General features: G+C 70.2%; 49 protein-coding genes and 3 tRNA genes (1 of these 52 cut by a window edge). 30 read left to right on the plus strand and 22 right to left on the minus strand.

Annotated features, from left to right (window positions below; genetic code table 11):
• The first annotated feature begins 4 nt into the window (after positions 1-4).
• The 6 genes from DEJ30_RS12495 to DEJ30_RS12520 all read left to right on the plus strand — a co-directional run bounded on the left by DEJ30_RS12495 (position 5) and on the right by DEJ30_RS12520 (position 6,143).
• A complete protein-coding gene (locus DEJ30_RS12495) occupies positions 5-553 on the plus strand; it encodes a DUF721 domain-containing protein (RefSeq protein WP_258369933.1) in 549 nt (182 codons plus the stop codon).
• Between the two features lie 133 nt (positions 554-686).
• The gene (gene gyrB / locus DEJ30_RS12500) at positions 687-2,690 is read left to right on the plus strand and encodes a DNA topoisomerase (ATP-hydrolyzing) subunit B (protein ID WP_110861890.1); all 2,004 of its coding nucleotides are present in this window, start codon (positions 687-689) and stop codon (positions 2,688-2,690) included.
• A gap of 114 nt (positions 2,691-2,804) precedes the next feature.
• Positions 2,805-5,462 carry a DNA gyrase subunit A gene (gyrA, locus tag DEJ30_RS12505; RefSeq protein ID WP_110861892.1) on the plus strand — a complete coding sequence of 886 codons (2,658 nt, stop codon included), beginning with the start codon at positions 2,805-2,807 and terminating at the stop codon, positions 5,460-5,462.
• The gene (locus DEJ30_RS12510; protein ID WP_027466922.1) at positions 5,455-5,862 is read left to right on the plus strand and encodes a DUF3566 domain-containing protein; all 408 of its coding nucleotides are present in this window, start codon (positions 5,455-5,457) and stop codon (positions 5,860-5,862) included. Before gyrA ends, DEJ30_RS12510 begins: the two co-directional genes overlap by 8 nt.
• Before the next feature lie 75 nt (positions 5,863-5,937).
• Positions 5,938-6,014, plus strand: a tRNA-Ile gene (locus DEJ30_RS12515).
• A 56-nt stretch (positions 6,015-6,070) separates the two neighbouring features.
• Positions 6,071-6,143: transfer RNA gene (locus tag DEJ30_RS12520), tRNA-Ala, on the plus strand.
• 380 nt (positions 6,144-6,523) lie between these two features.
• Here the strand turns inward: DEJ30_RS12520 and DEJ30_RS12525 are convergent.
• Positions 6,524-7,099, minus strand: a complete 576-nt coding sequence (locus DEJ30_RS12525) for a hypothetical protein (protein WP_110861894.1) — start codon at positions 7,097-7,099, stop codon at positions 6,524-6,526.
• 115 nt (positions 7,100-7,214) lie between these two features.
• Between DEJ30_RS12525 and DEJ30_RS12530 the strand changes: the two genes are divergently transcribed.
• Entirely contained in the window at positions 7,215-7,754 is a 540-nt protein-coding gene (locus DEJ30_RS12530; protein WP_027466924.1) for a peptidylprolyl isomerase, read from the plus strand.
• A gap of 7 nt (positions 7,755-7,761) precedes the next feature.
• Complete coding sequence (locus DEJ30_RS12535; protein WP_110861897.1) at positions 7,762-8,616, plus strand: rhomboid family intramembrane serine protease; 855 nt, start codon at positions 7,762-7,764, stop codon at positions 8,614-8,616.
• A gap of 349 nt (positions 8,617-8,965) precedes the next feature.
• Here DEJ30_RS12535 and DEJ30_RS12540 read toward each other — a convergent pair whose 3' ends face one another.
• On the minus strand, positions 8,966-9,220 hold the full coding sequence (locus DEJ30_RS12540) for a cell division protein CrgA (RefSeq protein WP_110861899.1): 255 nt from the start codon (positions 9,218-9,220) through the stop codon (positions 8,966-8,968).
• 81 nt (positions 9,221-9,301) lie between these two features.
• Here DEJ30_RS12540 and DEJ30_RS12545 point away from each other — a divergent pair, with 81 nt between their 5' ends.
• Positions 9,302-9,946, plus strand: coding sequence for an aminodeoxychorismate/anthranilate synthase component II (locus DEJ30_RS12545; RefSeq protein WP_110861901.1), 645 nt, complete (start codon positions 9,302-9,304; stop codon positions 9,944-9,946).
• Between the two features lie 99 nt (positions 9,947-10,045).
• Here the strand turns inward: DEJ30_RS12545 and pknB are convergent, their stop codons facing one another.
• From pknB to DEJ30_RS12580, 7 genes are all read right to left on the minus strand, one after another.
• Positions 10,046-11,842 carry a Stk1 family PASTA domain-containing Ser/Thr kinase gene (gene pknB, locus DEJ30_RS12550; protein ID WP_258369917.1) on the minus strand — a complete coding sequence of 599 codons (1,797 nt, stop codon included), beginning with the start codon at positions 11,840-11,842 and terminating at the stop codon, positions 10,046-10,048.
• Positions 11,843-11,963: 121 nt separating this feature from the next.
• The gene (locus DEJ30_RS12555) at positions 11,964-13,712 is read right to left on the minus strand and encodes a serine/threonine-protein kinase (protein WP_110861905.1); all 1,749 of its coding nucleotides are present in this window, start codon (positions 13,710-13,712) and stop codon (positions 11,964-11,966) included.
• Complete coding sequence (locus DEJ30_RS12560; RefSeq protein ID WP_110861907.1) at positions 13,709-15,163, minus strand: penicillin-binding protein 2; 1,455 nt, start codon at positions 15,161-15,163, stop codon at positions 13,709-13,711. The genes DEJ30_RS12555 and DEJ30_RS12560 overlap by 4 nt, the downstream gene beginning before the upstream one ends.
• Positions 15,160-16,593: an FtsW/RodA/SpoVE family cell cycle protein gene (locus DEJ30_RS12565; protein WP_110861909.1), complete on the minus strand. Its 1,434-nt coding sequence runs from the start codon at positions 16,591-16,593 to the stop codon at positions 15,160-15,162. The genes DEJ30_RS12560 and DEJ30_RS12565 overlap by 4 nt, the downstream gene beginning before the upstream one ends.
• A complete protein-coding gene (locus DEJ30_RS12570; RefSeq protein WP_110861911.1) occupies positions 16,590-17,942 on the minus strand; it encodes a Stp1/IreP family PP2C-type Ser/Thr phosphatase in 1,353 nt (450 codons plus the stop codon). Before DEJ30_RS12570 ends, DEJ30_RS12565 begins: the two co-directional genes overlap by 4 nt.
• A 6-nt stretch (positions 17,943-17,948) precedes the next feature.
• Complete coding sequence (locus DEJ30_RS12575) at positions 17,949-18,500, minus strand: FHA domain-containing protein (protein WP_110861913.1); 552 nt, start codon at positions 18,498-18,500, stop codon at positions 17,949-17,951.
• Entirely contained in the window at positions 18,497-19,177 is a 681-nt protein-coding gene (locus tag DEJ30_RS12580; RefSeq protein WP_110861915.1) for a DUF3662 and FHA domain-containing protein, read from the minus strand. The genes DEJ30_RS12575 and DEJ30_RS12580 overlap by 4 nt, the downstream gene beginning before the upstream one ends.
• Before the next feature lie 86 nt (positions 19,178-19,263).
• Here DEJ30_RS12580 and DEJ30_RS12585 point away from each other — a divergent pair.
• Positions 19,264-19,350, plus strand: a tRNA-Leu gene (locus tag DEJ30_RS12585).
• Positions 19,351-19,425: 75 nt separating this feature from the next.
• On the opposite strand, the gene DEJ30_RS12590 is transcribed toward DEJ30_RS12585, so the two are convergent.
• Entirely contained in the window at positions 19,426-19,905 is a 480-nt protein-coding gene (locus tag DEJ30_RS12590; RefSeq protein ID WP_110861917.1) for a hypothetical protein, read from the minus strand.
• 90 nt (positions 19,906-19,995) lie between these two features.
• Between DEJ30_RS12590 and DEJ30_RS12595 the strand changes: the two genes are divergently transcribed.
• Positions 19,996-20,682, plus strand: a complete 687-nt coding sequence (locus DEJ30_RS12595; protein ID WP_110862064.1) for an NUDIX domain-containing protein — start codon at positions 19,996-19,998, stop codon at positions 20,680-20,682.
• On the opposite strand, the gene DEJ30_RS12600 is transcribed toward DEJ30_RS12595, so the two are convergent.
• Positions 20,665-21,282: a TetR family transcriptional regulator gene (locus tag DEJ30_RS12600; protein ID WP_110861918.1), complete on the minus strand. Its 618-nt coding sequence runs from the start codon at positions 21,280-21,282 to the stop codon at positions 20,665-20,667. The genes DEJ30_RS12595 and DEJ30_RS12600 overlap by 18 nt on opposite strands.
• Positions 21,283-21,302: 20 nt before the next feature.
• On the minus strand, positions 21,303-22,838 hold the full coding sequence (locus DEJ30_RS12605) for a PucR family transcriptional regulator (RefSeq protein WP_110861920.1): 1,536 nt from the start codon (positions 22,836-22,838) through the stop codon (positions 21,303-21,305).
• Positions 22,839-22,930: 92 nt separating this feature from the next.
• On the opposite strand from DEJ30_RS12605, the gene gabT reads away from it, so the two are divergent.
• From gabT to DEJ30_RS18255, 4 genes are all read left to right on the plus strand, one after another.
• Positions 22,931-24,292: a 4-aminobutyrate--2-oxoglutarate transaminase gene (gene gabT, locus DEJ30_RS12610; protein WP_110861922.1), complete on the plus strand. Its 1,362-nt coding sequence runs from the start codon at positions 22,931-22,933 to the stop codon at positions 24,290-24,292.
• A gap of 68 nt (positions 24,293-24,360) precedes the next feature.
• Complete coding sequence (locus tag DEJ30_RS12615; protein ID WP_110862066.1) at positions 24,361-25,848, plus strand: NAD-dependent succinate-semialdehyde dehydrogenase; 1,488 nt, start codon at positions 24,361-24,363, stop codon at positions 25,846-25,848.
• A complete protein-coding gene (locus DEJ30_RS12620; protein ID WP_110861924.1) occupies positions 25,845-27,215 on the plus strand; it encodes an NAD(P)/FAD-dependent oxidoreductase in 1,371 nt (456 codons plus the stop codon). Before DEJ30_RS12615 ends, DEJ30_RS12620 begins: the two co-directional genes overlap by 4 nt.
• Positions 27,216-27,291: 76 nt before the next feature.
• Positions 27,292-27,450, plus strand: coding sequence for a hypothetical protein (locus DEJ30_RS18255; RefSeq protein ID WP_181420130.1), 159 nt, complete (start codon positions 27,292-27,294; stop codon positions 27,448-27,450).
• A gap of 328 nt (positions 27,451-27,778) precedes the next feature.
• Here DEJ30_RS18255 and DEJ30_RS12625 read toward each other — a convergent pair whose 3' ends face one another.
• The 8 genes from DEJ30_RS12625 to DEJ30_RS12660 all read right to left on the minus strand — a co-directional run bounded on the left by DEJ30_RS12625 (position 27,779) and on the right by DEJ30_RS12660 (position 37,659).
• A complete protein-coding gene (locus DEJ30_RS12625) occupies positions 27,779-29,143 on the minus strand; it encodes an NAD-dependent succinate-semialdehyde dehydrogenase (RefSeq protein ID WP_110861926.1) in 1,365 nt (454 codons plus the stop codon).
• Positions 29,144-29,164: 21 nt separating this feature from the next.
• The gene (locus DEJ30_RS12630) at positions 29,165-30,577 is read right to left on the minus strand and encodes an APC family permease (protein WP_110861928.1); all 1,413 of its coding nucleotides are present in this window, start codon (positions 30,575-30,577) and stop codon (positions 29,165-29,167) included.
• A 99-nt stretch (positions 30,578-30,676) separates the two neighbouring features.
• Positions 30,677-31,720, minus strand: coding sequence for an agmatine/peptidylarginine deiminase (locus DEJ30_RS12635; protein WP_110861930.1), 1,044 nt, complete (start codon positions 31,718-31,720; stop codon positions 30,677-30,679).
• A complete protein-coding gene (locus DEJ30_RS12640; protein ID WP_110862069.1) occupies positions 31,717-32,751 on the minus strand; it encodes a nitrilase-related carbon-nitrogen hydrolase in 1,035 nt (344 codons plus the stop codon). The genes DEJ30_RS12635 and DEJ30_RS12640 overlap by 4 nt, the downstream gene beginning before the upstream one ends.
• Positions 32,752-33,042: 291 nt before the next feature.
• Positions 33,043-34,386: an NAD(P)/FAD-dependent oxidoreductase gene (locus tag DEJ30_RS12645; RefSeq protein ID WP_110861932.1), complete on the minus strand. Its 1,344-nt coding sequence runs from the start codon at positions 34,384-34,386 to the stop codon at positions 33,043-33,045.
• Positions 34,386-35,750 carry an FAD-binding oxidoreductase gene (locus tag DEJ30_RS12650; RefSeq protein WP_110861934.1) on the minus strand — a complete coding sequence of 455 codons (1,365 nt, stop codon included), beginning with the start codon at positions 35,748-35,750 and terminating at the stop codon, positions 34,386-34,388. The genes DEJ30_RS12645 and DEJ30_RS12650 overlap by 1 nt, the downstream gene beginning before the upstream one ends.
• 2 nt (positions 35,751-35,752) lie before the next feature.
• Positions 35,753-37,180 carry an aspartate aminotransferase family protein gene (locus DEJ30_RS12655; RefSeq protein ID WP_110861936.1) on the minus strand — a complete coding sequence of 476 codons (1,428 nt, stop codon included), beginning with the start codon at positions 37,178-37,180 and terminating at the stop codon, positions 35,753-35,755.
• Positions 37,177-37,659: an Lrp/AsnC family transcriptional regulator gene (locus tag DEJ30_RS12660; RefSeq protein WP_035809531.1), complete on the minus strand. Its 483-nt coding sequence runs from the start codon at positions 37,657-37,659 to the stop codon at positions 37,177-37,179. The genes DEJ30_RS12655 and DEJ30_RS12660 overlap by 4 nt, the downstream gene beginning before the upstream one ends.
• Before the next feature lie 133 nt (positions 37,660-37,792).
• On the opposite strand from DEJ30_RS12660, the gene DEJ30_RS12665 reads away from it, so the two are divergent.
• Genes DEJ30_RS12665 through DEJ30_RS12685 form a run of 5 tightly spaced genes read left to right on the plus strand, consistent with a single transcriptional unit; the run spans position 37,793 to position 43,489 of the window.
• On the plus strand, positions 37,793-39,247 hold the full coding sequence (locus tag DEJ30_RS12665; protein ID WP_110861939.1) for an aminobutyraldehyde dehydrogenase: 1,455 nt from the start codon (positions 37,793-37,795) through the stop codon (positions 39,245-39,247).
• A 30-nt stretch (positions 39,248-39,277) separates the two neighbouring features.
• On the plus strand, positions 39,278-40,459 hold the full coding sequence (locus tag DEJ30_RS12670) for an ABC transporter ATP-binding protein (protein WP_375231880.1): 1,182 nt from the start codon (positions 39,278-39,280) through the stop codon (positions 40,457-40,459).
• On the plus strand, positions 40,456-41,676 hold the full coding sequence (locus DEJ30_RS12675; RefSeq protein ID WP_220032956.1) for a PotD/PotF family extracellular solute-binding protein: 1,221 nt from the start codon (positions 40,456-40,458) through the stop codon (positions 41,674-41,676). The genes DEJ30_RS12670 and DEJ30_RS12675 overlap by 4 nt, the downstream gene beginning before the upstream one ends.
• Positions 41,673-42,614, plus strand: a complete 942-nt coding sequence (locus tag DEJ30_RS12680; protein ID WP_110861943.1) for an ABC transporter permease — start codon at positions 41,673-41,675, stop codon at positions 42,612-42,614. Before DEJ30_RS12675 ends, DEJ30_RS12680 begins: the two co-directional genes overlap by 4 nt.
• Complete coding sequence (locus tag DEJ30_RS12685) at positions 42,611-43,489, plus strand: ABC transporter permease (RefSeq protein WP_110861945.1); 879 nt, start codon at positions 42,611-42,613, stop codon at positions 43,487-43,489. The genes DEJ30_RS12680 and DEJ30_RS12685 overlap by 4 nt, the downstream gene beginning before the upstream one ends.
• Positions 43,490-43,566: 77 nt before the next feature.
• On the opposite strand, the gene DEJ30_RS12690 is transcribed toward DEJ30_RS12685, so the two are convergent.
• Both DEJ30_RS12690 and DEJ30_RS12695 read right to left on the minus strand, forming a co-directional pair.
• On the minus strand, positions 43,567-44,856 hold the full coding sequence (locus tag DEJ30_RS12690) for a hypothetical protein (RefSeq protein ID WP_110861947.1): 1,290 nt from the start codon (positions 44,854-44,856) through the stop codon (positions 43,567-43,569).
• The gene (locus tag DEJ30_RS12695) at positions 44,853-45,569 is read right to left on the minus strand and encodes an ABC transporter ATP-binding protein (RefSeq protein ID WP_110861949.1); all 717 of its coding nucleotides are present in this window, start codon (positions 45,567-45,569) and stop codon (positions 44,853-44,855) included. The genes DEJ30_RS12690 and DEJ30_RS12695 overlap by 4 nt, the downstream gene beginning before the upstream one ends.
• Before the next feature lie 87 nt (positions 45,570-45,656).
• Here DEJ30_RS12695 and DEJ30_RS12700 point away from each other — a divergent pair, with 87 nt between their 5' ends.
• The 10 genes from DEJ30_RS12700 to DEJ30_RS12745 all read left to right on the plus strand — a co-directional run.
• Positions 45,657-48,263 carry a carboxylate--amine ligase/circularly permuted type 2 ATP-grasp protein gene (locus DEJ30_RS12700; protein ID WP_258369920.1) on the plus strand — a complete coding sequence of 869 codons (2,607 nt, stop codon included), beginning with the start codon at positions 45,657-45,659 and terminating at the stop codon, positions 48,261-48,263.
• A 309-nt stretch (positions 48,264-48,572) separates the two neighbouring features.
• Positions 48,573-49,532, plus strand: a complete 960-nt coding sequence (locus DEJ30_RS12705; RefSeq protein WP_110861951.1) for a GNAT family N-acetyltransferase — start codon at positions 48,573-48,575, stop codon at positions 49,530-49,532.
• 76 nt (positions 49,533-49,608) lie between these two features.
• The gene (locus tag DEJ30_RS12710) at positions 49,609-50,601 is read left to right on the plus strand and encodes a matrixin family metalloprotease (protein WP_110861954.1); all 993 of its coding nucleotides are present in this window, start codon (positions 49,609-49,611) and stop codon (positions 50,599-50,601) included.
• 35 nt (positions 50,602-50,636) lie between these two features.
• A complete protein-coding gene (locus tag DEJ30_RS12715; RefSeq protein WP_110861955.1) occupies positions 50,637-51,353 on the plus strand; it encodes a GntR family transcriptional regulator in 717 nt (238 codons plus the stop codon).
• A gap of 92 nt (positions 51,354-51,445) precedes the next feature.
• Positions 51,446-52,456 (plus strand): sugar phosphate isomerase/epimerase, encoded by a 1,011-nt coding sequence (locus tag DEJ30_RS12720; RefSeq protein WP_110861957.1) that lies wholly within the window; start codon positions 51,446-51,448, stop codon positions 52,454-52,456.
• Positions 52,453-53,406 (plus strand): 3-hydroxyacyl-CoA dehydrogenase family protein, encoded by a 954-nt coding sequence (locus tag DEJ30_RS12725; protein ID WP_110861959.1) that lies wholly within the window; start codon positions 52,453-52,455, stop codon positions 53,404-53,406. Before DEJ30_RS12720 ends, DEJ30_RS12725 begins: the two co-directional genes overlap by 4 nt.
• Positions 53,407-53,422: 16 nt before the next feature.
• Positions 53,423-54,199, plus strand: a complete 777-nt coding sequence (locus DEJ30_RS12730; protein WP_110861961.1) for an SDR family NAD(P)-dependent oxidoreductase — start codon at positions 53,423-53,425, stop codon at positions 54,197-54,199.
• Between the two features lie 140 nt (positions 54,200-54,339).
• Positions 54,340-55,731, plus strand: coding sequence for an MFS transporter (locus DEJ30_RS12735; RefSeq protein WP_110861963.1), 1,392 nt, complete (start codon positions 54,340-54,342; stop codon positions 55,729-55,731).
• Positions 55,728-57,434, plus strand: coding sequence for a dihydroxyacetone kinase family protein (locus DEJ30_RS12740; protein WP_110861965.1), 1,707 nt, complete (start codon positions 55,728-55,730; stop codon positions 57,432-57,434). The genes DEJ30_RS12735 and DEJ30_RS12740 overlap by 4 nt, the downstream gene beginning before the upstream one ends.
• Positions 57,431-57,445, plus strand: the start of a protein-coding gene (locus DEJ30_RS12745) for a triose-phosphate isomerase family protein (protein WP_110861967.1). It continues 747 nt past the right edge of the window; 15 of the gene's 762 nt are visible here — the first part of the coding sequence; it begins with the start codon at positions 57,431-57,433; the stop codon falls past the right edge of the window. Before DEJ30_RS12740 ends, DEJ30_RS12745 begins: the two co-directional genes overlap by 4 nt.

Below are 57,445 nucleotides of genomic sequence, written 5' to 3' on the forward strand. Positions count from 1 at the left end.
AGATGTGTATAAGAGACAGCGCCAACCCGACCCCCGCCGGAGCCGACGCCTGATGCCGAAGCCCCGCAAGCCCACCGAACCCTCGCAGGTGTACCGCCACCTGCGCGCGGTGTTCGGCGACCCGTCCAAGCGCGGCACCGATGCCCGCCGCCGACGTGCCCGCGAGTTCGACGCCGACACCGTGCCGTACGGACGTGGCCGCGAGCCGAAGGGCCTCGCCGACATCGTCGGTTCGCTCGCCCAGGAGCTCGGCTGGACGGAACCCCTCGCCCGCTCCGAGCTGTTCGTGGACTGGCCGAGCGTCGTCGGCGAGGAGCTGGCGAAGCACTCCCGGCCGGTCACCATCGAGGACGGCGCACTGGTCATCCGGTGCGACTCGACGGCCTGGGCGACCCAGCTCAGACTGATGCGTGCGACGGTCACGACGACCATCGCGGAACGGCACCCCGAAGCCGGGGTCGAGTCGATCAGGGTTTCCGGCCCGGACGCCCCCACGTGGAAACGCGGCCCCAGGACGGTCCAGGGGCGCGGTCCTCGCGACACCTACGGTTGAGGCGACGAAATCATCCTGGAGTGCCAGAAAAGCCCGTCTGAGGGGCAGATGAGCCCTCGAAAGAGGGGGCTCTGCGGTAGACTGGGAGGTGCAGTGCGCGGGCGTTCCGCGCGCAGGCAGGAGCACGCTCGACATGGCAGCAGAATCTGAAGACGACCGGCAGAACCCGCTCGGCGCGGAGACCCCGCAGAGCGAACCGTCCTACGGCGCAGACCAGATTCAGGTGCTCGAGGGGCTCGAGGCCGTCCGCAAGCGCCCCGGTATGTACATCGGTTCGACCGGCCCGCGCGGTCTGCACCACCTGGTCCAGGAGATCGTCGACAACTCCGTCGACGAAGCCCTCGCCGGGTACTGCGACACCATCGACGTGAGCATCCGTGAAGACGGTGGCGTCCGCGTCGTCGACAACGGCCGTGGCATCCCGGTCGACGTCCACGCGGCCGAAGGGGTCTCGACCCTGCAGGTGGTCCTCACCGTCCTGCACGCCGGTGGCAAGTTCGGCGGTGGCGGCTACGCCGTCTCCGGTGGTCTGCACGGCGTCGGTTCGTCCGTGGTGAACGCGCTGAGCTCCGAGCTCGACGTCGAGGTCCGTCGGCAGGGCCACGTCTGGCGTCAGAGCTACACCGACGGTGTCCCCGTCGCGCCCGTCTCCAAGGACGAAGAGACGGACGAGACCGGCACGACGATCACGTTCTGGCCGAACGCCGAGATCTTCGAGTCCGTCGTCTTCGACTACGAGACCCTGCGGACGCGGTTCCAGCAGATGGCCTTCCTGAACAAGGGCCTGCGGATCAACCTGCGCGACGAGCGCACCCCGGAAGAAGGGGAAGAGGCGCGCAACGACACGTTCATGTACGAGCGAGGTCTCGCCGACTACGTCGAGTACATCAACGCGCAGAAGAAGGCCGACCTGGTCCACCCCGACGTCATCGGTTTCGAGGCCGAGGACCCGGAGCGCAAGATCGCGCTCGAGGTCGCGATGCAGTGGAACACCTCCTACCAGGAGAGCGTCCACACCTTCGCGAACACGATCAACACGCACGAGGGCGGAACCCACGAAGAGGGCTTCCGCGCCGCGCTCACGACCCTCGTCAACCGCTACGCGCGCGAGGCGAAGATCATCAAGGAGAAGGACGACAACCTCACGGGTGACGACATCCGCGAAGGGCTGACCGCCGTCATCTCCGTCAAGCTCGGCGAGCCGCAGTTCGAGGGGCAGACGAAGACCAAGCTCGGCAACACCGAGGCGAAGTCGTTCGTGCAGCGCGTCGTCGGCACCGAGCTGACCCACTGGTTCGAGAGCAACCCGACGCAGGCGCGCGACGTCGTCCGCAAGGCGATCCAGGCGTCGCAGGCACGTCTGGCCGCCCGCAAGGCGCGCGAGACCACTCGCCGCAAGGGGCTGCTCGAGTCGGGCGGCATGCCCGGCAAGCTCAAGGACTGCCAGTCGAAGGACCCGACGGTGTCGGAGATCTTCATGGTCGAGGGTGACTCCGCCGGCGGTTCCGCCGTGCAGGGCCGCAATCCGATGACCCAGGCGATCCTGCCCCTGCGCGGCAAGATCCTGAACGTCGAGAAGGCCCGGCTCGACCGCGCCCTCGCGAACCAGGAGATCCAGTCGATGATCACGGCGTTCGGTGCCGGCATCGGTGAGGACTTCGACCCGGACAAGGCCCGGTACCACAAGATCGTGCTGATGGCCGATGCCGACGTCGACGGTCAGCACATCACCACGCTGCTGCTCACGCTGCTGTTCCGCTACATGCGTCCGCTGATCGAGCACGGCTACGTGTACCTCGCGCAGCCGCCGCTCTACCGCCTGAAGTGGTCGAACTCGGCGCACGAGTACGTCTTCAGCGACCGGGAGCGCGACGCACTGATGCAGGCCGGCCTCGCAGCCGGCAAGCGCATCCCGAAGGACAACGGGATCCAGCGCTACAAGGGCCTCGGCGAGATGGACTACAAGGAGCTCTGGGACACCACGATGAACCCGGACACCCGCACGCTCCTGCAGGTCACGCTGGAGGACGCGGCTGCTGTGGACAGCGTCTTCTCGACGCTGATGGGTGAAGACGTCGACGCACGTCGCCAGTTCATCCAGCAGAACGCCAAGGACGTCCGCTTCCTCGACATCTAACGGCCAGGAGGCGCGGCGTGAGCCGCGTCGACCAGTCCTGACCACCTGTGGTCGCGCCCGGCGCGACCAACGGAACCACAGCCTCCAGGCTGTCCAGAAAGGGAACGAAGCCACATGGCTGACGACAACGAGAACGGCGCCGACGAGCAGCCCGAGATCGTCCACGGCGACAGCGGGGACATCGTCGTCTCCGGTGACCGCATCTCGCAGGTCGACCTGCAGCTCGAGATGCAGCGCTCGTACCTCGACTACGCGATGTCGGTCATCGTCGGTCGTGCCCTGCCGGAGGTCCGCGACGGCCTCAAGCCGGTGCACCGCCGTGTGATCTACGCGATGTTCGACGGCGGCTACCGCCCGGACCGTGCGTTCTCGAAGTGTTCCCGCGTCGTGGGTGACGTCATGGGCCAGTTCCACCCGCACGGTGACTCGGCGATCTACGACGCCCTCGTCCGCCTGGTGCAACCGTGGTCGCTCCGGTACCCGCTCGCGCTCGGCCAGGGCAACTTCGGTTCGCCGGGCAACGACGGCGCCGCCGCCCCGCGGTACACCGAGACGAAGATGGCGCCGCTCGCGCTCGAGATGGTCCGCGACATCGACGAGGACACCGTCGACTTCCAGGACAACTACGACGGCCGCACCCAGGAGCCGGCGATCCTGCCGGCCCGCTTCCCGAACCTGCTCGTCAACGGCTCGGTCGGCATCGCGGTCGGCATGGCCACGAACATCCCGCCGCACAACCTGCGCGAGGTCGCCGAGGGTGCAAAGTGGGCGCTCGACAACCCCGACGCCACCCGCGAAGAGCTGCTCGCCGCGCTCATGCAGCGCATCAAGGGCCCGGACTTCCCCACCGGTGCGCAGGTGCTCGGCACCAAGGGCATCCAGGACGCCTACCGCACCGGCCGTGGCTCGATCACGATGCGTGCCGTGGTCTCGGTGGAGGAGATCCAGGGTCGCACCTGCCTCGTCGTCACCGAGCTGCCGTACCAGGTCAACCCGGACAACCTGGCGATCAAGATCGCCGAGCTCGTCAAGGACGGCAAGCTCGCCGGTGTCGCCGACATCCGTGACGAGACCTCCGGTCGCACCGGGCAGCGCCTGGTCATCGTGCTGAAGCGCGACGCCGTCGCCAAGGTCGTGCTGAACAACCTGTACAAGCACACCCAGCTGCAGGAGAACTTCGGCGCGAACATGCTCGCGATCGTCGACGGGGTGCCCCGCACCCTGCCGCTCGACGGCTTCATCTCGGCGTGGGTCGCGCACCAGGTCGACGTCATCGTCCGCCGCACGCAGTTCCGTCTGCGCGAGGCCGAGAAGCGCGCCCACATCCTGCGCGGCTACCTGGCTGCGCTCGACGCCCTCGACGAGGTCATCGCGCTCATCCGTCGCTCGCCCGACGTCGAAGAGGCCCGCACCGGCCTGATGGACCTACTGTCCGTCGACGAGATCCAGGCGCGCGCGATCCTCGAACTGCAGCTCCGTCGTCTCGCCGCCCTCGAGCGTCAGAAGATCCACGACGAGGCCGAAGAGCTCGAGCGCAAGATCGCCGACTTCCAGGACATCCTCGGGTCGGAGAGCCGTCAGCGCTCGATCATCCGCGACGAGCTGAGCGAGATCGTCGACCGCTTCGGCGACGACCGGCGTACCGAGATCATGTTCGGCTACGACGGCGACATGTCGATGGAAGACCTGATCCCCGAAGAGGAGATGGTCGTCACCATCACCCGCGGTGGCTACGTCAAGCGCACGCGCAGCGACCAGTACCGCTCGCAGCACCGCGGCGGCCGAGGTGTCCGGGGGGCCCAGCTCCGAGCCGACGACATCGTCGAGCACTTCTTCGTCACGACGACGCACCACTGGCTCCTGTTCCTCACCGACCAGGGCCGGGTCTACCGCGCCAAGGCGTACGAGCTGCAGGAAGCCGGCCGTGACGCGAAGGGCCAGCACGTCGCGAACCTCCTCGCGATGCAGCCCGACGAGCAGATCCAGCAGGTACTCGACATCCGCGACTACGAGGTCGCGCAGTACCTCGTGCTCGCGACCGAGCACGGCCTGGTGAAGAAGACCGCGCTCACCGAGTACGACACGAACCGCACCGGCGGCATCATCGCGATCAACCTGCGCGACGGCGACAAGCTCCGCCAGGCGCTGCTCGTCGACGAGCACGACGATCTGCTCCTGGTGTCCCGCCAGGGCATGTCGCTCCGGTTCACGGCGACGAACGACACCCTGCGTCCGATGGGTCGCTCGACCTCGGGTGTGAAGGGCATGTCCTTCCGCGACGGCGACTCGCTGCTCGCAGCCCGGGTCGTCTCGGACGACGGCTTCGTCTGGGTGATGACCGAGGGCGGCTACGCCAAACGCACCGCGGTCGACCAGTACCGCGTGCAGGGCCGTGGTGGTCTGGGCATCAAGGTCGCGAAGTTGGCGGTCGACCGGGGCGATCTCGTGGGCGCTCTCATCGTCGGCGAGGACGACGAGGTGCTCGTCGTGCTGCAATCGGGCAAGGTGGTAAGGTCTGCCGTGGCCGAGGTCCCTGCCAAGGGCCGTGACACGATGGGCGTCGTCTTCGCGAGGTTCGCGGAGAACGACCGGATCATCGCGGTGGCCCGGAACACCGAGCGGAACCTGGACGACCAGGACGACGCCGAGATCGAGCCCGCGGGCCCGGTGGAGACGGTCAGCCCTGCCGAAGCGGCCCCGGATTCCACTGATCCCATCGACACCGAGCCCGTCGCAGACGAGGCCGGAGAGGACCAGTCAACCAATGAGTAGTGTCGCCGAGAAGCTCCAGAAGAAGGCGAAGCGTCCCGTCGGCACCCGCCAGGTGCGGTTGCGACTGGTCTACGTCGACTTCTGGTCGATGGTGAAGCTGAGCTTCCTCATCGCCCTGGCCGGCAGCATCGTGATCGTGGTCGCCACGGCACTGGTGTGGGTCATCCTGAACCAGACGGGTGTGTTCACCCAGGTCGACGCCCTGTTGAAGGACGTCACCGGCCAGAACAGTTACTCGATCATGGACCAGTTCTCGCTGGGCCAGGTCCTCGGGTTCTCCATCGTCGTGGGCATCCTCAACGTGGTCGTCGGCACCGTCCTCGGCGCCATCGTGAGCGTGCTCTACAACCTCAGTGTGCGGATCACGGGCGGTCTGCTCGTGGGCTTCACGAACAACTGACACACCCGGGCCGGATGGGCCAACTGCTCGATTTCGTTCCGACGGGATCGTACGGTAGGCTTTCATCCGGTCTGAGGGGCTATAGCTCAGGCGGTTAGAGCGCTTCGCTGATAACGAAGAGGTCCAAGGTTCAAGTCCTTGTAGCCCCACCAGTTCTCCGGAACACCACGACAACTCCATCCCGTCGCCGATCACCTCGGTGGCACTCGGGGCCTTAGCTCAGTTGGTAGAGCGCCTGCTTTGCAAGCAGGATGTCGGGAGTTCGATTCTCCCAGGCTCCACTCACGCCAGCCCCTGGTTGACGACTTCGTCGTCTGCCCAGGGGCTTCGTTCTGTGCTCGTGCGCGTCGCTCCGCGATGGCTGGATCCGCCATGCGATGTCGTCTTCTTCGAGTGGTCACGACATCCCGCATGCGCGCTGGCGAGGTTGCGTGCACTGTCGGCCGGCAAGCGCGTCGGCGACGGGTTGCGACCTCTCGGTGGCCACCGCGGCAGGTTGCGCGATCAGTGACGGACGGGAGGCGCGGGGCCAGGCCGGTGCGGGCCTCCAGGTCGGTGGGTGGGCGCCTTCAGGGCATGCGTGCGCGGGTGCACGAATGCCAGGCCCGGGAACGACGAAGGGCCCCGGCGACAGCCGGGGCCCTTCGTACGAACCGGGAGGTCAGGCGGCGGGCTTCTCCGCCGTGTCGGCGTCGTCGGCGACCCAGAGGTCGTCGTCGGCGCGGAGCGTCTGGTACGCGGCGTACGCAGCACCGGCGACGGCGACGACGCCGACGATGATGAGTGCGACTCCGCCGAAGCCGAGACCCTTCTTCTGCTGCGACGGGACGTACTTCGCCGCGGCCTTCTTCGCGCCCTTGCTCTTCTTCTGCGCGTTCTTCACGATCTTCTTGACCCGGGGGTCCTTCGCGAGATCGGTCACGCTCAGCATCGAACCAGCGGTCGAGACGAGTCCGGGGACCACCTCGGACTGGAACTTGTGCGAAGCGCTCTGCGCTGCCGAGGTGGCAGCGTGCACGCCGGTGGCGAACGCGGGACGGATCCCGTTGTCGATCGCGTTCTGCACGCGGGGTGCGATGTCCTTGCGAGCTGCGTCCGCGGCGTTCGACCGGGCCTCGGCCAGGATCGCGTTCGCGTGCTCGAGGACCTTGCGCTGCTCGCCGAGGAGCGAGGCGGTCTGGCCCTTGAGCTTCTTGATCTGCTTCCGACGCTTTCGCGGGATCTCGATCGTCGTCATCTGGTACCTCCATCGGATCGGCGTGCCCCCATCCTGCCACCACACTGCCTGACAGGTCACGGAACCGCAGCTGTGCAATCCGTCCGCGGTCAGGAGTACATGCGAGAATCGGAACATGTCTCTGCACACCGCTGTCGCAACGATCCACACCAACAAGGGCGACATCCGCGTCAACCTGTTCGGCAACCACGCACCGAAGACCGTCAAGAACTTCGTCGACCTCGCCACGGGCCAGCAGGAGTGGACCCACCCCGGCACGGGCAAGGTCTCGACCGACAAGCTCTACGACGGCGTGATCTTCCACCGCATCATCAAGGACTTCATGATCCAGGGCGGCGACCCGCTCGGCCAGGGCATCGGTGGCCCCGGTTACCGCTTCGACGACGAGATCTCCCCGGAGCTCACGTTCCAGAACCCCTACATCTTCGCCATGGCGAACGCCGGCATCCAGGGCGGCCGCGGCACCAACGGCTCGCAGTTCTTCATCACCACGGTGGCAACGCCGTGGCTGCAGGGCAAGCACACCATCTTCGGTGAGGTCGCCGACGACGAGTCCCGCGCGGTCGTCGACGCGATCGAGGGTGTTCCGACCGATGGTCGTGACAAGCCCGTCGAGGACGTCGTCATCCAGAGCATCGACGTCGAAGGCGTCTGACCCTCACGTGACCGACCAGGCGTACAACCCGAACAACACCTGCTACCGGCATCCGGACCGGCAGAGCTTCGTCCTCTGCCAGCGCTGCGGGCGGACGATCTGCCCGGAGTGCCAGACGCCGGCAGCGGTCGGGGTGCACTGCCCGGAGTGCGTGCGTGAACAGCGTGCACAGTTCGCAGCGAACCGCCGAGCGTCCGGAGCCCCCAGTGGGTTCACGGTCGCTCGGCGGCGCTTCGCCATGCTCGACCAGAAGGTCACGGTCGTCATCATCGCGACCTCGGTCGCCATCTGGCTGCTCGACCAGGTGAGCGGTGGGTTCTTCTCGAGCCTGTTCGCCTACAACTCGCTGTTGTTCCCGACCCAGCCCTGGCGCGTGGTGACGGTCCTGTTCGTGCACTCGGGCATCTTCCACATCCTGTTCAACATGTGGGCGCTGTGGATCTTCGGTCGGATGCTCGAGAACATGCTCGGTGCCTGGCGGTTCCTGGCGCTGTACTTCATCACCGGGATCTTCGGGTCGATGCTCGTGACCTTCCTCGCTCCGGGCACCTGGGTCGTCGGAGCGTCCGGTGCCATCTTCGGTCTCTTCGCCGCGTTCTTCGTGCTGCAGCGCAGCCTGGGGAACAACGCCGTGCAACTCCTCGTGATCATCGGGCTGAACCTGGTGATCGGGTTCCTGCCCGGGACCAACATCTCGTGGCAGGCGCACGTCGGCGGGATCATCGGTGGCTTCGTGATGGGCTTCGTCTTCGCGCAGACGCGGAACATCCGGAAGCGTCCGTTGCAGATCGCGTTGATCGTCGCTGCGGCGGTGCTCGGCCTCGCCCTCACTGCAGTCGGGTACGCCGTCACGGTCGGCTGACACGGCCGCAGCACCACCCTCGAACGCCCCGTCGCACTGCGGCGGGGCGTTCGTCGTTCCCGGGGCACCCGCTCCTGCTCATCCACGGCTCTCCACAGCGCCGCCGGGAGTTATCCACAGGTGTGGAGAACGCATCGAGTTACACCAGTGTGATTATCCCCACTGTGGACTCACCTGTGGATAACTCCGGGGTGCGGGTGTGGATGACCGTGTGGAGAGTGTGGAAAAGTGTGGAGAACGGCCCGATCGTCGAGGATCTGCGTTCCACTGGTGCTCGACGTTGTGGAGAACGACGACGCCCGCCGCACCTTACGGTGCGACGGGCGTCGAGAGAACGGGAGGCTCGGGGTCAGCGCCACCGGGTGGTCATGAGGAAGCCGACGAACATGATGCCGAAGCCGATCACGATGTTCCACGAGCCGAGGCTCGGAACCGGCAGCGTGGCGTTCGAGATGTAGAAGACGATCACCCACACCAGACCGATGAGCATGAAGCCGAACATGACCGGCTTGAACCACACCGGGTTCGGGGCGTCCCCCGCGGTGTCGACCGCGTCAGCTCGGGTCGTCCGGGCGGGCTTGGTGCGGTCCTTGTCCTTGGCCATGGCCGGTATCCTACCGTGACCACGTGTGTGGATCGGCCCGCGGACCGCCGCACACATCCCCCACGAATACGGTGAACCGCCATGACCAGGATCCTCGTCGTCGACAACTACGACAGCTTCGTCTACACGCTCAACGGGTACGTGCAGCAGCTCGGCGCCGAGACCGACGTCGTGCGCAACGATGCCTTCCCCGAGTCGGAGATCGCCGACCGCATCGCCGAGTACGACGGCGTGCTCCTGTCACCGGGCCCGGGAACGCCGGCGGCTGCGGGCGTCTCGATCCCCACGGTGCACGCGGCCATCGCAGCCGAGACCCCGCTGCTGGGAGTCTGCCTGGGGCACCAGGCCATCGCTGAGGCCCTCGGTGCCACGGTCACGCACGCCGAGGAGCTCATGCACGGCAAGACTTCCGAGGTCGACCACGACGACAGCCCGCTCTTCGCCGGCGTCCCCCACCCCTTCACGGCGACGCGGTACCACTCGCTCGCCATCGTCGACGGCACCGTCCCCGACGAGCTCACCGTGACCGCGCGCACCGAGGGTGGGGTCATCATGGGCGTCCAGCACCGTGAGCACCCCGTGTTCGGCGTGCAGTTCCACCCGGAGTCGGTCCTGACCGAGGGCGGCTACCGCATGGTCGGCAACTGGCTCGAGACCACCGGCCTGATCGGAGCCGCTGAGCGCGCCGCTGACCTCGGGCCACTCATCGCCACGCACCGCGCCTGACGCACCCGTCTGCCGTGCGTGGACCCGGAGATCACGCTCGGGGCTGTGGCGTCCGACCGGTCGTGCGCACGACGGACGGATCAGCGTCCGTCGTCACCGTCAGCGTCCGTCGTCACCGTCACCGCCGCGGTCGCCGTTGTCGCCGCTCGGGGTCGGGTTCTTCGCCGGTTCGTTCGGCGCCGCGCAGTAGGCCAAGGTGACGGTGCTGCCCTGGGCGATGTCGCCCTGTGGGGTGCTCTGCTGGGTGACCAGGCCGCCGGTGCACGAGTTCGACGGTGCCGGAGCGACCGTCAGTCCGAGTTGCTCGAGGGACGCCTTGGATTCGGTGTACGGCTGGTTCGTCACGTTCGGCAGCTGCACCTTGCCGTTCGAGACCGTGAGGTTCACCGCGGAGCCCTTGGTCTGGATCGAGCCTGACGCTGGATCGGAGCTCATCACGGTGCCGGAGGGGACATCGGGCGAGTACCCGGACGTGATGGCGCCGAGTGTGAAGCCCGCGCTGTCCAACGCCTGCTGTGCTGCTGCCTGTGACTGGCCGCTCAGCTCGGGGACGGCAACGGGCTCCGGACCCGAGGACACGATGACGTTCACGCTCTGGCTGCGTCCGACGTTGATCCCTGAGCCGGGGTCGGTGCGGATGACCGTCCCCTTGTCGACGTCGTCGGAGTTCTCCTCGACCTGGACCGCCTTCAGGTCGCGCTTCTCCAACGCGGCGGCGGCGGCGTCGTAGGACAACCCGGCGACGTTCGGCACCGAGACCGAGGACGACACCGGTGGCTTGCCCGGCTGCAGGTTCGCCACGAAGAAGACGACCCCGACCACGACGGCGACCGTCAGCAGGACGCCGACCCAGATCCACGCGACGGGCGGGCGGTTCTGCGTGCGCTGCGGACGGTGTTCGGCGGTGTCGTCGTCGAGCTCACGGAAGGCCGACGCGGCGTTCGAGGTCATGCGCGGATCGACCCCGAACAACACCGTCGAGGCGTCGTTCGCGGCGTTCTGCTGCAGCTTCTTCGTCGATGCCGGGACGTGCCCGGCGGCGGCCTGTTGCAGATCGGAGCGGAACTCGGCGGCGTTCTGGAACCGGCGGGTGCGGTCCTTGACGAGGGCGTGGAGTGTGACCGCGTCGAGCGCCGGGGAGATCGCGGGGGTGATGGTGGACGGCGCGACGGGCTGCTCACTGACGTGCTGGTACGCGACCGCGACCGGGGTGTCACCGAGGAACGGCGCGCGACCGGTGAGGAGCTCGAAGAGCACGACGCCGGTCGAGTACAGGTCGGTACGGGCGTCCACGGTCTCGCCGCGGGCCTGCTCCGGTGAGAAGTACGACGCGGTACCGAGGATCGACGTGGTCTGCGCGACCGTGGCCGAGGTGTCGGTGATGGCTCGCGCGATGCCGAAGTCCATGACCTTGACCTGGCCGCTGTGCGTGACCATCACGTTGGCCGGTTTGATGTCGCGGTGCACGACGCCCGCCCGGTGCGAGTACTCGAGCGCCGTGAGGATGCCCTCGGTGATGCGGACGGCCTCGTCGGGGGCGACGGCACCCTCGGCGATGATGTCGGAGAGCGGCCGACCCTCGACGTACTCCATCACGATGAAGGGGACCTGCACCTCGGCACCCGACGGCTCGGACACCGTCTCTTCGCCGGCGTCGTACACGCGCACGACGGTCGGGTGTGCCATGCGCGCAGCGGCCTGGGCTTCCTGGCGGAACCGCGTGCGGAAGACCGGGTCGTTCGCGAGGCTCGGCTTGAGGAGCTTCACCGCGACCTTCCGGCCGAGGCGGGTGTCGTTGCCGAGGTGCACGGTCGCCATGCCGCCCCGACCGATGACGTCACCGATCTCGTAGCGATTCGCGAGGAGCGTGATCCCCGCGGTCACACCTTCTGGCACGTACTCCTCCGTCTGTCGGTCCGGGCTAGTGTACGGCAGCCCCACCTGGTGGGAGGCTGGTCACCGCGCGCTCGACCGAACCGTTACCGAACGGTGTCGACAGTCCCCGTCCGGGGGGCGTTCAGTTCGGGTCCTGCGGACCCTGGCTCGGGTTGTTGCCCTCGGTCGGGTCGGTGGTCGGCTCTTCGGTGGCCTCCCACGTGGCGCTCGTGGTGGACGAGCTCGGCGAGGTCAGGTCGCCGCACTTCGCCGTGTACGAGAGCGAGATCGTGCCGGGTTCGGCGCCGGTGACCTCGATCGAGGTCGTGGTCACGGTGCCGGTCGACTGGTTCTTCGCGTCGGTGCCGTTGTTGATCGTGTAGGTGTACCCGCTCAGCGAGTGACCCGCCGGGCACGCCGTGAAGGCGTTCCACGAGAACGTCACCTTGCCGTCCGCCGAGACGGTCCCGGCGGTCGGGGCATCGGGCGCGGTCGTGACCGTCGGCACCGCGGTGTACGCCTTGATGGTCACGAGCGTGCCGGGTTCGAGGTTCCCGGTGGGGTCGAGCGACTGCACCGTGCCGACCTGACCGGCGTCGGCAGCCGGGTCGCCGTCGACGATCGTCGCCTCGAGTCCGAGCTGCTGCAGGCGCGCTTGGGCGTCCGTCGCCTTCACGCCGGTGTAGTCCGCCAGGGACACCGTCACTCGGCTCGGTGAAGGGGTCGCGGTCGGCGTCGGGGTCTGGCTGCGGGTCGGCTTCGGCGAGCTCGAGCTCTTCGTCGGAGCCGGCTCGGGGTCACCTGCACCGTTCAGCGCGACGGCTCCGATGACGGCTGCGACGGCGAGCAGGACGACGACACCGACGACCCACCAGATCCAGGCGCGCTTCTTCTTCGGCTCCTCGGGCTCCTCACCGACGGGGGACCCCGGGGTCCCTGGTCCGCCGACCATCGCGCCGGCCTGGGTACCGAGGAGTGCGGTGGCTGCGTCGTTCCCCTGGCCCTGCGGCGGGTTGAACGCGACGGTGCCGTTCTGCGCGATCGCGGGAACGGCCACGGTGGCAGCGGCGACGTCACCTCGACGCAGCGCCTGTGCGGCACGGGCGAGGTTGGCGGCCGTCGCGGGACGGTCGGCGGGCTTCTTCGCGATGCACGAGATGACCAGGGCCGAGACGGGCTCCGGGATGTCCCCGGGCAGCGGCGGCGGCTGCTCGTTGATGTGTGCCATCGCGATCGCGACCTGCGACTCGCCCGTGAACGGACGACGACCCGCCAGGGCCTCGTACGCGACGATGCCGAGCGAGTAGATGTCGGTCGACGGCGAGGCGGGGTGGCCGCTCGCCTGCTCGGGCGACAGGTACTGCACCGTGCCCATCACCTGGCCGGTCGCGGTGAGCGGGACCTGGTCGGCGATGCGGGCGATGCCGAAGTCGGTGATCTTGACGCGACCATCGGGCGTGATGAGCAGGTTGCCGGGCTTGATGTCGCGGTGCACCAGGCCGACCGCGTGTGCGGCCTGCAGGGCGTTCGCGGTCTGCGCGACGATGTCCAGCACCTTGTCGACCGGGAGCGTGTGCTCGCGCTCGATCATGGTCGACAGGGCCTCGCCGGGGACGAGCTCCATCACGAGGTAGGCGCTGCCGTCCTCTTCGCCGTAGTCGAAGACGTTGGCGATGCCCTCGTGGTTGACGAGGGCAGCGTGCCGGGCCTCGGCGCGGAAGCGCTCGAGGAAACCGGGGTCACCGAGGTACTCGTCCTTGAGGATCTTGAGTGCGACGGTTCGGCCGATGACGAGGTCGGTCGCCTGCCACACCTCGCCCATGCCGCCGATGGCGACCCGGGAGGAGAGCTGGTACCGCCCACCGAAGGTGAGTCCGCTGGTGGGTCTCATTTGTTCAGCACCGCCTCCATGACTTTCTTCGCGACCGGGGCCGCGACCGTGTTGCCGACTCCGGACTGCCCGAGCCCGCCGCCGTTGCCGACGACGACCGCCACGGCGACCTCCGGGTCCTTGGCGGGGGCGAACCCCGTGAACCAGAGCGTGTAGGGATCGCCGGTGCCACCTTCGGCCGTGCCGGTCTTGCCGGCGACGTCGACACCGTCGATCTTGGCATTGGTACCGGTCCCCGCGCTCACGACGCTCTGCATGGCCTCGGTGAGGTCAGCGGACTCGGAGGGCGACAGCGGATCACTGTACTGCCTCGGGGAGAAGGACTCGACCGTCTTCAGGTCGCTCGTGGTGATCGAGTCGATGAGTGAGGGCTGCATGACCTTGCCGTCGTTCGCGATGCCGGCCGACACCATCGCCATCTGCAGCGGGGAGACCCGGACGCTGGCCTGGCCGAAGGCGCTCAGCATGAGCTGGGCCGTCGAGTCGACGTCGGGGTACTGGCTCGCGGTGGCAGCCATCGGGATCTCGATCGCGTCGCCGAAGCCGTACTTGTCGGCCATGCTCTTGATCGCGTCGTACCCGAGCTTCTGGCCGAGTTCGGCGAAGGGGATGTTGCACGAGTACTGGATGGCCGTGCGGAGCTTGACCTTGTCGCCGCCGCCGCAGGTGCCGCCCTCGGCGTTGTTGATGTACGAGCTCGTCCCGGGCAGCTGCAGTCGCGACGGGTTCGGGAACGTGGAGTCGAGGTTGTACTTGCCACCCTCGAGTGCCGCAGAGGCCACCACGAGCTTGAACACCGACCCGGGTGTGTACAGGTCACCGCCGATGGCGCGGTTCTGCAGCGGGGCGGTGTCGGCGCCGAGCAGGGCGTCGTACTGCCGCTTGACCTCGGCCGTGTCGTGCGAGGTGAGCGAGTTCGGGTCGTAGCTCGGCTTCGAGACCATCGCGAGGATCTTGCCGGTCTTCGGTTGGATCGCGACGACGGCACCGCTGTTGGTGCCGAGGGCGTCGTACGCGGCCTGCTGCACGTCGGGGTCGATGGTCAGGTTGACGTTGTCGCCCTGGACGTCCTGGCCGGTGAGGATCGAGTTGAGGTTCTGGAAGAACGAGGCGTCCGAGTTGCCCGAGAGCACGGTGTTCTCCGCACTCTCGATGCCGGTGTTGCCCTGCCCGATCGTGAAGTACCCGGTCACCGCCGAGTACAGGTCGCCGTTCGTGTACTTCCGCTGGTACTGGTACTGGTCGTCCACCGGCGTCGACTCGGCGATCGGGCTGCCGTCCACGAGGATCGCGCCGCGCTTGGTCGAGTAACTGTCCAGGATGGTTCGGGAGTTCCGGGAGTCGGCGCGCAACGAGTCCGCTGCGAAGAACTGGATCGACGTCGTCGACACGAAGAGGGCGACGAACATGAGCACGATGACGGTCGAGACACCGCGGAGCTGTCGGTTCATCGACGACGCTCCTTCCTGGTCCGCCCGCTCGCGGCGGGGAGCGCGCCCTGCTGGACACGCTGTTCGGCGGGGATCGAGTCGGTCAGGCGCAGCAGCATCGCGGCGATGATCCAGTTGGCGATGAGCGACGAACCACCGGCGGCCATGAACGGCGTCGTCAGGCCCGTCACGGGGATGATCCGGGTGATGCCGCCGACGACCACGAACACCTGCAGGGCGATGATGAAGCCGAAGCCGACACCGAGCAGCTTGCCGAAGTCGTCCTGCGCCATGAACCCGACGCGGATGCCACGCGATGCGAACACGATGAAGAGGGCGAGGATCGCGAAGACGCCGATCAGGCCGAGCTCTTCACCGAGCGACGCGACGATGTAGTCGGCGTTGGCGACCGGCGTGATGTACGGCCTGCCCTGCCCGAGCCCGGTTCCGGTGATCCCGCCGTTCGCGAAGCCGAACAGGCCCTGCACGAGCTGGTAGCTCGCCTGGGTGTCGCGGCTGAAGACCTCTTGGTTGAACGGGTCGAGCCACTGTTCGAAGCGGCCGCGCACGTACTCCAGGACACTCTGTGCGACGAGGGCACCACCGATGAACAGCGTGAGACCGATCGCGACCCAGCTGATCCGTGCCGTGGCGACGTAGATCATCACGAGGAACAGGCCGAAGTAGAGCAGGGCGGTGCCGAGGTCACGCTGGAACACGAGGACGGCCATCGCGGCGCCCCACATCACCAGGATCGGGCCGAGGTCGCGGGCGCGCGGGAACGTCATGCCGAGGAACTTCTTGCCGACGATCGACAGCGAATCCCGGGCGGTGACGAGGTACCCGGCGAAGAACAGCGCCATGGTGATCTTCGCGAGTTCTCCGGGTTGGAACGAGAACGGGCCGATCCTGATCCAGACCCGCGCGCCACCGATGTTCGTGCCGATGCCCGGCAGCATCGGCAGGAGCAGCAGGACGATCGTCAACGCCATGAAGATGTACCGGTACCGCTGCAGGAACCGGTGGTTGCGGACGGCGACGAGCGTGATGATCGCCAGGACCATCGCGAGCATCGTCCAGACGATCTGCTTCACGCCGATGGCGTCCCAGCCCGACAGGCCGTTGTGGACGTCGATGCGGTAGATCTCGGCGATGCCGATGCCGTTCAGGACGAGCGCGATCGGCAGGATGAACGGGTCGGCGTTCTTCGCCACGACGCGCAGCACCACGTGCATGACGAGCGCGAGGCCGAGGATGCCACCGCCGACCCAGAGCACCGACTGGTCGAACAGCCGGCCCTTGGTGCCGAGCTGCACGAGCACCATCGCACCCGCGCAGATGCCGCATGCGATGACGAGCAGGAAGAGCTCGAGGTTCCGCGCGCGGGCGGGCTCCCGGAGCTTGATCGTGATCGCCTGGGTGAAGGACTGGGCGGCCGTGGCGTTGCTCATCGCGGGCTCCGCGTCGGACTCGGCGACGTTGATCGCGTCGGCGAGGGCGACGGTGACGAGCTGGCGTCGCCGTCCCCACCGGTGCCGGCCTGGTCCTCGCCGGTCGCGGCGGCCTTGCGCAGACGGTCGACGATGTCACGGGCGTCGGTGAGGGACTGTGCGTTGATCGTCGAGCGGACGTTCTCGCGGGTGTAGTCCGGCAGCGACGAGACTGCGATGTCGGTGTCCTCGTACACGTCCGACAAGGCCAACGGCCCGATCGACTGCTGCACGCCCTTGTAGATCGCGACGGTGCCGCGGTCGGTGCCGACGTAGTAGTGGTCCTGCGTGATCCGCCAGCCGACGAACACCGCGCCGACGAGCACGGCGACCGCGACCACGAGCGCGACGGTCCAGGACACCCGACGGCGGATGCGGCGTCGGCGGTCCTCGGCGATGAGCTCGGCGAAGAACTGGTCGGACTCGGGCTCGAAGTGCGAGTCCTCGGGCGCGGTGGTGACCTTGAGCGGGTGCAGCAGGATCGTGGGGAGGCGGATCGGCTTGCGGCCGGTCGACGCCTCGAAGGTGAGCGGTGCCGCAGCGGAGCCGACCGTGGTGGCCGCGTCGTCGTCGTCCTCGGGTTCGGTGTCCGTGACGTCCATCACCACGACGGTGACGTTGTCGGGGGCGCCGTGGTCGAGCGTCTCCTTCACCAGGCGCTGCGTGACCTGGTTGGCGTCCATGTTCGAGGCCAGGGCGTGGCGGATGCGCTCTTCGGCCAGGTACGAGGACAGGCCGTCGGAGCAGAGCAACCAGCGGTCGCCCGGCTGGATGTCCATGATCGCCGTGTCGACCTCGGGTGCGGCGTCGACGTCACCCAGCACGCGCATCAGCACGGAGCGACGCGGGTGGACCGCGGCTTCCTCCGGCGTGATCCGGCCGCTGTCGACGAGCCGCTGGACGAAGGTGTGGTCGGACGTGATCTGCTGCAGCTCGCCGTCGCGGTGACGGTAGATGCGGGAGTCGCCGATGTGCGCGATCGCGATCTGCTCGCCGACGCGGATCATCGCGGACACCGTGGTGCCCATGCCGGTGAGCTCCTGGTGCTCGAACACGGTCTCGGTGATCAGCTGGTTCGCCGCGATGAGTGCCGACTGCAGCGCGAACTCGGCGTCGTGTGCCGACGGGAACTCGCGGTCGACCTCGCGGATGCGTCGGATCGCGATCGCCGAGGCGACGTCACCGCCGGCGTGGCCGCCCATGCCGTCCGCCACCGCGAACAGGTGCGCCCCGGCGTAGCCGGAGTCCTGGTTGTTCGCGCGGATGCGCCCCACGTGGGACACAGCGGCGCTCAGCGTGCGAGCGGTCATGCCGGGTTACCGCCGCAGCTCGAACGTCGTCGTCCCGATCGTGATGGGCGTGCCCTCTGCCACGAGGACGGGAGCGCTCACCTTCTGACCGTTGACGAAGGTGCCGTTCGTGGACTCGAGGTCGGTGAGGAGCCAGCCGTCGGCGCGGAGGTCGAGGCGGGCGTGGTTGGTCGAGGTGTAGTCGTCACGGATCACGACGTTCGACTCGCTCGAACGCCCGATCGTGATCGGGCCGCCGCCCAGGGGCATCTCCATGCCCTCGCGCGCACCCTCGGTGATGACCAGGCGGGACGCGGCCGGCGAGGCGGGACGCTGCGCACCACCGGGTTGGCCGATCACGTCGGTGAACGCACCGCTCGAGGCGGGGCCGGGGGCCGCCGCAGCAGGGACGGTGGGGGTGCTCGGTCCGGACGGCGCCGACTTGGGATCGGTCGGGATCGTGCGGACGCGCTGGCCGAAGAGATCGCTGCGCAGGGCGAACACGATCACGAAGACGAACAGCCAGAGCACCGCGAGGAAGGCGAAGCGCAGGACGAGCAGGGTCAGGCCTGTGGTCATCGAGCACCTCCGTCGTTCTCCGGGATCACCCGGAACACCATACGGGTACGACCGATCTCGATGGTGGAGTCCGGCTCGACGATCGCCTGCTGGAAGTGCTGACCGTTCAGCTTCGAGCCGTTCGTGGAGCCGAGATCGGTGGCCTGGGCGTGCTTGCCGTCCCACAGCAACTCGACGTGCTTCCGGCTCGTCCCGGTGTCCGCGATGGTGATGTCGGCGTCGCTGCCGCGCCCGATCACCGTGCGCCCGCGGTGCAGACGGTGTCGCTGCGAGCCGATGTCGAGCACCGGGATCCAGGCCACATCGCGCTGCACGGTGGTGGAGTCGACCTGCAGGATCCCCGTCGAGAGCGTGCCGTCCTGCTGGAGTCGGATGGTGACGGGGCCGGAGAACGAGTAGTTCTGCGCGACGGCGTGTTGGTGCACCATCTGGGTCAGTTCGTCGATGAGCGGGCGACCGACGTCGTTCATGCGCGTGAAGTCCGGCGGTGCCAGACGCACGGTGAACTCGTTCGGCACGAGGATGCGCTCGCGGGAGACCACTGCGGCCTTCGTGTCGAGCTCGCGCCGCAGGGCGCTCGAGATCTCGACGGGCTGCACCCCGGAGCGGAAGGTCTTCGCGAACGCGCCGTTGACGGCGCGTTCCAACCCTCGCTCGAAGTTGTCCAGCAGGCCCATGCGTCTCCCGTGTCGTCGGTCGTCAACCACTGCATGGTAGTGGTTGGCGTTGACACCCGTCTGTGCGTGGTAGTGTTTCGGGGCTGGCGCGAGTGGCGGAATTGGTAGACGCGCACGGTTCAGGTCCGTGTGCTGGAAACGGCGTGGGGGTTCAAGTCCCCCCTCGCGCACCAGGCGAAAACAGGAAAGGCCCCGGAGGAATCCGGGGCCTTTCCTGTTTCTTCGGAGTCGTCCGCGGTTCCCGGCTGTCAGGCCCCATCGGCGTCCGTCGTGTGGTCGGCATTCGGCCTGGAGGCACGGCTCGGCCCCGACACGCCGGTTCCGTCGAACCCGTGGTCGGCTCTCCGTGCCTGCTGCGAGGCGAAGAACGGGCGCGCGCTGGGCAGGAAGAGCAGGACCGCGGCGACGACCGACAGCGCGATCGTCAGGACCGCGAGTTCGCCACCGGTGAGGCTCAGGAGCGCGCGGAAGGCCGCGACGACGACGAGCACGATGCGCGCGACCCGGGACCCCGCGGCCATCCGGAACACCGCCCACGTCACCAGGGCCCAGAGCACCAGCGCGACGATCCCGGCGAGGACCGGTGCCTGGCCGACCGCCGCGTCCGTCGCGAAGAACCGGAGCACGGTGGCGGCGACGCAGGCTGCCACCCACACCAGCCACAGCACGAAGGACACGGTGACCACCTGCGGTCGGTCCGGTCGTCGGAGGATGAACGTCCTGGTCATGCTGCACCGTCCTCTGCCGCTCCCTGGTGCGGCACGTCGAGCGTACCGAGCGGACGGAGTCCTGCCGAGGTGGCCCGCTACCGTGACCGGGTGACCGACGAACGCGCGACCGCTCCCCGTCCCGGTGTCGACGTGCCCGACGACCGCGGCCGCATCGGACTCGACGCCGTGGGCCGTGCCCTCGACCGCAACCCCGACGTCGTCGTGCGGGACGTCGAGGTGGTGTCGAACGGCTGGCACGTGCTCCGCCGCACGACCCTCGACGTCCGGCGCCGTGACGGTCGGTGGGACCGGCAGCAGCGCGAGACCTACGACCGCGGCAACGGTGCGACGGTCCTGCCGTACGACGCCGAGCGCGGCACCGTCCTGCTCACGCGGCAGTTCCGGTGGCCGGCGTACGTGAACGGACATCCGGACGGCATGTTGGTCGAGGCCGCGGCGGGACTGCTCGACGAGGACGACCCCGAGACCGCGGTGCGGCGTGAAGCGGCCGAGGAGCTCGGCATCCGGCTCGGTGCGCTCGAGCACCTGGGCGACGTGTTCATGAGCCCCGGTTCGGTCACCGAGCGGGTCCACTTCTACCTCGGCGCGTACACCCCGGCTGACCGTGTCGAGGCCGGTGGCGGCGTGGAGGACGAGGGCGAGGACATCGAGGTGCTCGAGGTGCAGCTCGACGAGGCGCTCGCGATGGTGGCGGACGGTCGGATCGCCGACGGCAAGACGATCATGCTGCTGCAGTGGGTGGCGCTGCGGCGGGCGTCACCCCGACAGGGCTGACCCGTCCAGGCCCACCGCTCGCGCGATCGTCGTGCGGACCAGCCCCTCGCGGGTCGGGCGGTCGAGGTAGTCGACCAGGGCGTACCCGTTGGTGGCGTCGACGAGCGCGAAGAGCAGGCGTCCGACGCCGTCCGGGTCGTCGGTGTGCAGCACGCCCGCGCGCACACCCTCGACGACGACCGTGGTCGCGAGGAGCTGCCAGTCGTCCATGACGTCCCGCGCCGCGGTCGCCAGTGCCGCGTTCGTGCGGCCGATGCTCCACGCGTCGGCCCACAGGGTGGCGACGTCGTCGCGGGCGGGATCGGCGATGCAGCCGAGCAGGGTGCGGAGGCGGGAGACGGGGTCGGGCGCAGCGGCGACGACCGCGCGGACCTCGGCGACCTCGGCGACCGCGACGGTGCGGAACGTCTCGCCGACCAGGTCCTCCATGCTCGGGCGGTAGTGGGCGACGAGCGAGGGCGCGACCCCGATCACGGCGGCGACCCCGCGGAGCGTCACCGCCGCGAGGCCCTCGGCGCGCGCCAGGTCGACGGAGGCCGCCGTGATCTGGTCTTCGCGTTCGGCCGGGCTCAGGCGCCGGCGGGCCGGTGTCGACGGCATCGTCCCACCGTATCCGCGCGTCACGCGCCCTCGACCACGAAGGCTGCCCAGAGGTCGGCCCGGGTCGAGAAGACGGAGAGGTCACGGTCGAGGAGCCTTCCCGCGTGCTCCACCCGGGCGCGGGCGGTGTGCCGGTGGATGCCGAGGACCCGTGCGGCCCGGTCGTACTCGCAGTTCTCCTGCAGCCAGGTCCGGACGGTGCCCGTGAGCTCGGTGCCGGCCGTGCGGTCGTGGTCGAGCAGCGGGGCGAGGAACGCGCGGGCGACGGCACCGGCGTCCACGTCGACGTGGGCGAGGTGGGCGAGGACGCCCTCGCGCGCGAGGTCGCCGAACTCGGTGGTGCCCGGGCGTCCTTCACGGCGTCGGTCGAGTGCCTGCACTGCCTCGGTGCGGGCGCGTCCGAACGACCGGTACGCAGTGCCGTCGGACAGGCCGGCGCGCAGGTCGAAGCGGTCGACGAGTTCAGCGACGATCCCGGTGTCGTCCGCGTTCACGCAGAGGAACAGGGCGTCGTCGACCGCGAAGAACAGGTGCCCCGGCCGGTCCTGCACCCACAGTTCGAGCAGGTCGACCACGGTGTCGAGGTCGTGGTCGAGGACGTCGACAGCGGCGATCCGGACGGGTTCGGCGGGCAGCGGCCCCCACACCTCGCGTGACGTCGCCTGCACCACCTCGGGTTCGCCGACGGACAGCATCGTGAGGAGTCCGGTGCGCAGGAGTCCCCGGGCGCGGGCGAGTTCACGGTTCTGCTGCAGGGCGAGGCCGGCCAGGGCGATGACGGCCGTGACGACCTCGCGTCCGGCCCGGTCGAGGGCTCCGCCGTTCGCGATCGCGAGCACGCCGCTCAGGTGCCCGCCGCTGCCGAGCGTCTGCAGGGTGTACCCGCCACCACCGTCCGTGGCGACCGGCAGGCTCGCCCGCTGGCCGGAGCGCAGCAGCCGTAGCGCCTCGGTCCGCAGGAGGTCGAGGTCGGCAGCGGGCAGCCCGTCAGCGGGGTGTCCGCGGTCGAGCCGACCGGAGACGTCGAACAGGCCGACCCACCCGTCGAGCTGCCGGGACAGCTCGGCGATGGTCGCGCCGAGTCCGTCGGGTCGCATCGCGGCGAGCGAGATGGCCCGCTGCGCGGCGAGGGCCCAGGCACCGCGTGCGTTGGCGTCCCGCGCGACCGCTTCGGCGTTGGCCTGCGCGACCGCGATGAAGGAGGTCTCGTAGGGCACCTCGAACAGCGGCAGTCCGTGCCGGGTGCAGGCGGCGACCAGGGCGTCGGGGGTGCCGGCGCGGACCACCTCGGTGCCGAAGCCGAGCGCCACGACACCACCGTCCACGAGCCGCCGGACGTAGGCCTCGGCGACGTCGTCGCGCACCTCGGCCTCGGCGCCGAACTGCGTGCCGGTCGTGAGCAGCCCCTGACCCTCGGAGAGGAACGGCGTCGGGTCCTCGAGGTCCGAGCTGTGCAGCCAGGACAGCGGGGCATCGAGGGCGTGCTCGTCCGCGTCGTTGAGTGGGCGCAGGTGGAGTTCACCCCGGTGCAGCAGGGAGCGCAGCGTTGCGGGCATGCCGTCACCCTATCCACCGGGTCGATCTGCCGGGGGGACGGTGTACGCCGTGGACAGTGGGAGTGCGCGCTGCTGGCTCCTACCATCGCCGCATGTCCTCCACCGCAGCGTCCGCGACCCGAGCGACCACCGGCGGCCCGTCGCTGCCCCAGGAACGACGGCTCGTCACCGCCGTCCCCGGCCCGCGATCGCAGGAGTTGCTCGCCCGGAAGGCCGTCGCCGTCGCGGCCGGGGTCGGCGTCGCCGTGCCCATCGCCGTCGTCGCGGCCGGTGGCGGCGTCGTGGTCGACGCCGACGGCAACTCGTTCGTCGACCTCGGGTCCGGGATCGCCGTGACGTCGGTCGGCAACGCCCACCCCGGCGTGGTCGCTGCGGTCACCGAGCAGGTGGCTGCCTTCACGCACACGTGCTTCACCATCGCTGCCTACGACGGGTACGTCGCCGTCGCCGAGGCACTCAACCGTCTGATCCCCGGCGACCACGAGAAGCGGACGGCGCTGTTCAACTCCGGGGCCGAGGCCGTCGAGAACGCCGTCAAGATCGCCCGGAAGCACACCGGTCGGCAGGCCGTCGTCGTCTTCGACCACGCCTACCACGGCCGCACGAACCTGACGATGGCGTTGACCGCGAAGAACCAGCCCTACAAGAACGGCTTCGGTCCGTTCGCACCCGAGGTCTACCGCGTCCCGATGTCGTACCCGTTCCACGACGGGCTGTCGGGACCCGAGGCGGCGAAGCGTGCGATCAGCCAGATCGAGAAGCAGGTCGGGGCTGCGAACACCGCCGCGGTCCTGATCGAACCGATCCAGGGCGAGGGCGGCTTCGTCGTCCCGGCGCCGGGGTTCCTCACCGCACTGTCCGAGTGGGCCACCGCCAACGGCGTCGTGTTCATCGCCGACGAGGTCCAGACCGGGTTCGCCCGCACCGGCGCGATGTTCGCCAGCGAGCACGAGGGGATCGTGCCCGACGTCGTCACGACCGCGAAGGGCATGGCCGGCGGACTCCCGTTGTCCGGTGTGACCGGGCGTGCGGCGATCATGGACTCCGCCCACGTCGGCGGCCTCGGCGGGACGTACGGCGGCAACCCGATCGCCTGCGCCGCAGCCCTCGCGGCCATCGACGCGTTCGAACACGACGGACTCGTCGAGCGCGCCGGGGCGATCGGCACGGTCCTGCTCGACGCCCTGCGCGGCGCCCAGGCCGACGACCCCCGCATCGGCGACGTCCGCGGCCGCGGTGCGATGGTCGCGATGGAGCTCGTCGACCCCGTGACCGGTGATCCTGACCCCGGGCTCACCGGACGGGTGGTGCAGTACGCGTTCGAGCACGGGGTCATCGCCCTCACGGCCGGCACGTACGGCAACGTCGTGCGCTTCCTGCCGCCGCTGTCGATCGACGACGACCTGCTCCGCGACGGCCTGGCCGTCGTCCTCGACGGGCTGGCCGCGTCGTGAGCGCGACGATCCCCGCAGCAGCCTGGCCCAGCGTCCCCGACGCCACCGGACCAGCCGCCGAACAGGCGGTGCTCGACCGCGTCCCCACGGGCCTCCTGGTCGACGGCGTCTGGCAGCCGGCGGCCGACGGCGGGACCTTCGCCGTCGTCGACCCTGCGACCGGCGAAACACTGCTGCACATCGCCGACGCCTCGCCCGAGGACGGCCGGAAGGCGCTCGACGCCGCCGTCGCCGCACGGCACGGCTGGGCGACCACGTCCCCGCGGCAGCGCGCCGAGGTGCTGCGCCGCGCGTTCGACCTGCTTCAGGGGCGACGCGAGGAGTTCGCGCTCCTGATGACGCTGGAGATGGGCAAGCCCCTGGCCGAGGCCCGCGGCGAGGTCGCCTACGGCGGCGAGTTCCTCCGCTGGTTCTCGGAGGAAGCGGTCCGGATCGGCGGTTCGTACGGCACCAACCCCGAGGGGACCGGCCGCGCCACCGTCTCGCACAAGCCCGTCGGACCCGCGTTCCTGATCACACCGTGGAACTTCCCGTTGGCGATGGCGACCCGCAAGATCGCACCGGCGCTCGCCGCCGGCTGCACCGTCGTCGTGAAGCCGGCCGAACTGACGCCGTTGACCACCCTGCTGTTCGCCGACCTGCTCGTCGAGGCCGGTGTGCCCGCCGGCGTGGTCAACGTCGTCCCGACCACCCGGGCCGCCGACGTCTCCGCGCCCGTGATCGCCGACCGCCGCCTGCGGAAGCTGTCCTTCACCGGTTCCACGCCGGTCGGACGCACGCTGCTCGGTCAGGCGGCTCAGAACGTGCTCCGGACGAGCATGGAGCTCGGGGGCAACGCCCCGTTCCTGGTGTTCGCCGACGCCGACCTCGACCTCGCGGTGGAGGGCGCGCTCGCCGCGAAGTTCCGGAACACCGGCCAGGCCTGCACGGCCGCGAACCGGTTCCTGGTGCACGCGGACGTCGTGGACGAATTCACCCGGCGGGTCACCGAGCGCGTCGAGGCCATGCGGGTCGGTCGAGGCACCGAGGACGGCGTCGCGATCGGACCGCTCATCGACGCCCGTGCCGTCGACAAGGCCCATCGACTGGTGACCGACGCGGTCGAGCGCGGGGCGACGCTCCGCACCGGCGGGCACGCTGTCGACGGACCCGGCACCTTCTACGAGCCGACCGTCCTGACCGACGTGCAGCCCGGCAGCGCGATCCTCGACGACGAGATCTTCGGGCCGGTGCTCGCCATCCGCCCGTTCCGCACCGAGGACGAGGCCGTGGCCGCCGCGAACGACACCGAGTACGGTCTGGTCGGCTACGCGTTCACCGAGGACCCGGCACGCGGGCAGCGCCTGATGGAGCGGCTCGAGACCGGCATGCTGGGGCTGAACACCGGGGTCGTGTCGAACGCCTCGGCACCGTTCGGCGGCGTCAAGCAGTCCGGCCTCGGTCGCGAGGGCGGCGGCGAGGGCATCGCCGAGTACCTCGAGACCATGTACACGCTGACCCCGGACCCGTTCCGGCACACCGACAGCACCACGACCGCACAAGGAGCAGCTCGATGATCGAGAAGGACGTCGTCGTCATCGGAGCCGGTGTCGCCGGTCTCACCGCCGCGAACCGCCTGCGGGCTGCCGGCCTGCGGGTCGCCGTGCTCGAGGCCCGCGACCGCGTGGGGGGCCGCACCTGGACGAACGACATCGACGGGGTGACCCTGGAGATCGGTGGGCAGTGGGTCTCGCCCGACCAGACCGCACTGCTCGAGACCCTCGACGAGCTCGGCCTGCAGACGTACGACCGGTACCGCGAGGGCTCCAGCGTCTACATCGACGCCGACGGCACCCGAACCGAGTACACCGGGGACATCTTCCCCCTGCCGGAGGCCACGGCGAACGAGATCGAACGCCTCGTCGCCGTCGTCGACGAGTACGTCGCGAAGGTCGACCCGGCCCGCCCCTGGGAGACCCCGGACGCGGCCGCCCTCGACGAGGTCTCCTTCCGCGCCTGGCTGCACGACCTGAGCCCGGACCGGGTCGCGACCGACAACGTCGAGCTGTTCATCGCCGGCGCGATGCTCACGAAGCCCGCGCACGCGTTCTCGGCGCTGCAGGCCCTGCTGATGGCGGCGTCCGCCGGGAGCTTCACCAACCTGGTCGACGCCGACTTCATCCTGGACAAGCGGGTCGTCGGCGGCATGCAGCAGGTGTCCGAGCGGCTCGCTGAGCGCCTCGGCGACGACGTGCACCTGAACGCCCCGGTCCGGACGCTGCGCTGGGGCGACGACGGGGTCGTCGCGCTCGCCGACGGCGGGATCGAGGTGCACGCCCGACAGGCCCTCGTCGCGGTCCCGCCGCCCCTGTACTCGCGGATCTCGTACGAGCCGCCGCTGCCCCGACGTCAGCACCAGCTCCACCAGCACCTGTCGATGGGCTTCGTGATCAAGGTGCACGCCGTCTACGACCGTCCCTTCTGGCGCGCGGCGGGCCTGTCCGGCACCGCGTTCAGCCCGTACGAGGTCGTGCACGAGGCGTACGACAACACCTCGCACGGTTCCGAGCAGGGCACCCTGGTCGGGTTCGTCTCCGACCAGCACGCCGACGACCTGTTCGCGCTGTCGACCGGGGAACGGCGGGCCCGGGTGCTCGCCTCGCTGGCGCACTACTACGGCGACGAGGCCCTGCGACCGGTCGTCTACTACGAGAGCGACTGGGGCACCGAGGAGTGGACGCGCGGCGCCTACGCGGCGAGCTTCGACCTGGGCGGGCTCGTCCGCTACGGCGCCGACCAGCGTGCCGCGGTCGGTCCGATCCGGTTCGCCTCGAGCGACCTGGCCGGGCAGGGCTACCAGCACGTCGACGGCGCAGTGCGCATCGGTCGCGAGGTCGCCGAGGAGATCCTGGCGGTTGTTCCGCAGGCAGCTTCGACACCGTAACCGTCTCGACCGGTCACGGATTCGTGCCGCATCCAGCCGCTGACGTGTCCAGGTGTTGACGCGTACCGTCCGGGCCATGAGTGACGCAGCGAACGGGTCCAGCGACCCCACGAAGGACCAGGAGCAGTACACCGAGGACCTGCCGGACGGGTCGCCCACGGGCGACGCGACGGAGGACCCCGCGCAGGACAGCGACACGGACTCCGGCGGCGAGCCCGCCGACCCGCAGCAGTAGCGGCGGCGGTCGCGCGGCAGCGCTGTGGCGTGGCGGCGTGAGACGCCGGCGTGTTCGCTCGACGCCTCCATGCCATCGAGACGCCGCCGGATCCGGCGGCGTCTCGCGCGTTCCGCGGCGTCGAAGCGTGACGACGGCGTCTTCCGGTGGCGAGGCGGGAGCGGCGACGGACGGACGGACGGGAGGCGCGGTGCCAGCTGGCACCGCGCCTCCCGTCCGTCGTGGGCCCGGCGGCAACACACCGGCGTCTTGGTCAGGCGCCGTCACATCATCGAGACGCCGCCTGATTCGGCGGCGTCTCGCGAAGACGCCGGCGTCTTCGCGTCGGTCAGCCGATGCGGATCAGCTTCTTGTTCACGAACTCGTCGGCCCCCAGGGGGCCGAGCTCACGGCCGAAGCCACTGCCCTTGACGCCACCGAACGGCAGCTCCGGGCTGTCCGCGCCGACGATGTTCACGTAGACCATGCCGGCCTCGATCCGGTCGGCGACCCGGAGTGCCTGGTCGGCGTCGGTGGTGAACAGGTACGAACCGAGGCCGTACGGGGTGTCGTTGGCCAGGGTGATCGCCTCGTCCTCGTCGGCGACGCGGTACACGGCGGCGACGGGACCGAAGAACTCCTCGCGGTAGGCGTCGTTGTCCGGCGTGACGTCGGTCAGGATCGTCGGCAGGAAGGCGTTGCCCTGGCGATCGCCGCCCGTCACGACGGTCGCACCCTGCTCGACCGCGGCGGCGAGCTGCTCCTGCAGCCGTTCGGCCGCGGCCGGGGACGACAACGGGCCGAGTTCGGCACCGGGCACGCTCGGGTCCGTCGGTTCGACCGCCGACATCGCCGCGGTGAACTTCGACAGGAAGTCGTCGTACAGGCCGTCGACCACCAGGAACCGCTTCGGGGCGTTGCAGACCTGGCCGTTGCCCTCGAGCCGAGTGGTGACGGCGGACTCGACGACGGCGTCCAGGTCGTCGGTGGACAGCACGATGAAGGGGTCGGAGCCGCCGAGTTCGAGCACCACCTTCGTCAGGTTCCGGCCGGCGATCTCGGCGACCGCGGCACCGGCGCGCGCCGAACCCGTGAGCGAGACGCCCTGCACGCGCGGGTCGGCGATGACGTCGGCGACCTGGTCGTTCGTCGCGAACACGTTCGTGTAGGCACCGGCCGGGAAGCCGGCGTCGTGGAAGATCCGCTCGATGGCCAGGGCGGACTCCGGGCACTGCGGTGCGTGCTTCAGCAGGACGGTGTTGCCGATGACCAGGTTCGGTCCGGCGAACCGGGCGATCTGGTAGGCGGGGAAGTTCCACGGCATGATGCCGAGCACGACGCCGATGGAGGCCTTGCGGATGAACGCGGACCCCTCGGACCCGTCCGCCAGGGTGATCGGTTGGTCGGCCAGGAACGCCTCGGCGTGGTCCGCGTAGTAGTCGTAGATGTCGGCGCAGAAGTCGACCTCGCCCTCGGCCTGGTCGATCGGCTTCGCCATCTCGCGCACGATCGTGGCGGCGAGCTCGGCGTGCCGCTCCCGGTACAGGTCCGCGACCCGGTGGAGCAGGGCTGCACGGTCGGCGACCGTCGTCGTCCGCGACCACTCGGTGTGCGTGCGGTCGGCGGCTGCGACGGCGTCGTGCAGCTCGGCGTCCGTGATGGTCGGGTAGGTCTCGAGGGTCGTGCCCGTGGAGGGGTCGGTGACGGCGTACATGGCGTCCTCTCGTGGTGGCGGTCAGGCCTGGTCGGTCAGCTGCTTGTTCACACCGGTGACGGGCTGGTTCTCGTCGAAGCCCTTCGGTGCGACCCGGAAGCCCTTCGTGATGACGAGCAGGTAGACGAACCCGATCGCCGCCCACACTCCTCCTGCGATCAGGGCGTCGGCATGGAGCTGGGACCAGAGCACCCCGGTCAGGAGCATCGCGACCCCCGGCAGCACGATGTAGCGCCAGCGGTCGCCCGCCGTGTGACGACGTCCGTTCCGGATCGCGAAGTGCACGATCACGGTGGCGTTGACGAAGGTGAACGCGATGAGGGCGCCGAAGTTGATGTAGGCCGCGATCGTGTCGAGCGAGAAGCTCATCGCGAGCAGGGTGACCGCGCCGACGAAGACGACGTTGAACACCGGGGTGTGCGTGCGGGGGTGCACGTAGCCGAAGACCCGCTTCGGCAGCACGTTGTTCCGCCCCATCACCATGAGCATGCGGGCGACGCTGGCGTGCGAGGCGAGACCCGAGGCGAGCGCGGCGACGAAGCCGGCCGACACGAGGACCGCCTGGAACACCGGGCCGCCGACGAGCAGGCCGATCTGGGGGAGCGGGTCGTCGGTGAACTCGCCGAAGGGTGCGTTGGTGGGGAAGCGGAGCTGGGCGAAGTAGGCGGAGACCAGGAAGATCGCGCCGCCGAGCAGGACGGTCAGCATGATCGCCTTCGGCATGATGCGGATCGACTTCGCCTCTTCCGTGTACATCGTCACGGCGTCGAAGCCGATGAACGAGAAGCACACCACCGTCGCCCCGGTGAGCAGCGCCGACATCGTCACGCTGTCGTGCACGAAGGGTTCGGCGCTGACGATCGTGCCCGCACCAGCGCCCTGGGAGAGCTCGATGACGGTGAAGACCACGAACGCGATCATCGCCAGGACCGCACCGACGAGCAGCACCATGTTGAGGTTCGACGTGCCGCGCATCGACAGGCAGATCACCGTCGTCACGAAGACCGAGTAGACGACGACGGTCACCCACGGCGGCAGCCCCGGGAACACCTGCTCCAGGTAGAGACGGATGATCAGGGCGTTCACCATCGGCAGCAGCAGGTAGTCGAGCAGCGACGTCCAGCCGACCATGAAGCCGAGGTTCGGGTGCATCGACTCCCGGACGTACGTGTACGCCGAACCGGCGGCGGGGTAGACGCGCACCATCTTCCCGTAGCTGATCGCGGTGAGCGCCATGATGACCAGGGCGATGAGGTACGCGCTCGGCACCGCCCCGTCGGTCTGCTCGGAGACGATGCCGAAGGTGTCGAACACGACCGTCGGGGTCATGTAGCCGAGACCGAGTCCGACGATCGCCCAGAGCCCGAGGCTCCGCTTCAGCGATCCGCCGCGCACCGGTGCTGCCGGCGCGGTGACCGCGATCGGTGATGCCATGTGACTTCCCTGCTCTTCGGGGCCGGGCAGCGTCGCCCGATCAGTTCGGAGCACCATACCGACGGGTCGGCAGTGGGCGGACCGGCCGCGGTGTACAGGTCATCGGCACCCGCTGTACACCGCGGCAGTGGTTCGGGCCGCCGGTTGCTGCTGCGTGATGCAGTGCAGCCCACCACCCCGCGCGAAGACCTCGCGGGCGTCGATCGAGCGGATGCGTCGGCCCGGGTACGCCTCGGCGAGGATGCCCCTGGCGCGGTCGTCAGCGACCGGGTCGCCGAACGCGCAGGCGATCACGGCGTCGTTCACCACGACGTGGTTCACGTAGTTCCAGTCCACCGGTCCACCGTCGTCGGACAGCGTCGAGGGGGCGGGCAACTCGATGATCGTCGCATCGGTCGCCTGCTCGAGCGCTCGCCGGATCTGGGGCATGACCAGGTGGTCCGGGTGGCCGGCATCCGGCTGGGCGTGCAGCAGGACCGTGCCCGGGTCGGCGAAGGTCGCCACCATGTCGACGTGGCCCCGGGTGCCGAGGCCGTCGTAGTCGCGCGTCAGACCGCGTGGCAGCCAGACGACCCGCGTGGCGCCGATCGTGCGCGCCAGCTCCAGCTCGACGCGCTCCCGGTCGGCGTACGGGTTCCGGCGCGGGTCGAGCTGCACCGTCTCCGTCACGAGCACGGTGCCGGCGCCGTCGACGTGGATCGCCCCGCCCTCGTTGACGAGCAACGACGGGATCCGCGTGGCTCCCGCAGCACGGGCGACGGTCGCGGCGACCTCGGCGTCACGCGTCCAGGTCGACCACGGGTTTGCACCCCAGCCGTTGAACACCCAGTCGACTGCGCCGAGTCGCCCGGAGTCGTCGTCGACGACGAACGTCGGACCGATGTCGCGCATCCAGAAGTCGTCGAGAGGCGTCTCGAGCACGTCCACGCCGGACGACAGCAGGCGACCGGCATCCGCGCGTGCGACCGGGTCCACGACGACGGTCACCGGCTGGTGCTCGCTGATCGTGTTGGCCGTGGTCGCCCAGGCCAGGCGCGCGGCCTCGGCGCTCGCCGCGTCGTCGCCGAGCGTCAGGCCGGGGCGTGGGAACGCCATCCAGGTGCGTTCCTGCGGAGCCGTCTCGGGAGGCATCACCCACGTCATGCGTGCGCCCCGCGCCCGGGTGTGGCCGGTTCCACGGCCAGGGCCGCGTCGATCGCGTCGCGTGCGCCGTACGCGTGGCGTTCCTCGTCGACGGGGTCGACGAGTCCGGCGTACAGGTCGGGGCGCCGGGTCAGGTAGAAGGGGAACAGCCGGAGCCACTCCGTCCGGGCGTCGAGGTCGAGGTCGGCGACGAGCACCACGCTCGTGTCACGGGGAGCCTCGACGAGCACGCGGCCGAACGGGTCCGAGATGAAGGACGAGCCGTAGAACGTGATGTCGCCCTCGTCGCCCCACCGGTTCGGCACGACCATGAACTGCCCGGCGGTGATGCCGTTCGCCACGATCACCCGCTGCCAGATCGGCGCGGTGTCGAAGTCGGGGAACGTCGGTTCGGAGCCGATCGCCGTCGGGTACACGAGCACCTCGGACCCGGCGAGCCCGTAGGCGCGGGCGACCTCGGGGAACCACTCGTCCCAGCACGTCGGCAGCCCGACCCGGGCGCCGAGGCCGGCCGGTTCGTGGACGGGGAACGGGTCGGCGTCGGCGCCGGGGCGGAACCAGGTGTCCTCGTGGTAGCCGGCGCTGATCGGGATGTGGGTCTTCCGGGTCCGGCCGACCAGGGCGCCGTCGGGGGCGACGAGGACCGCCGTGTTGTACCCGCGCGGGTCGTCGGGATGGTCGTCGTCGTCCGGCCGCTCGTACAGGGAGGCGTGCACGAACACTCCGTGGTCGATCGCCTGGGCACGGGCGAAGGTGACGGTCGGGCCGTCCTGCAGCGACTCGGCGAGGTCCTTCGGGGTCCCGCTCGCCTGGGTGTCGCCCGGGTAGCGGCGCAGCGTCAGTTCGGGCAGGAACACCGCGGTGGCGCCGTTCGCTGCGGCGGTCGCGATGCCGTCGGCGAGCTGGGCCAGGTGCTCGTCCGGGTCGGGGAGCCACCGCACCTGCACGAGGGCGACGCGGAGGGACCGGCGGGGTGCGCCGGTGTCGGCGTGCAGCGGCGACGGGAGCGAGGGTGCGGTGACGACGTCCATGCCGCCATTGTTGATCATGCGATCAACGAGCGCAAGGTCTTCACGCCGGTCGCCGTCCACGCCGCGGGTCCTCCTTGATGAGCCGCCGTGACGGACTGCGGGCGGCCGCGAGCGCGGGGTGGTCCAGATCGAGACCGGCAAGCAGGGCGAGCAGTCGTTGAGCCGGTGCCGGACGTCTGGCCGCAGCAGGTTGTCGTGGTGAGCGACACGGTTCCGGAGTCGACGGAGCGTCTCGAGTTGGAGCCCGGTCGTCTCCTGGCTGAGTCGTTCGATGACGCACCGGGATGGCGCTCAGGGCGTGGACAGCGGGTCGGCGAGCGAGAGCGGCGCGACCTCGGTGCCGAGCAACCGCCCGGCCGCCCGCAGCCCGGACAGCAGCGCACCGTGCACCGTCGCCGGGTCGTCGCTCCAGGTGGCCTCGCCGGCGAGCTGCACCCGGCCGGACGGGGTGCCGAGCAGGTCGTGGTCATCGGGTGATGCCCCGACGTGCAGGTACGAGTACGAGCCCCGCGAGAACGGGTCCTCGGCCCACCGGGTGATCCGGAACGCCTCGGGCCGGGGGACGGACGCGCCGAACATCTTCCGCAGCGCCGCCACCCCCTCGTCGACGACCACGGCGTCCGGCAGGGTCTCGAGCCGACGGGCTCCGGCACCACCGACCAGGGCGGCGAGCACCGGCGCACCGGTCACCCGGGACATGTCGTACCAGGAGTGCCAGTCGACCCCGGCGGACCCCTGCTGCCGGACCACCCACGAGTCGCCCCAGAACCGTGAGGGGAACCGCAGGAACACCTTGTCGTAGGCGCCCATCCCGAGTCGGCCGAGCGCTCCGGTCACCGGTGCGGACAGGGGCGGGGTGAAGACCACGTCGCCGGCCCGCAGCACCCCGAGCGGCACCGTGACGACGACCTGCCGGGCGGCCACGGTGGTGCCGTCGGCGAGCCCCACGGTCACCGAGTCGCCGACCTGGGTCACCGACCGAACGACCGACGACAGTCGCACGTCGAGACCCTCGGCCAGCGCGCGGGCGTACTGGGCGTAGCCGCCGGGGAACACCACCTCGTCACCGGGGACGTGCTCCTCGTCGAGGCCGTGCGCGTCGAGGACGGTCACGGGGGCACCGCAGAGGTCCTCGGAGCGGTGGGCCGTGTACTCGCGGACCCGTGCGGCCCGGTCGCCCTGCCACCGCAGCGACCGGAGCACGGTGTCGACGGCGGCCGCGTAGGTCGAGGGCGGTGGAGCATGTGCGACGACGGCGCCGAGGGCCGAGTCGACGGTGTGCAGGTCCGCGACGAACGCCGACGTGTCCTCGGCGGAGAGTGCAGCGCCGGACGGGTCGTGCCAGGCGATCGGCCGGCCGTCGAACTGGAAGCTGCCGACCGTGAACTCCACGGTGTCGAAGCCGAACGCCGACGCCAGGGCCCAGAGCGGGTTGCCGTCGACCCCGTGGATCCACGAGGCGCCGAGGTCGACCGGAACCCCGAGCGACGAGTCGGTCCAGGTGCGTCCACCGATCCGGTCGCGGGCCTCGAGCACGACGACCCGCTGCCCGCCGAGTGCGAGCGCCCGGGCGGCGGCGAGCCCGGCGACCCCCGCCCCGACGACCACGACGTCGGCGTCGAGACCAGCAGCCATCAGTGTCCTCCGGTCAGCGGTGCCATGAGCCGGGCGGCCAGACTCGGCCGCCCGGTCAGCGCTTCTTCGCGGTCGGCCAGGTCGGTCGCGACGAGTCCTGCGTTCGCCCCGAGGAACCGCAGCGGCTCGGGCTCCCAGTCGGGCGATCGGTGGTTCACCCACGGCAGTGCGGTCAGTGCCGTCGACTCCCCGCGCACGAGGTCGGCGAGGGTCCGTCCGGCCAGGTTCGCCGTCGACAGGCCGTCACCGACGTACCCGCCGGCGCTGCCGACGTGGCCGTCCCAGGTCACCGAGGCGCACCAGTCGCGCGGGACCCCGAGCGGTCCGCCCCACATGTGGGTGACCGGGGCGTCCGCGACGACGGGGAACAGGTCGACCAGCGCCCTCCGCAGGTGCTCGAACACGCGCGGCACCCGGTCGTACCCGGGCGTGATCGCGGAACCCCAGTGGTAGCGGGCTCCGCGGCCACCGAACGCCAGCCGGTCGTCGGCCGTGCGCTGCCCGTACACGAGCAGGTGCCGGTAGTCGGAGAACGTCTGCCCGTGCTCGAGCCCGATGCGCTCCCACGCGGACGCCGGCAGCGGGGCCGTCGCGATCATCAGCGAGTACAGCGGCAGGATCCGCCGCTTCGTCTGCTCCAGCTGGGCGCCGTACCCCTCGACCGCGATCACCACGGCGCCCGCCGTGACGGTCCCGCGCGACGTGATCACACGCCCGCGATCCCAGGACGAGACGGGCGTGTGCTCCGCGATCCGGACGCCACGGGCCTCCAGGGCGGCCGCGAGGCCACGCACCAACGCGGCGGGCTGCACGCGCGCGCAGTCCGGGGTCCACGCGACACCCGCCGATCCGGCGGCGTCGCCCGCTCGAGCCGGTCGCCACGTCATGTCGTCGCCCCATGCCGCGGAGGACGCGACCTCGTCGTGGGCGGCGCGTTCCTGCACGGCGGAGCGTGCGTACAGGACGGTCCCGCCCTTCACGTAGTCGCAGTCGACCTCGGCTTCGGACGCGGCGCGGCCGACCTCGTCGACGGTGTCGCGCATGGCGGCCCGCAGCGCGAGCGCGGCGTCGCGCCCGTGCTCCTCGGCGATCGTGGAGGCGGACCGCGGGAACAGCGCCGAGCACCAGCCGCCGTTCCGACCGGACGCGCCGAAGCCGGCGATCTCGCGTTCGAGGACGACGATCTGGAGGCGCGGGTCGGCCCGGTGCAGGTACCACGCGGTCCAGAGACCCGTCAGTCCACCGCCCACGATCACGACGTCGGCCGTGGTGTCGCCGTCGAGCGGCGGCCGGGGCGTCAGGTCGTCGCGTCCGGTGGACGCGAGCTGGTCGAGCCAGAACGAGACGCCCCGGTAGCCGCCCACGGTCAGATCTTCGTCCAGGCCTCGGACAGGACGCTCCGCAGGATCGACGTCATCTCGCGGAACTCCGGCTGCCCGATCGTCAGCGGCGGTGCGAGCTGCACGACGGGGTCACCGCGGTCGTCGGCCCGGCAGTACAGCCCCGCGTCGAACAGCGCCTTCGACAGGAACCCGCGCAGCAGCCGCTCGGACTCGTCGTCGTCGAAGGTCGTCTTGGTGGCCTTGTCCTTGACGAGCTCGATGCCGTAGAAGTAGCCGTCACCCCGGATGTCGCCGACGATCGGCAGGTCGAGCAGGGTGTCGAGCTCGGCGCGGAAGAGCGGGGCGTTCTGCTGCACGTTGGCGAGCAGCCCCTCTTCCTCGAAGATGTCGAGGTTCTCCATCGCGACGGCGGCCGACACCGGGTGCCCGCCGAACGTGTAGCCGTGGTAGAAGGTCGTGTCCCCCTTGGAGAACGGCTCGAACAGCCGGTCGCTGATGATCGTCGCGCCGATCGGGGAGTACCCGGAGGTCATCGCCTTGGCGCACGTGATCATGTCCGGCACGAAGCCGTAGGTGTCGCAGGCGAACATCGTGCCGATCCGGCCGAAGGCGCAGATGACCTCGTCGGAGACGAGCAGCACGTCGTACTCGTCGCAGATCTCGCGCACCCGCTGGAAGTACCCGGGCGGCGGGGTGAAGCAGCCGCCGGAGTTCTGCACCGGCTCGAGGAACACCGCGGCGACGGTGTCGGGGCCCTCGAACTCGATCATCTCGCGGATCCGTTCCGCCGCCCAGGAGCCGAACTGCTCCTCGGTACCCCCGGGGAAGCCCATCTCTTCGGCGCGGTACGAGTTCGTGTTCGGCACCCGGAAGCCACCGGGGGTGAGGGGCTCGAACATCTCCTTCATCGCCGGGATGCCGGTGATCGCCAGGGCGCCCTGCGGGGTGCCGTGGTACGCGACCGCGCGGGAGATCACCTTGTGCTTCATGGGCTTGCCCTGGAGCTTCCAGTAGTACTTCGCGAGCTTGAAGGCGGTCTCCACCGCCTCACCGCCACCCGTGGAGTAGAAGACCTTGTTGAGGTCACCGGGGGCGTGCTCGGCCAGCCGGTCGGCGAGCTCGATCGCCGCGGGGTGCGCGTACGACCAGATCGGGAAGAAGCTCAGCGTCTCCGCCTGCTTCGCGGCCATCTCGGCCAGGCGCTTCCGCCCGTGCCCGGCGGCGACGACGAACAGGCCGGACAGCCCGTCGATGTACTCCTTGCCGTGGCTGTCGTAGACGTGGTGGCCCTCGCCGCGCACCATGATCGGCACGTCGGCGCCGGCCTGGTTCGCGCCGTGCCGGGCGAAGTGCATCCACAGGTGGTCCCGGGACTTCCGCTGCAGGTCGGCGTCGTCGACCGGTGCGAACGGGTCGTAGGAGCCGAGGCGGGTGGGCTGTTCGATGGTCATCGCGTTCCCCAGTCGTAGAGCTGTTTGCGGAGTTGCAGGTAGACGAAGGTCTCGGTGCCGGCGACGCCCGGGATGGCCCGGATGGTGCCGTTGAGCAGTTCGATCAGGTCGTCGTCGTCCTCGCACACGACCTCGACCATCAGGTCGAAGCTGCCGGCGGTCATCACGAGGTAGTCGACCGCCGGCAGCTGTTCCAGGGCATCGGCGACGGTTCGGGTGTCGCCGCTGACCCGGATGCCGATCATCGCCTGCCGGTGGAAGCCGAGCTGCATCGGGTCGGTGACCGCGACGATCTGCATGACGCCGGTCTCGGTCAGCTTCTGCACGCGCTGCCGGACCGCCGCTTCACTGAGACCGACGGCCTTGCCGATCTCGCCGTACGGGCGGCGCCCGTCCGCCTGGAGTTGTTCGATGATCCGCTTCGAGGTGTCGTCGATGGGTCCCGGACGTCGTGGTGCTGCCGCCATGCCGGACAGCATGGCAGCGAGGTTCGGGGCGCGCAAGGGATTCCGTTGTGAACACCGTGTTTCGCGACGATTTCCGTTGTTACGGTTCTCCACAACCTCCGGATCCTTCTTCCGCGCCGCCGGAATCCGTGTCAGTATCACCGCCATGCTGGACGCACAGAGCACGGCGACGGCGGACACCGACACCCGGGTCCTGCGGAACTTCGTCGGGGGCGCCTCCGTCGAGTCGACCGCCGACACCACGTTCGACCTGGTCGACCCGACCGACGAGCACGTCTACGGCACGTCCCCGGTGTCCACCCCCGCCGACGTCGACGCCGCCTTCGGTGGGGCCGCGACCGCGTTCGAGACGTGGCGCCGCACCACCCCGGGGGAACGGCAGCTCGCCCTGTTCCGGATCGCCGACGCGATGGAGCAGCGGGCGTCGGAGTTCGCCGACCTCGAGTCGCTCGACACCGGGAAGCCCCGCGCCACCCTGGTCGAGGACGAGATCCTGCTGTCCGTCGACCAGATCCGCTTCTTCGCCGGGGCCGCCAGGAACCTCGAGGGTCGGAGCGCGGGCGAGTACCTGGCCGACCACACCTCGTTCGTCCGGCGCGAGCCCATCGGCGTCGTCGCCCAGGTCACCCCGTGGAACTACCCGCTCAACATGGCGGTGTGGAAGTTCGCGCCGGCGCTCGCCGCGGGCAACACCACCGTGCTCAAGCCGAGCGACACGACACCCCTGTCGACCCTGCTGCTCGCCGAGGTCGCCGCCGAGTTCCTGCCGCCGGGGGTCCTGAACGTCGTGGTGGGGGACCGCACCACCGGCGCCGCGATGGTCGACCACCCCACCCCGCAGCTCGTGTCCATCACCGGGTCCGTCCGCGCCGGCATCGAGGTCGCCCGCGCCGCCGCCGGTGACCTCAAGCGCACCCACCTGGAGCTCGGCGGCAAGGCACCCGTGATCGTGTTCGACGACGCCGACATCCCCTCGGCGGTGGCCGGGATCGTCGCCGCCGGGTTCTTCAACGCCGGACAGGACTGCACCGCCGCCACCCGGCTGCTCGTGCAACAGGGCATCCACGACGAGTTCGTCGCGGCGCTCGCCGAAGAAGCACGGCGCAACGCAAGAACCGGATCAGACGGTTATTTCGGGCCCGTCAACAACGCGAACCAGCTCGCGCACGTGCGGTCGTTCCTGGACACGCTGCCGGACCACGCGACGATCGAGCTCGGCGGCGCACGACAGGGCGACCGCGGGTACTTCCACGAGGCCACGATCGTCGCCGGCCTGCGCCAGGACGACCGGGCCGTGCAGCAGGAGATCTTCGGCCCGGTGCAGACCGTGCAGCGGTTCTCGACGGAACAGCAGGCGCTGACGTGGGCGAACGGCGTCGAGTACGGCCTGGCCAGCTCGGTGTGGACGACCGACCACGCGCGTGCGATGCGCTTCGCCCGTGACCTGGACTCCGGTTGCGTGTGGATCAACACGCACATCCCGATCGTCGCCGAGATGCCGCACGGTGGGTTCAAGCACAGCGGGTACGGCAAGGACCTGTCCCAGTACGGCTTCGACGACTACACCCGCATCAAGCACGTCATGTCCTACATCGGCTGAGGCCGACCACCCCCTGGAGGCACCATGGCAATGACCGGAACGTTCGCCGAATCGGGAGCCGATCTCCGGCTCGACCAGATCACGAAGTCCTTCCCCGGCCACACCGCCGTGGACAGTCTCGACCTGACGGTGCCCGCCGGCTCGTTCTTCGCGTTGCTCGGCCCGTCGGGCTGCGGCAAGACGACGACCCTGCGGCTCGTCGCCGGGCTCGAGGAACCCACGAGCGGCACCATCACCATCGGCGGCCAGGACGTCACCGACACGAAGCCGTACCAGCGGCCCGTCAACACGGTGTTCCAGAACTACGCGCTGTTCCCGCACATGAGCGTGCTCGACAACGTGGCGTTCGGGCTGAAGCGGCGCCGGATCCCGGACCCGATGGCGAAGGCGAAGGAGGCGCTGCGGCTCGTCGAACTCGAGGGGTCGGCGTCGAAGCGGCCCGCCCAGCTCTCCGGCGGCATGCAGCAGCGCGTCGCCCTGGCCCGCGCGATCGTGAACCGGCCGGCCCTGCTGCTGCTCGACGAGCCCCTCGGCGCCCTCGACCTGAAGCTCCGCCACCAGATGCAGCTCGAGCTGAAGACGATCCAGGCCGAGGTCGGACTCACGTTCCTGCACGTCACCCACGACCAGGAAGAGGCGATGACGATGGCCGACACGGTCGCCGTCATGAACGGCGGTCGGATCGAGCAGATGGGCAGCCCGCAGGACCTGTACGAGCTGCCGCGCACGGCGTTCGTCGCGAACTTCCTGGGCCAGTCGAACCTGCTCGAGGGCGAGGTCCGCGGCACCGACGCCGGCCTGCTCGTCGTCGCCACCGCGGCCGGGTCCATCGCCGTGCCGGCCGACCGGGCCGTCGCCACGACCGGTCGCGTCGTCGTGGGCGTCCGGCCCGAGAAGCTCAAGATCCGCACCGCCGAACCGACCCCCGAGGCCGGACGGAACATCCTCGGCCCCGGTCGGGTCGTGGACGTCTCGTTCTCCGGCGTCAGCACCCAGTACCTGGTCGACGTGCCGGGCGCCGGGCGCGTCTCGGTGTTCGCGCAGAACTCGAAGGGCGGGCCGCGGATCGCGACCGGCACCGAGGTCTGGCTCACGTGGGGCGTCGACCACGGTTTCGGCCTGGAGGCGCACCCCACGTCCGACGCGACCGTCACCACCCAGGACGACACGGGCCTCCAGGCCGTCCCCGCCACGGCAGGATCGCTCGCGTGACCGGCGCGGTACCCGGTCCGGACCTGCTGCGCGGGCTGACGTCGGCCCGCGTGAGCCGACGCGGCCTGCTGGCCGGCGGCGGGGCCGCCGCGCTGGCCGCCCTGCTCACCGGCTGCAGCATCAAGGGCTCCGCCGCCGCCGGCGCCGAGGACACCGTCGACTGGGCGGCGTTCTGGAAGGACGCGAAGGCGACCGGCACCCTGAACTTCGCGAACTGGCCGCTGTACATCGACTCCGACCACGGCAAGTCCGAGTCGCTGGCGCTGTTCGAGCAGGAGACCGGCATCGAGGTCGACTACCAGGCGGTGATCCAGGACAACGCGACCTTCTACGCGACCGTCTCCCCGATCCTGCGGGCGCACGGTGCGACCGGCTACGACCTCGTCGTCATGACGAACGGGTTCGAGCTGACCCAGATGATCAAGAACGGGTTCGTGTGCGAGCTCGACCACTCGCGGCTGCCGAACTTCGCCGCGAACGCCTCGGACTCCGTCAAGGACCCCATCTACGACCCGGGCAACAAGCACTCCGTCGTCTGGCAGACCGGGTTCACCGGGCTCGCCTACAACCCGAAGTACACCGGGCGGAAGATCACCTCGCTCAAGGACCTGCAGGACCCGGCGTTCAGGGGCCGCATCGGGCTGATGAGCGACAACACCGAACTCGGGTCACTCGGACTGCTCGCGCTCGGCATCGACCCGGAGACCTCGACGCCCGCCGACTGGCGGAAGGCCCAGGCCTGGCTGCGCGAACTGCGGCCGAGCGTCACCGGCTTCTACGACCAGAGCTACATCAACCGGTTGGAGAACGGCGACACCTGGATCACCCAGGCGTGGTCGGGCGACGTGTTCCAGGCGCAGCAGTCCGGGTTCCCCGACCTGGAGTTCGTCACGCCGGAAGAGGGGCAGATGACCTGGCACGACAACATGCTCATCCCACGGCAGGCCGCGAACCCGGTGTCGGCGCTCGAGTGGATGAACTTCTACTACACGCCGAAGGTCGCCGGGATCGTCGAGGACTGGGTCAACTACGTCTGCCCGGTACCCGCGGCCGAGGACTACGTGCGGGACGAACTCGACGACGCCACCGTGGCGGACAGCCCGCTCGTGTTCCCCTCTGAGGACGTGCTGGAGCAGTCGCACGAGTTCCGGGTGTTCGAGAACTACGACGAGTACTCGGAGTGGAACGGCATCTTCAACGCGGTGGTGCAGTCGTGAGCGCGGTCGGGGTGGCGCCGGGGCTCGCTCCCGGTGGTCCCGGTGGGTCCGCCGGCCCCGCGCCGGTGCGGCGGGGACGCCGTCGGAGCACGCCGTTCTTCCTGGCGCTCGTCGGCACCGCGTACCTCTGCGTGTTCTTCGTCATCCCGCTGGTGTCCGGGCTGATCGTCTCGCTCATGACCGGCAACCCGGACGACGGCTACACGTTCACCTGGAACTTCGGGATCTACGGCTCGCTGTTCGTCGACCCGCAGGTGCCCTACCTGACGTTCCTGCTCCGGTCGCTCTGGTACGGCGCCGCCGCCACGATCGCCTGCATCGTCGTCGGGTACCCGGTGGCGTACTTCATCGCGTTCCGGGTGTCACCGCGGTGGAAGAACCCGCTGCTCATGCTCGTCTTCATCAGCTTCCTGGTGTCGTTCATCATCCGCACCGACATGTGGGCGTTCGTGCTCGCGTCGCAGGGGCCGGTCGTCACCTTCTTGCAGGGGATCGGGCTCGCCGGCAAGGACTTCCACATCCTCGGCACCGGGGGCGCGGTGATCTTCGGCGACGCCTACAACGACCTGGCCTTCATGGTGCTGCCGATCTACGCCGCCCTCGAGCGCATCGACCCCCGGCTCGGCGAGGCCGCGAACGACCTGTACGCCGGCAAGTTCCGGGCGTTCTGGCACACCACGCTGCCGCTGTCCCGCTCGGGCATCTTCGCCGGGGTGCTGCTCGTCTTCATCGACAGCGTCGGTGACCCGGTGAACTCCGCCCTGCTCGGCGGCACGAACACGTACACGATCGGTCAGGCGATCCAGGACGCCTACTCCGGCAACCAGCAGTACAACGTCGCCGCAGCCCTGTCGACCGTGCTCATGGTCGTGCTCGGCATCATCCTGTTCATCTACGCCCGCGTCTCCGGCACCGACGACCTCGAGGACCTCGTATGACCGCCGTCGCACCGTCCCGTTCCGCCGCCGCTCCGGCCTCGCCCGTGACCGGTTCCGTCGCCGGCCGTCCGCGTCGTCACGGGGTGAACCGTCGTGGGCCCTGGCTCGCCATCGTGTACTGGGTGACGATCGCGATCACCCTCGTGCCGATCGTCTACATGATCGTGTACTCGTTCAACGACGCCCCCACCAACCGGCTGTCGTTCGCCTGGAACGGTTTCACGACCTACTGGTACGCGAACCTGGTGAACGTGTCCGGGCTCGGGGCGGCGTTCGTCACCTCGGTGCTCGTCGCGTTCCTCGCCGCGATCATCTCCGTCGCGATCGGGCTGCCCCTCGCGCTGGCGCTGGAGCGGTACCGGTTCCCGGGTCGCGGTGCCGTGAACACCGTCGTGTTCGCCGACATCGCGGCGCCCTCGATCGTCGTCGGTTCCGCGTCGCTCTCCTTCTTCCTGTCGGTGGGGCTCGGCACCGGGTTCCTGACCGTGCTGATCACGCACGTGGCGTTCGACGTCGCCTACGTGGTCGTCGTGCTGCGGGCCCGGATCGCGGGCACCTCGCGCGCACTCGAGGAGGCCGCGGGTGACCTCGGGGCGACGCCGTTCCAGGCCTTCCGGCTCGTCACCCTGCCGCTGCTGGCGCCGGGCATGCTCGCCGCGGGGCTGCTCGCGCTCGCGATGTCGATCGACGACTACGTGATCACCTCGTTCGTCGCCGGGCCCGCGGTCACCTTCCCGCTGTTCGTCTACGGGGCTGCGAAGGCCGGGATGCCGCCGCAGGTGCTGTGCTTCGGGACGCTCGTGTTCGCGGTGGGGTTGCTCGTCGCGCTGCTGAACGGGGCGCTGAACCGGCGGTTGGCGCGGACGCGGGGGTAGGGCACCGCGCGCTGGCAGGGATTGTCGAGGTGCGCACGGTGCTCGGCCCCGTTGGTGTTCGACCGGCGGATGCGGGCTCAAACTCCGGTGTCGACGAGTTGTGGGCCCAACGGTCGGCGCCGAGCCTGCAGGACCGGTGCGGTCGTCGCCACCACCATGATGACGAGTCCGACGGCGACCACGAACGGCACGGGACGAAGCGGGTCCGTCCAACTCGTCAGGGCCGCTGGGATGGTCGCGATCGCGAGTGGTACTGCGATGAGCGCCGCGGTGACGACCACCGCGACGGCTTCCAGTACCGCAGCGACGAGCCCCGTCCGGAAGGTCCCGCCAGCGGCGACGAGCAGGGCAACGTCCCGTCGTCGGCCCATCGTCGTCATCACCACGGTGGCAGCACCGGTGAAGAGGACGATCAGGACCGGGCCGCCGAAGATGGCGAGGCCGCCCAGGTAGTACGCGGGCGAGTCCCAGACGCCCGCCAGGCCGGTGAGTGAGCCCAGCAGCATCGCCACCGCGAGCAGTGCGATCGCCGAGTGGCTCCGCGCGACGTGGTACCTCAGCGACTCGCGCGCGAGGAACCACGCCGCCGGAGCCCCGGGGAGCGCTGATGCCCACGCCGACACCAGCGATCGGCAGGACCAGGGTGCGACCGTGATCACGAACCCCATCGCGGGCACGAGGAAGAGCATCGTGACGCCCCGTGCGCCGAGCAGCGTCAGCACGTACATCGTGACGGTGACGCCTCCGAGCACCCAGGCGGTGATCTTCCGGCCGCGGCTGGGACGGGCGGGCTCGGATTCGGACTCACGGACGGCGTCCAGGGCGGGGGTCGTCGACGCCGAACGTGCAGCCCCGAGTGCGCTGAGGAGCACCACGAGCTCGAACACCACGAAGGCGGTGACTGCCTCGAGCACGCCGAGGCGCGGATCGAGGGCTGGCGCGCCGGGGTTCCGGAGGGGCGCCGAGAGGAAGGCCATCAGGCTCCGGAGTGTGAGAGGCATCAGCGTCAGGGCGGTTCCGAACGCGACGAGGGACAACGTGACCGCCTGTGCGAGCACGACCCGGCGGATCAGCGCAGGCCCGAGACCGCCGAACTGCCACAGCGCGTACGTCCGGCGCTGGACGCGGATCGCGAACGTCACGAGCACGTTGAGTGCGCCGACGACCACGATGGCGTTCATCGCTCCGAAGACCATCGCGTGGTTGCGCAGGCCGGCTGCGTCGACGGTGTCGGTGATCGCAGCGGCGGTCGAGACGTCACCCGCGCAGACGAGCGCGACGACGGCGGTCAAGACCATGACGACGAACGTCGAGGTCCAGAGCCGCCAAGCCCGGACGACCTCGGCGAGGACGAGACGTGTGATCACCGGGACACCGCCTCGAGGATCTCCGGCACCGAGGGAGTGACGAGCTCCCGGTGCAGGCGCCCGTCGCGCAGGACGAGCACGCGGTCGCCGAGTGCCGCGGCCTCGAGGTCGTGCGTGACCATCACGACCGAACGCGACCCCGTGGCCGCCGCACGCAGGAGTTCGAGCACGCGTGCTCCGGACTCGGTGTCCAGGGCGCCGGTCGGTTCGTCGGCGAACACGACGTCCGGCTGGGTGACGATGGTGCGGGCGATCGCCACGCGCTGCTGCTGACCGCCGGAGAGCTGGCCGGGGCGGTTCTGGGTGACCGCGCCCAGACCGACCGCTTCGAGGGCGTTCCGGACGACCACGCGATCGACCGACCCGGTCACGAGCCGGAGCGGCAGCGCCACGTTCTCGAAAGCGGTCAGGGCGGGGATGAGGTTGTACGACTGGAACACGAACCCCAGGTGGTCGCGTCGGAAGGCAGCCAGCGAGTCGCCCCGGAGGGTCGCGAGGTCGGTGCCGTCGATCCGGACGGTGCCACTGGTCGGCGAGTCCAGCCCGGACAGACACTGCAGGAGCGTCGACTTGCCGGAGCCGCTCGGACCGACGACGGTGACGAACTCGCCGCGGCCGACGTTCACGGAGACGTCTTCGAGGACGGTCGCGTCATGGCCTGCTGCGCTGCGGAACCGCCGCGTCAGCGCTGATGTCTCAAGGAGGGGAGTCATCACACCAATATATGACATATGTTACGAGCGTGAGTCGGCCACGGCCGGCGGCGGACGCGCCACAGGGCAGACGCGTAGGTTCCAGCCATGAGTGCAGAGCTGACGCTCGGCGCCGAGGAAGAGCTGCACCTCATCGACCTCGAGTCCGGCCGACTTTCCGCGAAGGCCCCGCGCCTTCTGCCCAAACTGCCCACGGATCGCTTCGGCGCGGAACTGCAGCGCACGACGATCGAGACGAACACCCCGGTGGTGCGGACCCTCGACGACCTGCGGCGGGTGATCGTCGACCTGCGCACTGAGCTCAGCGCCGCGATCGCCCCGGCCGGGGTCACCATCGCCGCCGTCGGCACCGCGCCGAGGTCGGAGTACGCCGACTTCGAGCTGAGCGCCGGCGGTCGGTACGGCCGGATGCAGGAGCAGTACCGGATGCTCGTCGACGAACAGCTCATCTGCGGGCTGCAGGTGCACGTCGGGGTGAGCGACCGCGACCTGGCGGTGCTGATCGCCCAGCGGGTGGCCCCGGTGCTCCCGGCGCTGCTGGCCCTGAGTGCGTCGAGTCCGTTCTGGAACGGGCAGGACACCGGGTACGCCTCGTTCCGGAGCATCATCTGGCAGCGGTGGCCGTCGGCCGGCAGCTTCGGACCGGTCGCGGACGCCGCCGAGTACGACCGGGTGCTCGACGACCTGATCGCCTCGGGCGTGATCGCCGACAAGAAGATGGCCTACTTCGACGTGCGGCCGTCGTCGCACGCGCCGACGCTCGAACTCCGGGTCTGCGACGCGACCCCGGTGGTGGACGACGCCGTGCTCATCGCCGGACTCTTCCGCGCCGCCGTGCGCAAGGCCGAGAAGTCGGTCGTGTCCGGCGCCGAGTGGCACCCGCGCAGCGAACCCCTGCACCGTGCGGCGATGTGGCAGGCCGCCCGCTCCGGGTTGAGCGGCGAACTCGTCGGCCTCGGACAGCACCCCGAACGCCTGCCCGCCGAGGTCGCGGTGCGCCAGCTCGTGTCCCGCCTGCGGCCGGAGCTCGAGGAGCTCGGCGACTGGGGGACGGTGACGGAGCTGCTCGAGGCGACCCTGGCCCGTGGCAACTCCACCGACCGGCAGCGCACCGCGTACGCCGAGCGTGGGGAGATGGACGACGTCGTCGCCCTGGTGGTGGAGGACACCGCTGGGCTCCCGTCCGGACGCGAGGAGGACCCGGTGGTCCCGATCCCCGGGTACCGCGTCCGCGCCGGCGACGAGGCGGTCGGCCCCGGGGCACGCCCCCGTCCGGCGTTCCGTGACCTGGCGGCCTTCTTCAGCGGCTGGGACGCCCAGACCGCGATCGAGCGGTGCACGGCGCGCGACGTCTGGACCCGCGAGCACCACGTCGGCTTCGTTGTCGACGGCGGTGCGCAGGAGTTCGGCTGCGACCTGGTTCCCCGGACGATCAGCGCGTACGAGTGGTCGCAGCTCGAGCGTGGCCTGGGGCAGCGGGCCCGTGCGATCGAGCTGTTCCTGCGTGACGCGTACGGCGACCGGCGGATCGTGGCCGACGGCGTGCTGGACGCGGACCACTTCGTCGGTGCCAAGGGCTGGGACCCGGACGCCACTCGGCTGCCGGCGACCGCGGTCCGTGCGCCGGTGCTCGGGTTCGACCTGGTGCGCAACGAGTTCGGCGGCTGGCGGGTGCTCGAGGACAACGTCCGCTCGCCCTCGGGCGTCGCGTACGGCATCGCCCTGCGCGAGCTGATGGACGACGTCGTGCCGGACGCCCCGCGGCCGGCGCACCTGCGCGACCCGCACGGCGTGACCGACCGGCTCCGCCGGACCCTCTGCGCGAACACCACCGCGGTGACGGGCGCGACCGACCCGGTGATCGCACTCGTCAGCGACGGCCCCGCCGCCGGCGCGTGGTTCGAACACCGCAGCCTGGCCCACGGGGCCGGGTTGCGCCTCCTGTCCGGATCCGACCTGGACGTCCGTGACGGACGCGTGGTCGACGCGACGACGGGCGACGTGCTCGACGGGCTGTACCTGCGGATCGACCGCGACGTCATCGCACTGACGTCGGAGCAGGCTCCCGACCTCGGTGCCCGGATCCTCGACGCGGCGGAGGCAGGACGCGTCTACCTGGCGAACGCGCCGGGCAACGCGCTGGTCGACGACAAGGCGATGTACGTCACCGTGCCGGACCTGATCTGGTACTACCTGGACGAGAAACCCCTGCTGGCATCGGTGCCGACGTACCGCACGAGCATCGAGGTCGAACGGCTGTCGGTCCTGGACCGCGTCGGGGAACTCGTCACGAAGCCGGTCGACGGCGAGGGCGGGCGCGGGGTCCTGATCGGACCGAGCGCGAGCGCCCCCGAGGTGGCCGAGCGACGACGCGAGATCGCCGCGGACCCCGCCGGGTGGGTGGGGCAGGAGGTGGTGCAGCTGTCCTCGCACCCGACGATCGGACCCGCCGGTCTCGACCCGCGACACGTGGACCTGCGGGCCTTCGTCTACGCGACGGGGACCGGACCGGACGACGTGCACCTGGCCGACGTCGCCCTGACGCGCGTCGCGCCCGAGGGCAGCATGGTCGTCAACTCGTCGCAGGGCGGCGGCGTGAAGGACACGTGGATCGTGGGGAACGCCCCGGCGGACACCGACCCCGCGCCGGCGGACACCGAACCCGCGCCGGCGGACACCGAGGGAGAGCGCTGATGTGTGGACTCGCGGGCGAGATCCGGTTCGACGGTCGCGGTGTGCGGGATGAGCGACTTCGCGACCTTCTACCGGGACACCGAACCGTGGATCGCGGCCGCTGCCGCCACGAAGTACGGCCAGAGGCTGGCGCGGGCGCTGACGCTCGGTCTGGTGCGAGGTTCCGTACTCCGTGCGGTGCACGTGCCCTCGCACCGAGTACGGAACCTCGCACGGCCGTGGGGCCCCTCGCACCGTGCGAGCCGCGGTGCGCCGTCACCGGGTGCAACGGTGCGCCGGCGGCGCTCGCCGCGGGCGGACAATGTTGGGATGACGACGACTGCGCCGACCTCGACCGCGCTGACCCGACCCGGAGAGGTCCTCGTGACCTCGGCAGCGGACGTCGAGCTGGTCGTCCACCGTGCCACGAACCACTACGCCTCCGGTGTCGTCGCGGACACCGCCGGGTGGGCGGACGGCGATCGTCGGCGGATCGAGGACCTCGGGTTCCGTGGCGGTGACCCGCGCGGCGAGGCGCTCCGGACCCTCGACCTGACGATCGCCGACGACGGCACACCGACACGGGTGCTCGACGCGCCCGCGATGGCCGCGCTGAACAGCCACCACGCCCGGTTCGCCGAGCGGCGCGGCGACGTCGTCCGGTACCAGACCGACGTGTCGGTGTGGACGGGGATCCCCGCGCAGCCCACTGCGCAGGACTGGGAGGACGTCCGGGCGCTGCTCGGGTCGGGCGGGATGCTCGGCGTGGGCGCGGCTGCCGTCCTGCCCGAGGGGTGGGAGCTCGTCGAGGGTGCCGGCGGCGTGCAGCTCACCGGTGAGGCGATCGAGGGTGCGCCGGATCCCGAAGCCGTCGTGCTCACGCCCGACGACGTGCCGGAGATGACCGCCCTGGTGGAGCGGACGAAGCCGGGGCCGTTCCTGCCGCGCACGATCGAGCTCGGCACGTACCTGGGCATCCGGCGGGACGGTCGGCTCGTCGCGATGGCGGGGGAGCGGTTGCACCCGCCGGGGTGGACCGAGATCAGCGCGGTGTGCACGGACGAGGCGTACCGGGGGCAGGGGTTCGGGCGTCGGTTGGTGCTCGCCGTCGCGCACGGGATCCGGGAGCGCGGCGAGACTCCTCTGATGCACGCGGCCGCCGGGAACACCGGGGCGATCGGGCTGTACCAGCACCTGGGGTTCCGACTGCGGGACCGTGGGGCGCCGCGGTTCGTGCGGGTGCCGGACGGGAGCGATCGACCGGCCGGGAGTGGCAGTTCGGGGGGTTGACTGCCCCGAGTGGCGCTCCGCACACTGTCCTGGTCGCCGGGGGACCTCGGCGCGTCATGACAGGAGAACCATCATCGTGAGGACGTCGTCGTGGACCGCAGGTGCGGTCACCCTCGGTATCGCGCTGGCCGCGGTCGTCGTCTCGACCGGCCCGGGTTCGCCGGCGGTCGCAGCGCCGGCGTGCCAGGGGGACCGTGTCACCCTCGAGCAGCTCGCGAGCGGGTGCGCCGTGGCCACGCCGACGATCGTGCTGCCCGACGGCCGGCAGTTCGTCGTGCCGGAACCGGGCACGACGGTCACCGCGTTGCCGGTGGCCGCGTCGGGTGTGGACGACGGCGGGGACGTGTCGATCACGAACACCGGCCGTGCGGGTGTCGCGGTGCGCGTCGACGACGCGTGGTCCGGGTCGGCGGCCGCCGTCCGGCAGGAACGCCAGGCGCTGCGCGACCGGGTGGCCGCCGCAGTCGTGTCGCGCGGAGCGGCCACCACGTCGGCCACGAAGGCGGCCACGAGCTGCACCAACACCTCGTACACCCGGCTCGGGTTCCGCTGGGCGGGCCCGGTGAACTGGAGCTACAACCCGAACAACCAGAAGGTCACCGGTCCGTCGGCGATCGGGGCCGGCGCCGACGCCTGGACCGGGCCGGTCTCGTCGTGCGGACGGACGATCACGTCGACCGCCGACCAGAAGCACCTCGGGGTGCTCAAGCAGGCGATGGGCGTCACCGCGACCGGTGGCTGCGGAGCCGCGAACGCGTCGAGCGTGGTCGGGTGGGGGTCGCTGCCGAAGGGCACCCTCGGCGTGACCTGCGTGTGGTCGCGCTCCGGCACGGCCGTCGAGACGGACCAGCGGTACTCGACGTCGGTCAACTGGTCCGCCGCCGCGACCTGCTCCGGGGCACGGTTCGACCTGCGAGGCGTCGCCACGCACGAGTGGGGTCACGCCTACGGGCTCGGGCACACGGCCGCGAACAGCGGCCTGGTGATGAAGCCGTCGGTGTCGACGTGCGAGACGAGTCAGCGCGGCCTCGGCCTCGGTGACCTCCTGGGGATCGACGCGATCTACTGATCGGAGCGACTTCGTGGATTCTCTAGGATCGATCCATGTCCACGACCATGCCCGGCTTCGGGACGGAGCGCATCACGCAGCTCGGTCTGCGTGACCGCGTCTACGACCGGGTGCTCGAGGTCCTGATGGGCCACGACGTCGAACCGGGCATGCGACTGTCGATCGACGGACTGGCACGCTCCCTCGGGGTCTCGCCGACCCCGGTGCGCGAAGCCCTGGTGCAACTCGAACGCACCGGCCTCGTCACCCGACAGGCGAACAAAGGCTACCGCGTCTCCCCGCCCCTGGCCGGCGACCAGCTCGAGGCCCTGTTCGACGCCCGGCTCATCGTGGAGAGCGGCGCCGTCGAGCTCGCGGCCCGCGGCGACGTCGACGGCCTGCGCGAGCGACTGGCGGCAGCGCTCGACGAGCAGGCTGCGGTGGCCGCCGAGGTCGCGTCCGTCGGTGCTGCGCACGCCCCGGATGCGCTGATGGCCCGTTTCTTCCGGAGCGACTGGCAGTTCCACCAGCTGATCTTCGACGCGACACGGAACCCGTTCCTCGAGGAGATGTCCGAGATCATCACGACGCGCGTGCACCGCATGCGGCAGATCGTCGAGGGCGGCGGGGACGACACGGATCGTGCGGTTCGGGAGCACCGGGCCATCCTGGAGGCGCTGGCTGCGGACCCGACGTCGGCCGTCGCCGCGATGCGGCTCCACATCGACGCCGTCCGGTTGCGTTCGCGCGCGGACGCTTCGCACACGAGCTGAGGCGAGGGGTTGCGTTCCGGCGACGTGGGAGTATCTTTCCTATAGGAAAGAGGTTCATCGCTGAACCACCACGACATGCAAGGGAGCATTCCGTGACCACTCCACAGGACTGGGTCGACCAGGATTGGGACTCCGCCACCTGGACGTCGAAGACCTGGCCGATCGCCGCGTGCCTGCACGGGTTCGCGCAGGTCACCCGCGACGGGACGGCCTTCCACGATGCCCCCGCCGAGGTGTGGGACGAGGTGTTCGGGCAGATCGAGGCCGTCGGCTTCTCGCTCGCCGAACTCGCCGACAGCCACATCCGGCCCGCAGACCTCGAAGCCTCCCGCCGCGACGAGCTGTTCGCCGTCGCGAAGTCGCACGGCATCGGGATCCCGTCCGTGCACCTGCAGCGCAAGAGCGTCATCCAGCCCGGGCACGAGGACGAGAACCTGGCCTACGCCCACCGCACCATCGACGCGGCGGCCGAGTGGGGCATGCAGGTCTTCTCGACGGGGCTGCACCAGCCGTTCACCGACGCCCAGAAGCGCGCGCTGTGGTTCTGGACGGCGCCGGGACCGAAGGACCCGGACGACCCCGAGGTCTGGGCCGCGGCGGTCAAGCGCCTGCGGGAGCTCGGCGAGCACGCTGCCTCGGTGGGGCTGCCGATGGCGCTCGAACTGTACGAGGACACGTACCTCGGCACCGCCGACAGCGCGGTCCGCCTGGTCGAGGAGATCGGGCTCGACAACGTCGGGCTGAACGCGGACGTCGCGAACCTCATCCGTCTGCACCGACCCGTCGAGGACTGGCGGGAGCTCTTCGCGAAGACGATGCCGCACACCAACTACCTGCACGTCAAGAACTACACGCGTGACGAGGCCGGCGACGGCAGCTGGGCGACGAGTGCGCCGAGCACCATGGAGACGGGCCTCATCAACTACCGCCAGGTCCTGCGCGACGCCGTCGCCGACGGGTTCCGCGGGATCGTCATGACCGAGCAGTACGGCGGGGACAGCCTCGGCGTCTGCGCCACCAACCAGCAGTACATCCGATCCGTCCTCGCGACCACGAAGCTCGACGCGGCGGCGGCAACCAGCACCGAAGGAGCAACGCGATGAGCACCCTCGACATCGCCGTCGTCGGGTCCGGCTACATGGGCGGTGGGATCGCCCAGGTCCTCGCCCTCGCCGGCCACACCGTCCGGATCGCCGACGTCTCGGCCGAGATCGCCCAGCAGAACCTGGAGCGGCTGCTCGGCGAGACCGCACAGTTCGTCGCCGACGGGCTGTTCCCCGAGGACGCCGTCGAACGGGTCCGCGCACACCTGAGCGCCGCCGAGTCGATCGAGGCCGCCGTCGCCGACGCGGACTTCATCGAGGAGGCCGTGCCCGAGAAGCTCGAGATCAAGCACGCCACGCTGCGCCGCATCAGCGAGGCCGCCCGCCCGGACGCCGTGATCGGCTCGAACACCTCGACGATCCTGATCGAGTCGCTGGCCGAGGCCGTCGTGGGCCCGGAGCGGTTCCTCGGTGTGCACTTCTCGAACCCTGCACCGTTCATCCCCGGCGTCGAGCTCATCCCGCACCCGACCACGAACGAGCACGCGATCGAGGTCGGCGAGACCGTCGTGGCCGCGACCGGCAAGCAGTCGGCGCGGGTGAAGGACTCCACGGGGTTCGTCCTGAACCGCCTGCAGTACGCGCTGTTCGAGGAGGCCACGAAGATCGCCGACGAGGGCATCGCGAGCCCCGACGACATCGACACCATCGTGCGGACCACGTTCGGGTTCCGCCTGCCGTTCTTCGGCCCGTTCGCGATCGCCGACATGGCCGGGCTCGACGTGTACGCGTTCTGCTTCGAGTCGCTGCAGACCCGCTGGCCCGAACGCTTCGCCACCCCGCCGTCGCTGCAGCAGCACGTCGACGCCGGCGAACTCGGCACGAAGTCCGGCGCCGGGTACCTCGAGGTCCCCGCCGACCGCACGCCCGAGCTCGTCGCCTACCGGAACAAGGCGTACGTCGCGATGCAGAAGCTGCTGGACGACCTCGGCCCGGCGCCGATCCACTGAGCCCGGAGCACGAACGATGAGCACACAGAACCCCCAGCACCAGGACCGGACCGTCGTCCTCACCGGGGCCGCCTCACCGCGGGGCATCGGCCGCGCCACCGCCCACCACCTGGCCGAGGCCGGGTGGGACGTCGGGATCATCGACCTCGACCAGACGGCGAGCGAGCAGGTCGCCGACGAGATCCGCGAGCAGCACGGCGTGCGGGCCGTCGGCGTCGGTGCGAACGTCGCCGACGAGTCCGCCGTGCGTGCCGCCTTCGACAGGATCGAGGCGGAGCTCCAGCCGATCACCGCACTGGTGAACCTGGCCGGGGTCTCGTCCGCGCACGCCTACCTCGACCTGCCCGAGGGGGAGTGGCACCGGGTGCTGTCGATCAACCTCGACGGCGTGCACTTCGCCAGCCTGCGGGCGGCGGAGTCGATGGTGCGATCCGGCTACGGGCGCATCGTGAACCTGTCGTCGGTCTCCGCCCAGCGCGGCGGCGGCACCTTCAGCAAGACCCCGTACACGGTGGCGAAGGCCGGCGTGATCGGGCTGACCCGTGGCCTGGCGCGCGAGCTCGGCCCGCGCGGCGTCACGGTCAACGCGATCGCCCCCGGCCCGATCGACACCGACATCATGGGCGGCACCCTGTCCGAGGAACGGAAGGCCGAGATGGCCGCCGACGGCGTGCTGCCGCGCATCGGCACGCCGCGGGACATCGCCGCGGCCGTCGCGTACCTGATCAGCGAGGACGCCGGGTTCGTCACGGGCCAGACACTCAACGTCGACGGCGGCCTGTACATGCACTAGGGCCAGCCGCCCACGGAACGCGCGCCGACCGTGCGACGCGATCCGTGCCTCCCGTCCGACAGGCCGACAGGCCGACAGGCCACCAGGCCCGACCCCGGACGCCACGAACGACCGCACCGTGCTCGCAAAGGAGCGAACCCGTGTCACTACCCCCTGCCCCCGCGCTCGGGTCGACGAACGACCCCGGCCTGCAGTCCGCCATCGGCAAGGCGACGAAGCACCTCATGCCGATGCTCGTCATCCTGTACTTCGTCGCGTTCCTCGACCGCACGAACGTCGGCTTCGCCGAAGAGGCCCTGCGCGTCGACCGCGGCATCTCCGACGCCGCCTTCGCCCTGGGCGCCGGCATCTTCTTCATCGGCTACGCGATCTTCGAGATCCCGTCGAACCTGCTGCTCAAGCGGTTCGGTGCGCGCTTCTGGCTCGCGCGCATCGCCGTCACGTGGGGCATCGTCGCCGCACTGTTCGCCTTCACGACGAACGACACGATGTTCATCATCCTGCGGTTCATCCTCGGCGTGACCGAGGCCGGGTTGTTCCCGGGCGTGATCATGTACCTGTCCGAGTGGTTCCCGAACAAGGTGCGCGTGCGCATGTTCGCGATCTTCTACCTGGCGCAGCCGTTCTCGCAGATGATCGGAGCCCCGCTGTCCGGCGGCCTCATCAGCATCGGTGACCAGGTGACGCCGTTCCACGGCTGGCAGGTCATGTTCGCCGGCGAGGGCATCCTCGCGGTGCTGGCGGGCATCGCGGCCCTGGTGTTCCTGACGAACAGTCCGCAGCAGGCGAAGTGGCTCGAACCGGGCGAGAAGGCGTCGCTCACCGCGGCCATGGAGCGCGAGGACACCGCCCGCAGCGAGGACGGCCCGAAGGGCATCTGGCGCGCGATGGCGAGCGGGCGCGTCTGGTACTTCACGATCATCTACTTCTGCCTGCAGGTCGCCGTGTACGGCACGACGTTCTACCTGCCGCAGCAGGTGTCCTCGCTGCTCGGGCAGGACGTCGGCTGGCAGGTCGGTCTGGTGTCCGCGATCCCGTGGCTCGTCGGGCTCGTCGCCTGTTACCTGATCGGGTCACGGGCGGACTCCGTCGGACGTCGACGTCGCTGGGGCACCCTGTTCTACGTCACGACCGGCCTGTCGATCCTCGGTTCGGCGTGGGCGGGTGCGAACGGGCAGCCCGTGCTCGGCATCCTGTTCATCACCCTGGCCGTCGCGAGCTTCCTGGCCGTCGGCCCGATCACCTGGGCGTACCCGACGGCGTTCCTGACCGGTGCCGCAGCCGCCGCGGGCATCGGCCTGATCAACTCGCTCGGCAACCTGGGCGGGTTCGTCGCCCCGATCATGCGCACCGCGATCAACGAGGTGGTGCCGACCGACAGCGGTGCGTTCGGCATCGTCTCGCTCGGCGTCCTGGCGTTCGTCGCCGCGGTGATGATCTTCTGCACCAAGTTCTTCCGCGGGGCCAAGGCCGACGAACTGCTCGACACCTCGCACGTCCGCACCACCGACCCGAAGGGCAGCAAGCGATGACCAGACTGTTCAACGACCCGGCGGACTTCGCCGACGAGGCGACCGACGGCTTCGTCGCCGCGAACGAGCGGTGGGTGCGCAGGGTGCACGGCGGGGTCGCCCGTTCCACCACGAGCCCCGACGGCACGGTCGCGGTCGTGATCGGCGGGGGCTCGGGCCACTACCCCGCGTTCGGCGGACTGGTCGGACACGGACTGGCCGCCGGTGCCGCGATGGGCAACCTGTTCGCCAGCCCCAGCGCCCAGCAGGTCACCGGTGTCGCGAAGGCCGCGGAGCACGGTGGCGGTGTGCTGCTCAGCTACGGCAACTACGCCGGTGACGTCCTGAACTTCGACGCCGCGGCGCGCACGCTCGAGGCCGACGGCATCCCGGTCCGGACGGTCCGCGTCACCGACGACGTGACGAGCGCCCCGGCCGACGACCGCGCGAAGCGCCGCGGCATCGCGGGTGACCTCTGCGTGTTCAAGATCGCCGGCGCCGCCGCCGAGCGCGGGGACGACCTCGACACGGTCACCGCCGTCGCCGAGCGGGCGAACGACCGGACGCGCAGCTTCGGCGTCGCGTTCTCCGGGTGCTCGCTGCCGGGTGCCGAGGAACCCCTGTTCACGGTGCCCGAGGGGCGGATGGCGGTCGGCATGGGCATCCACGGCGAGCGGGGCATCGACGAGACGGACGTCCCCACCGCGGACGGGCTGGCCGAGCTGCTGGTGTCCCGGCTGCTCGACGAACTGCCCGACGGCGTGACGCTCGAGAACCAGCGGGTGGTGCCGATCCTGAACGGTCTGGGCTCGGTCAAGTACGAGGAGCTCTTCGTCGTCTACCGCTCGGTGCAGCGGCGCCTGACGGACGCCGGCGTCGTCATCGTGGAGCCCGAGGTCGGCGAACTCGTCACGAGCTTCGACATGGCCGGGGTCTCCCTGACGCTGTTCTGGCTCGACGACGAGCTCGAGGAACTCTGGGCAGCACCCGCGGACACCCCCGCCTACCGCAAGGGCGGTGCGGTCGCCGGACAGCGCGTCGACCCGTCCACCGTGGTGGCGGACGCCGAGGGCGTCGGCATCGGCCCGGCGACCGACGAGTCCCGCGCGGTCGCCGAGCAGGTCGCCGCCGGGTTCGCCGCGGTCCGCGCCGTCCTCGACGAGCACGCCGACGAACTCGGCCGCATCGACGCCGTGGCCGGCGACGGCGACCACGGCATCGGGATGCAGCGTGGATCGCACGCCGCCGACGCCGCAGCTGCCGACGCGGTCACCCGCGGTGCCGGTGCCGGCACCGTCCTGCTGGTCGCCGCGGACGCCTGGTCCGACAAGGCCGGCGGCACGTCCGGTGCGATCTGGGGCGCCGCCCTGGAGGCACTGGGTCGCGTGGTCGGGGACGACTCGCGTCCGTCCGGTGCCACCGTCGCGCAGGGGGTCCGCGCGGCCACCGAGGCCGTGCTCGCGTTCGGTGCCACCGTCGGTGACAAGACGATGGTGGACGCCCTGGTTCCGTTCGACGAGGTGCTCCGCACCCGGCTCGACGCCGGGGCGGCGCTCGCCGAGGCCTGGGGCGACGCCGTCCGTGCCGCCCGTCAGGCAGCGGACGCGACGGAGTCCCTCGCGCCGAAGATGGGCCGGGCGCGAACGCACGCCGACCAGGCCGTCGGCACCGCGGACCCCGGCGCGCTGTCCTTCGCCCTCGTCGTGGAGACGGTCGCCCCGTGATCACCGTCGGG

The organism is Curtobacterium sp. MCPF17_003 (assembly GCF_003224385.1).
Taxonomy (GTDB): Bacteria; Actinomycetota; Actinomycetes; order Actinomycetales; family Microbacteriaceae; genus Curtobacterium; species Curtobacterium flaccumfaciens.

Excerpts from the sequence above, each read along its gene's own strand:
- DEJ30_RS12740 (WP_110861965.1), top strand. The coding sequence starts at position 55,728 with ATGACCAGACTGTTCAACGACCCGGCGGACTTCGCCGACGAGGCGACC.
- DEJ30_RS12705 (WP_110861951.1), top strand. The coding sequence starts at position 48,573 with ATGACGACGACTGCGCCGACCTCGACCGCGCTGACCCGACCCGGAGAG.
- DEJ30_RS12645 (WP_110861932.1), bottom strand. The coding sequence starts at position 34,386 with ATGGCTGCTGGTCTCGACGCCGACGTCGTGGTCGTCGGGGCGGGGGTC.
- DEJ30_RS12700 (WP_258369920.1), top strand. The coding sequence starts at position 45,657 with ATGAGTGCAGAGCTGACGCTCGGCGCCGAGGAAGAGCTGCACCTCATC.
- DEJ30_RS12695 (WP_110861949.1), bottom strand. The coding sequence starts at position 45,569 with ATGACTCCCCTCCTTGAGACATCAGCGCTGACGCGGCGGTTCCGCAGC.
- DEJ30_RS12640 (WP_110862069.1), bottom strand. The coding sequence starts at position 32,751 with ATGGACGTCGTCACCGCACCCTCGCTCCCGTCGCCGCTGCACGCCGAC.
- DEJ30_RS12630 (WP_110861928.1), bottom strand. The coding sequence starts at position 30,577 with ATGGCATCACCGATCGCGGTCACCGCGCCGGCAGCACCGGTGCGCGGC.
- DEJ30_RS12555 (WP_110861905.1), bottom strand. The coding sequence starts at position 13,712 with ATGAGACCCACCAGCGGACTCACCTTCGGTGGGCGGTACCAGCTCTCC.
- DEJ30_RS12565 (WP_110861909.1), bottom strand. The coding sequence starts at position 16,593 with ATGAGCAACGCCACGGCCGCCCAGTCCTTCACCCAGGCGATCACGATC.
- DEJ30_RS12570 (WP_110861911.1), bottom strand. The coding sequence starts at position 17,942 with ATGACCGCTCGCACGCTGAGCGCCGCTGTGTCCCACGTGGGGCGCATC.
- gyrB (WP_110861890.1), top strand. The coding sequence starts at position 687 with ATGGCAGCAGAATCTGAAGACGACCGGCAGAACCCGCTCGGCGCGGAG.
- DEJ30_RS12575 (WP_110861913.1), bottom strand. The coding sequence starts at position 18,500 with ATGACCACAGGCCTGACCCTGCTCGTCCTGCGCTTCGCCTTCCTCGCG.
- DEJ30_RS12685 (WP_110861945.1), top strand. The coding sequence starts at position 42,611 with ATGACCGCCGTCGCACCGTCCCGTTCCGCCGCCGCTCCGGCCTCGCCC.
- DEJ30_RS12545 (WP_110861901.1), top strand. The coding sequence starts at position 9,302 with ATGACCAGGATCCTCGTCGTCGACAACTACGACAGCTTCGTCTACACG.
- DEJ30_RS12670 (WP_375231880.1), top strand. The coding sequence starts at position 39,278 with ATGACCGGAACGTTCGCCGAATCGGGAGCCGATCTCCGGCTCGACCAG.
- DEJ30_RS12540 (WP_110861899.1), bottom strand. The coding sequence starts at position 9,220 with ATGGCCAAGGACAAGGACCGCACCAAGCCCGCCCGGACGACCCGAGCT.
- DEJ30_RS12605 (WP_110861920.1), bottom strand. The coding sequence starts at position 22,838 with ATGCCCGCAACGCTGCGCTCCCTGCTGCACCGGGGTGAACTCCACCTG.
- gabT (WP_110861922.1), top strand. The coding sequence starts at position 22,931 with ATGTCCTCCACCGCAGCGTCCGCGACCCGAGCGACCACCGGCGGCCCG.
- DEJ30_RS18255 (WP_181420130.1), top strand. The coding sequence starts at position 27,292 with ATGAGTGACGCAGCGAACGGGTCCAGCGACCCCACGAAGGACCAGGAG.
- DEJ30_RS12730 (WP_110861961.1), top strand. The coding sequence starts at position 53,423 with ATGAGCACACAGAACCCCCAGCACCAGGACCGGACCGTCGTCCTCACC.
- DEJ30_RS12525 (WP_110861894.1), bottom strand. The coding sequence starts at position 7,099 with ATGACGACGATCGAGATCCCGCGAAAGCGTCGGAAGCAGATCAAGAAG.
- DEJ30_RS12600 (WP_110861918.1), bottom strand. The coding sequence starts at position 21,282 with ATGCCGTCGACACCGGCCCGCCGGCGCCTGAGCCCGGCCGAACGCGAA.
- DEJ30_RS12635 (WP_110861930.1), bottom strand. The coding sequence starts at position 31,720 with ATGACGTGGGTGATGCCTCCCGAGACGGCTCCGCAGGAACGCACCTGG.
- DEJ30_RS12590 (WP_110861917.1), bottom strand. The coding sequence starts at position 19,905 with ATGACCAGGACGTTCATCCTCCGACGACCGGACCGACCGCAGGTGGTC.
- DEJ30_RS12625 (WP_110861926.1), bottom strand. The coding sequence starts at position 29,143 with ATGTACGCCGTCACCGACCCCTCCACGGGCACGACCCTCGAGACCTAC.
- DEJ30_RS12655 (WP_110861936.1), bottom strand. The coding sequence starts at position 37,180 with ATGACCATCGAACAGCCCACCCGCCTCGGCTCCTACGACCCGTTCGCA.
- DEJ30_RS12725 (WP_110861959.1), top strand. The coding sequence starts at position 52,453 with ATGAGCACCCTCGACATCGCCGTCGTCGGGTCCGGCTACATGGGCGGT.
- DEJ30_RS12665 (WP_110861939.1), top strand. The coding sequence starts at position 37,793 with ATGCTGGACGCACAGAGCACGGCGACGGCGGACACCGACACCCGGGTC.
- DEJ30_RS12715 (WP_110861955.1), top strand. The coding sequence starts at position 50,637 with ATGTCCACGACCATGCCCGGCTTCGGGACGGAGCGCATCACGCAGCTC.
- DEJ30_RS12580 (WP_110861915.1), bottom strand. The coding sequence starts at position 19,177 with ATGGGCCTGCTGGACAACTTCGAGCGAGGGTTGGAACGCGCCGTCAAC.
- DEJ30_RS12510 (WP_027466922.1), top strand. The coding sequence starts at position 5,455 with ATGAGTAGTGTCGCCGAGAAGCTCCAGAAGAAGGCGAAGCGTCCCGTC.
- gyrA (WP_110861892.1), top strand. The coding sequence starts at position 2,805 with ATGGCTGACGACAACGAGAACGGCGCCGACGAGCAGCCCGAGATCGTC.
- DEJ30_RS12530 (WP_027466924.1), top strand. The coding sequence starts at position 7,215 with ATGTCTCTGCACACCGCTGTCGCAACGATCCACACCAACAAGGGCGAC.
- DEJ30_RS12560 (WP_110861907.1), bottom strand. The coding sequence starts at position 15,163 with ATGAACCGACAGCTCCGCGGTGTCTCGACCGTCATCGTGCTCATGTTC.
- DEJ30_RS12660 (WP_035809531.1), bottom strand. The coding sequence starts at position 37,659 with ATGCTGTCCGGCATGGCGGCAGCACCACGACGTCCGGGACCCATCGAC.
- DEJ30_RS12620 (WP_110861924.1), top strand. The coding sequence starts at position 25,845 with ATGATCGAGAAGGACGTCGTCGTCATCGGAGCCGGTGTCGCCGGTCTC.